The organism is Paenibacillus sp. FSL R10-2788 (genome assembly GCF_038003885.1).
GTDB lineage: Bacteria > Bacillota > Bacilli > Paenibacillales > Paenibacillaceae > Paenibacillus_AQ > Paenibacillus_AQ odorifer.
The window spans coordinates 3,113,693-3,171,363 of sequence record NZ_JBBOQA010000001.1 but is presented as its reverse complement, the minus strand read 5'-3'; the positions used below and the strand labels follow the sequence as shown (position 1 = coordinate 3,171,363).

The 57,671-nt window shown below is 40.8% G+C and carries 60 protein-coding genes (2 of these 60 running past the window's edge); 11 read left to right on the top strand and 49 right to left on the bottom strand.

The genetic code is table 11. The features are described 5' to 3' along the window. The 3 genes in view from NSQ50_RS14110 to NSQ50_RS14100 are tightly spaced (at most 30 nt apart) and all read right to left on the bottom strand, a layout consistent with a single transcriptional unit that may run on beyond the window. On the bottom strand, nt 1–227 hold the start of the coding sequence (locus NSQ50_RS14110; RefSeq protein WP_076222616.1) for a Gfo/Idh/MocA family protein. It extends 862 nt beyond the left edge of the window; only the first 227 of its 1,089 coding nucleotides appear in the window; its start codon is at nt 225–227; its stop codon lies beyond the left edge, outside the window. 30 nt (nt 228–257) lie between these two features. Continuing rightward, a complete protein-coding gene (locus NSQ50_RS14105; RefSeq protein ID WP_076222618.1) occupies nt 258–1,019 on the bottom strand; it encodes a sugar phosphate isomerase/epimerase family protein in 762 nt (253 codons plus the stop codon). Between the two features lie 25 nt (nt 1,020–1,044). Next, nucleotides 1,045–2,208 (bottom strand): Gfo/Idh/MocA family protein, encoded by a 1,164-nt coding sequence (locus NSQ50_RS14100; protein WP_076222621.1) that lies wholly within the window; start codon nt 2,206–2,208, stop codon nt 1,045–1,047. 154 nt (nt 2,209–2,362) lie between these two features. Between NSQ50_RS14100 and NSQ50_RS14095 the strand changes: the two genes are divergently transcribed. From NSQ50_RS14095 to NSQ50_RS14080, 4 genes are read left to right on the top strand one after another with little or no spacing between them, the layout of a single operon-like run. Then, nucleotides 2,363–3,199 (top strand): AraC family transcriptional regulator, encoded by an 837-nt coding sequence (locus NSQ50_RS14095; protein ID WP_305953517.1) that lies wholly within the window; start codon nt 2,363–2,365, stop codon nt 3,197–3,199. Then, nucleotides 3,174–3,509 (top strand): GNAT family N-acetyltransferase, encoded by a 336-nt coding sequence (locus NSQ50_RS14090; protein WP_080742489.1) that lies wholly within the window; start codon nt 3,174–3,176, stop codon nt 3,507–3,509. Before NSQ50_RS14095 ends, NSQ50_RS14090 begins: the two co-directional genes overlap by 26 nt. 15 nt (nt 3,510–3,524) lie before the next feature. Continuing rightward, entirely contained in the window at nt 3,525–4,379 is an 855-nt protein-coding gene (locus tag NSQ50_RS14085) for an SDR family oxidoreductase (RefSeq protein WP_036678188.1), read from the top strand. A 22-nt stretch (nt 4,380–4,401) separates the two neighbouring features. Further along, a complete protein-coding gene (locus NSQ50_RS14080) occupies nt 4,402–5,292 on the top strand; it encodes a LysR family transcriptional regulator (protein WP_076222623.1) in 891 nt (296 codons plus the stop codon). A gap of 24 nt (nt 5,293–5,316) precedes the next feature. Here NSQ50_RS14080 and NSQ50_RS14075 read toward each other — a convergent pair whose 3' ends face one another. From NSQ50_RS14075 to NSQ50_RS14035, 9 genes are all read right to left on the bottom strand, one after another. Further along, nucleotides 5,317–6,000 (bottom strand): ABC transporter ATP-binding protein, encoded by a 684-nt coding sequence (locus NSQ50_RS14075; protein ID WP_036678191.1) that lies wholly within the window; start codon nt 5,998–6,000, stop codon nt 5,317–5,319. Beyond that, on the bottom strand, nt 5,997–7,061 hold the full coding sequence (locus NSQ50_RS14070; RefSeq protein WP_249267730.1) for an ABC transporter permease: 1,065 nt from the start codon (nt 7,059–7,061) through the stop codon (nt 5,997–5,999). Before NSQ50_RS14070 ends, NSQ50_RS14075 begins: the two co-directional genes overlap by 4 nt. Nucleotides 7,062–7,184: 123 nt before the next feature. After that, the gene (locus NSQ50_RS14065) at nt 7,185–8,561 is read right to left on the bottom strand and encodes a sensor histidine kinase (RefSeq protein WP_076099326.1); all 1,377 of its coding nucleotides are present in this window, start codon (nt 8,559–8,561) and stop codon (nt 7,185–7,187) included. Beyond that, entirely contained in the window at nt 8,558–9,235 is a 678-nt protein-coding gene (locus NSQ50_RS14060; protein WP_076129334.1) for a response regulator transcription factor, read from the bottom strand. The genes NSQ50_RS14065 and NSQ50_RS14060 overlap by 4 nt, the downstream gene beginning before the upstream one ends. Nucleotides 9,236–9,306: 71 nt before the next feature. Further along, the gene (locus tag NSQ50_RS14055) at nt 9,307–10,113 is read right to left on the bottom strand and encodes an NmrA family NAD(P)-binding protein (RefSeq protein WP_076222626.1); all 807 of its coding nucleotides are present in this window, start codon (nt 10,111–10,113) and stop codon (nt 9,307–9,309) included. A gap of 17 nt (nt 10,114–10,130) precedes the next feature. Further along, complete coding sequence (locus NSQ50_RS14050; RefSeq protein ID WP_076129332.1) at nt 10,131–10,580, bottom strand: MarR family winged helix-turn-helix transcriptional regulator; 450 nt, start codon at nt 10,578–10,580, stop codon at nt 10,131–10,133. 139 nt (nt 10,581–10,719) lie between these two features. Beyond that, nucleotides 10,720–11,913 carry a metallophosphoesterase gene (locus NSQ50_RS14045; protein WP_076129331.1) on the bottom strand — a complete coding sequence of 398 codons (1,194 nt, stop codon included), beginning with the start codon at nt 11,911–11,913 and terminating at the stop codon, nt 10,720–10,722. Between the two features lie 152 nt (nt 11,914–12,065). Next, entirely contained in the window at nt 12,066–12,476 is a 411-nt protein-coding gene (locus NSQ50_RS14040; RefSeq protein ID WP_051491008.1) for a bacteriohemerythrin, read from the bottom strand. 135 nt (nt 12,477–12,611) lie between these two features. Beyond that, complete coding sequence (locus tag NSQ50_RS14035; protein ID WP_076129330.1) at nt 12,612–13,481, bottom strand: cation diffusion facilitator family transporter; 870 nt, start codon at nt 13,479–13,481, stop codon at nt 12,612–12,614. Nucleotides 13,482–13,703: 222 nt separating this feature from the next. Between NSQ50_RS14035 and NSQ50_RS14030 the strand changes: the two genes are divergently transcribed. Next, entirely contained in the window at nt 13,704–15,089 is a 1,386-nt protein-coding gene (locus NSQ50_RS14030; protein ID WP_280775679.1) for a PQQ-binding-like beta-propeller repeat protein, read from the top strand. A 37-nt stretch (nt 15,090–15,126) separates the two neighbouring features. On the opposite strand, the gene NSQ50_RS14025 is transcribed toward NSQ50_RS14030, so the two are convergent. Further along, entirely contained in the window at nt 15,127–15,630 is a 504-nt protein-coding gene (locus NSQ50_RS14025) for a ferritin (RefSeq protein WP_076129328.1), read from the bottom strand. 127 nt (nt 15,631–15,757) lie between these two features. On the opposite strand from NSQ50_RS14025, the gene nagZ reads away from it, so the two are divergent. Beyond that, nucleotides 15,758–17,056: a beta-N-acetylhexosaminidase gene (gene nagZ / locus NSQ50_RS14020; protein ID WP_076222632.1), complete on the top strand. Its 1,299-nt coding sequence runs from the start codon at nt 15,758–15,760 to the stop codon at nt 17,054–17,056. A 19-nt stretch (nt 17,057–17,075) separates the two neighbouring features. Here the strand turns inward: nagZ and NSQ50_RS14015 are convergent, their stop codons facing one another. From NSQ50_RS14015 to NSQ50_RS13960, 12 genes are all read right to left on the bottom strand, one after another. Next, nucleotides 17,076–18,164 (bottom strand): efflux RND transporter periplasmic adaptor subunit, encoded by a 1,089-nt coding sequence (locus tag NSQ50_RS14015; RefSeq protein ID WP_076129326.1) that lies wholly within the window; start codon nt 18,162–18,164, stop codon nt 17,076–17,078. A gap of 30 nt (nt 18,165–18,194) precedes the next feature. Next, nucleotides 18,195–19,574 (bottom strand): ABC transporter permease, encoded by a 1,380-nt coding sequence (locus NSQ50_RS14010; RefSeq protein ID WP_179087724.1) that lies wholly within the window; start codon nt 19,572–19,574, stop codon nt 18,195–18,197. Continuing rightward, on the bottom strand, nt 19,564–20,283 hold the full coding sequence (locus tag NSQ50_RS14005; RefSeq protein ID WP_076129325.1) for an ABC transporter ATP-binding protein: 720 nt from the start codon (nt 20,281–20,283) through the stop codon (nt 19,564–19,566). Before NSQ50_RS14005 ends, NSQ50_RS14010 begins: the two co-directional genes overlap by 11 nt. A 39-nt stretch (nt 20,284–20,322) precedes the next feature. Further along, complete coding sequence (locus NSQ50_RS14000; protein WP_081386836.1) at nt 20,323–22,920, bottom strand: hypothetical protein; 2,598 nt, start codon at nt 22,918–22,920, stop codon at nt 20,323–20,325. A gap of 132 nt (nt 22,921–23,052) precedes the next feature. Beyond that, nucleotides 23,053–24,381, bottom strand: a complete 1,329-nt coding sequence (locus NSQ50_RS13995; protein ID WP_076222635.1) for a hypothetical protein — start codon at nt 24,379–24,381, stop codon at nt 23,053–23,055. Continuing rightward, nucleotides 24,378–25,466: a DUF58 domain-containing protein gene (locus tag NSQ50_RS13990; RefSeq protein ID WP_076129323.1), complete on the bottom strand. Its 1,089-nt coding sequence runs from the start codon at nt 25,464–25,466 to the stop codon at nt 24,378–24,380. Before NSQ50_RS13990 ends, NSQ50_RS13995 begins: the two co-directional genes overlap by 4 nt. Nucleotides 25,467–25,469: 3 nt before the next feature. Further along, nucleotides 25,470–26,447, bottom strand: coding sequence for an AAA family ATPase (locus tag NSQ50_RS13985; protein ID WP_076217909.1), 978 nt, complete (start codon nt 26,445–26,447; stop codon nt 25,470–25,472). Nucleotides 26,448–26,578: 131 nt separating this feature from the next. Then, entirely contained in the window at nt 26,579–27,667 is a 1,089-nt protein-coding gene (locus tag NSQ50_RS13980) for a GerAB/ArcD/ProY family transporter (protein ID WP_076222637.1), read from the bottom strand. 21 nt (nt 27,668–27,688) lie between these two features. Next, the gene (locus NSQ50_RS13975; protein ID WP_036678233.1) at nt 27,689–28,840 is read right to left on the bottom strand and encodes a Ger(x)C family spore germination protein; all 1,152 of its coding nucleotides are present in this window, start codon (nt 28,838–28,840) and stop codon (nt 27,689–27,691) included. Beyond that, a complete protein-coding gene (locus tag NSQ50_RS13970; RefSeq protein ID WP_411830555.1) occupies nt 28,837–30,279 on the bottom strand; it encodes a spore germination protein in 1,443 nt (480 codons plus the stop codon). The genes NSQ50_RS13975 and NSQ50_RS13970 overlap by 4 nt, the downstream gene beginning before the upstream one ends. Nucleotides 30,280–30,421: 142 nt before the next feature. Next, entirely contained in the window at nt 30,422–31,687 is a 1,266-nt protein-coding gene (locus NSQ50_RS13965) for a right-handed parallel beta-helix repeat-containing protein (RefSeq protein ID WP_370510602.1), read from the bottom strand. Between the two features lie 873 nt (nt 31,688–32,560). Further along, nucleotides 32,561–33,421: a DUF421 domain-containing protein gene (locus tag NSQ50_RS13960; protein ID WP_036678238.1), complete on the bottom strand. Its 861-nt coding sequence runs from the start codon at nt 33,419–33,421 to the stop codon at nt 32,561–32,563. A 208-nt stretch (nt 33,422–33,629) separates the two neighbouring features. On the opposite strand from NSQ50_RS13960, the gene NSQ50_RS13955 reads away from it, so the two are divergent. Further along, nucleotides 33,630–33,836 carry a DUF1657 domain-containing protein gene (locus tag NSQ50_RS13955; RefSeq protein WP_036678243.1) on the top strand — a complete coding sequence of 69 codons (207 nt, stop codon included), beginning with the start codon at nt 33,630–33,632 and terminating at the stop codon, nt 33,834–33,836. A gap of 36 nt (nt 33,837–33,872) precedes the next feature. On the opposite strand, the gene NSQ50_RS13950 is transcribed toward NSQ50_RS13955, so the two are convergent. From NSQ50_RS13950 to NSQ50_RS13910, 9 genes are all read right to left on the bottom strand, one after another. Next, on the bottom strand, nt 33,873–35,666 hold the full coding sequence (locus NSQ50_RS13950; RefSeq protein ID WP_036678245.1) for a sensor histidine kinase: 1,794 nt from the start codon (nt 35,664–35,666) through the stop codon (nt 33,873–33,875). Nucleotides 35,667–35,682: 16 nt separating this feature from the next. Continuing rightward, nucleotides 35,683–37,263, bottom strand: coding sequence for a response regulator (locus tag NSQ50_RS13945; RefSeq protein WP_036678246.1), 1,581 nt, complete (start codon nt 37,261–37,263; stop codon nt 35,683–35,685). 172 nt (nt 37,264–37,435) lie between these two features. Further along, nucleotides 37,436–39,121, bottom strand: a complete 1,686-nt coding sequence (locus NSQ50_RS13940) for an extracellular solute-binding protein (RefSeq protein WP_170914248.1) — start codon at nt 39,119–39,121, stop codon at nt 37,436–37,438. A 72-nt stretch (nt 39,122–39,193) separates the two neighbouring features. Next, complete coding sequence (locus tag NSQ50_RS13935; RefSeq protein ID WP_036678249.1) at nt 39,194–40,090, bottom strand: carbohydrate ABC transporter permease; 897 nt, start codon at nt 40,088–40,090, stop codon at nt 39,194–39,196. Nucleotides 40,091–40,119: 29 nt separating this feature from the next. After that, nucleotides 40,120–41,088, bottom strand: a complete 969-nt coding sequence (locus NSQ50_RS13930) for an ABC transporter permease (protein ID WP_036678250.1) — start codon at nt 41,086–41,088, stop codon at nt 40,120–40,122. A gap of 244 nt (nt 41,089–41,332) precedes the next feature. Then, a complete protein-coding gene (locus NSQ50_RS13925; RefSeq protein WP_076222640.1) occupies nt 41,333–42,553 on the bottom strand; it encodes an FAD-dependent oxidoreductase in 1,221 nt (406 codons plus the stop codon). 84 nt (nt 42,554–42,637) lie between these two features. Then, entirely contained in the window at nt 42,638–43,198 is a 561-nt protein-coding gene (locus NSQ50_RS13920) for a YeeE/YedE thiosulfate transporter family protein (RefSeq protein ID WP_232061338.1), read from the bottom strand. 22 nt (nt 43,199–43,220) lie between these two features. Continuing rightward, a complete protein-coding gene (locus tag NSQ50_RS13915; protein WP_036678256.1) occupies nt 43,221–43,448 on the bottom strand; it encodes a sulfurtransferase TusA family protein in 228 nt (75 codons plus the stop codon). Between the two features lie 65 nt (nt 43,449–43,513). Next, nucleotides 43,514–44,203, bottom strand: a complete 690-nt coding sequence (locus tag NSQ50_RS13910) for a YeeE/YedE thiosulfate transporter family protein (protein WP_036678259.1) — start codon at nt 44,201–44,203, stop codon at nt 43,514–43,516. 173 nt (nt 44,204–44,376) lie between these two features. On the opposite strand from NSQ50_RS13910, the gene NSQ50_RS13905 reads away from it, so the two are divergent. Next, entirely contained in the window at nt 44,377–45,261 is an 885-nt protein-coding gene (locus NSQ50_RS13905) for a LysR family transcriptional regulator (protein ID WP_036678261.1), read from the top strand. A gap of 2 nt (nt 45,262–45,263) precedes the next feature. On the opposite strand, the gene NSQ50_RS13900 is transcribed toward NSQ50_RS13905, so the two are convergent. The 11 genes from NSQ50_RS13900 to NSQ50_RS13850 form a co-directional block, all read right to left on the bottom strand. Further along, complete coding sequence (locus NSQ50_RS13900; protein WP_036678264.1) at nt 45,264–45,479, bottom strand: sulfurtransferase TusA family protein; 216 nt, start codon at nt 45,477–45,479, stop codon at nt 45,264–45,266. Nucleotides 45,480–45,613: 134 nt separating this feature from the next. Next, on the bottom strand, nt 45,614–46,495 hold the full coding sequence (locus tag NSQ50_RS13895; protein WP_076222642.1) for a PhzF family phenazine biosynthesis isomerase: 882 nt from the start codon (nt 46,493–46,495) through the stop codon (nt 45,614–45,616). Nucleotides 46,496–46,589: 94 nt separating this feature from the next. Beyond that, on the bottom strand, nt 46,590–47,633 hold the full coding sequence (locus tag NSQ50_RS13890; RefSeq protein WP_036678270.1) for a serine hydrolase domain-containing protein: 1,044 nt from the start codon (nt 47,631–47,633) through the stop codon (nt 46,590–46,592). A 3-nt stretch (nt 47,634–47,636) separates the two neighbouring features. Beyond that, entirely contained in the window at nt 47,637–48,074 is a 438-nt protein-coding gene (locus NSQ50_RS13885; RefSeq protein ID WP_174890037.1) for a hypothetical protein, read from the bottom strand. Between the two features lie 9 nt (nt 48,075–48,083). Continuing rightward, nucleotides 48,084–48,800, bottom strand: a complete 717-nt coding sequence (locus tag NSQ50_RS13880) for a hypothetical protein (protein ID WP_036678273.1) — start codon at nt 48,798–48,800, stop codon at nt 48,084–48,086. Nucleotides 48,801–48,820: 20 nt separating this feature from the next. Continuing rightward, complete coding sequence (locus tag NSQ50_RS13875) at nt 48,821–49,324, bottom strand: GNAT family N-acetyltransferase (protein WP_036678275.1); 504 nt, start codon at nt 49,322–49,324, stop codon at nt 48,821–48,823. 10 nt (nt 49,325–49,334) lie between these two features. Then, on the bottom strand, nt 49,335–49,880 hold the full coding sequence (locus NSQ50_RS13870; protein WP_081386837.1) for a redoxin domain-containing protein: 546 nt from the start codon (nt 49,878–49,880) through the stop codon (nt 49,335–49,337). A 106-nt stretch (nt 49,881–49,986) separates the two neighbouring features. Beyond that, nucleotides 49,987–50,511, bottom strand: coding sequence for a ClbS/DfsB family four-helix bundle protein (locus tag NSQ50_RS13865; RefSeq protein ID WP_076222644.1), 525 nt, complete (start codon nt 50,509–50,511; stop codon nt 49,987–49,989). A gap of 30 nt (nt 50,512–50,541) precedes the next feature. Beyond that, entirely contained in the window at nt 50,542–51,048 is a 507-nt protein-coding gene (locus tag NSQ50_RS13860) for a DUF2569 domain-containing protein (protein WP_036678279.1), read from the bottom strand. Between the two features lie 31 nt (nt 51,049–51,079). Further along, nucleotides 51,080–51,652: a DJ-1/PfpI family protein gene (locus NSQ50_RS13855; RefSeq protein ID WP_036678282.1), complete on the bottom strand. Its 573-nt coding sequence runs from the start codon at nt 51,650–51,652 to the stop codon at nt 51,080–51,082. 17 nt (nt 51,653–51,669) lie between these two features. After that, entirely contained in the window at nt 51,670–52,536 is an 867-nt protein-coding gene (locus tag NSQ50_RS13850) for a S66 family peptidase (protein ID WP_036678419.1), read from the bottom strand. 170 nt (nt 52,537–52,706) lie between these two features. Here NSQ50_RS13850 and NSQ50_RS13845 point away from each other — a divergent pair, with 170 nt between their 5' ends. Continuing rightward, on the top strand, nt 52,707–53,201 hold the full coding sequence (locus tag NSQ50_RS13845; protein WP_036678285.1) for a hypothetical protein: 495 nt from the start codon (nt 52,707–52,709) through the stop codon (nt 53,199–53,201). A 62-nt stretch (nt 53,202–53,263) separates the two neighbouring features. Here NSQ50_RS13845 and NSQ50_RS13840 read toward each other — a convergent pair whose 3' ends face one another. Genes NSQ50_RS13840 through NSQ50_RS13830 form a run of 3 tightly spaced genes read right to left on the bottom strand, consistent with a single transcriptional unit; the run spans nt 53,264 to nt 55,716 of the window. Then, entirely contained in the window at nt 53,264–53,737 is a 474-nt protein-coding gene (locus NSQ50_RS13840) for a GNAT family N-acetyltransferase (protein ID WP_036678422.1), read from the bottom strand. Between the two features lie 41 nt (nt 53,738–53,778). Beyond that, on the bottom strand, nt 53,779–54,810 hold the full coding sequence (locus tag NSQ50_RS13835) for a Gfo/Idh/MocA family protein (RefSeq protein ID WP_076222647.1): 1,032 nt from the start codon (nt 54,808–54,810) through the stop codon (nt 53,779–53,781). An 18-nt stretch (nt 54,811–54,828) separates the two neighbouring features. Further along, the gene (locus NSQ50_RS13830) at nt 54,829–55,716 is read right to left on the bottom strand and encodes a sugar phosphate isomerase/epimerase family protein (RefSeq protein ID WP_076129303.1); all 888 of its coding nucleotides are present in this window, start codon (nt 55,714–55,716) and stop codon (nt 54,829–54,831) included. Between the two features lie 124 nt (nt 55,717–55,840). On the opposite strand from NSQ50_RS13830, the gene NSQ50_RS13825 reads away from it, so the two are divergent. Continuing rightward, the gene (locus NSQ50_RS13825) at nt 55,841–56,725 is read left to right on the top strand and encodes a helix-turn-helix domain-containing protein (RefSeq protein WP_076222649.1); all 885 of its coding nucleotides are present in this window, start codon (nt 55,841–55,843) and stop codon (nt 56,723–56,725) included. 28 nt (nt 56,726–56,753) lie between these two features. Continuing rightward, nucleotides 56,754–57,575 carry a DUF2785 domain-containing protein gene (locus NSQ50_RS13820; protein ID WP_076222652.1) on the top strand — a complete coding sequence of 274 codons (822 nt, stop codon included), beginning with the start codon at nt 56,754–56,756 and terminating at the stop codon, nt 57,573–57,575. An 88-nt stretch (nt 57,576–57,663) separates the two neighbouring features. On the opposite strand, the gene NSQ50_RS13815 is transcribed toward NSQ50_RS13820, so the two are convergent. Then, nucleotides 57,664–57,671, bottom strand: partial view of a hypothetical protein gene (locus NSQ50_RS13815; protein ID WP_076222654.1) — the final stretch only. It continues 787 nt past the right edge of the window; only the last 8 of its 795 coding nucleotides appear in the window; its start codon lies beyond the right edge, outside the window — the gene reads right to left on this strand; its stop codon occupies nt 57,664–57,666.

Here is a 57,671-nt window from a genome sequence, read left to right as displayed (position 1 = left end):
GATCCAGCAGCTTTGACACCGGGATATTTACTAATAAAATTTCTGACCTTTTCCTCATCCGGATCATATACCCATTTCAGCTCTGCCCCTGCTTCAACCAGTCCGTTACACATCCCGTAAATATGACCGTGATCTAGGGCAATAGCGGCAATGATGAATTCACCCGGCTTCACTACAGGTTTGGATTCATATGTTGGTGCATAGGTCATCCCATTTTTCCGATTCATAAAACCCCTCCTAATCAGTATTACTCCATTCTATAACGTATTAAGAAGATAACGCAGACTGATCTCCAAGCTTTCAAAAGGATCACGACGGCAAACATCCTGCTCCACTACGAACCAATCAACACCCGTTTCGCGACAAACATTGATAATTTCTTTATAGTTCATATTCCCTTCACCGATTTCAGCAAAGATCTGTTTTCTATTAACAATCGCCATATCTTTTAAATGCACTACCTGCATTCTGCCTGCAACTTTGCGTATCCATTCAGCCGGACTCCCTCCGCCTGCTTGAACCCAATATAAATCCAGCTCAAAACCAACGGCAGGATCAGACTCGGTGAGCAGAATTTCCATGCCAGTCATTCCATCAAAGCGTTCAAATTCAAAATCGTGATTATGATAAACAAATTGCAGATCATGTTGATCTTTTAAAGTAACTGCAATGTCCGACATCAGCTTTGCGAATTCACGGTAACCTTCTTGTCCCGTACGGAATATTTCCGGTAAACTTCCTAGTCCAATATTTTTGCAGTTCCACAGCTTATGTTCAGCGGCTAAAGCATCCAAATCGTTCGTTAGGCGATCCCATGACACATGGGTTGCACATATTGCCAGACCTGATTCATCCGCATACTCTTTTACGAGTTTCGGATCGATCGGCCCGATGGCTGAAATCTGAATAGCTTCATAACCCATAGCAGATACCTTTTGAAAAGTGGATCTTAAATCCTCCGCAGTTTTAGTAAAATCACGTAATGTGTACATTTGAGCAGCAATGGTTGAACGATTCATAGGATCTTTCCTCTCTGATTAGAATTTAATGAGTTCCCTTAACACCAAAGGTTTGGGCGACTGTGGTTTCTTTGTTGAAGTTAGAATTCTCTACCTTTTCCATGAGCTTCTCATAAAATAGATCTTCATCAATCGGTAACTCCACCCAATCGTCGGTCCAAGCCGATAAATACATTCCATTAGATAACGTTAGACCGTGAATACCTTCCTCACCCGGAGCTAACAATTTCTCATCGTGTAGAATGGCATTCGTAAAGTTCCGCAAAATTCCTTTATGCTGTTCACCGCCACCTTCTTCTACAGGAATCTCACATTTCCAACACTCTGGGCTGCCGAATCCTCCCGTAAACTCTGCATTGAATTGCGGCTCCGGCGTGCGTAGACGCCAAAAGGTTAGCTTCCCGTCTTCCACTACGATTTTTCCATGATCACCAGTAATTTCGAAACGGTTAGTTCCCGGTGCTTCACCTGTTGTGGTGATAAAAAGCCCTGTCGCACCATTTTCATATTCCACATAAGCGGTTACATCATCTTCAACCTCAATATTGCGGTATTTACCAAAATGACAAAACGCTCTGATCCGCTTAGGCATCATACCTGTCGTCCACTGCCATAAATCTAGTTGATGAGGATCTTGATTCAGCAGCACCCCACCACCTTCGCCTGCCCATGTAGCCCGCCAACCACCGGAATTATAGTAACTTTGTGATCTGTACCAGTTGGTGATGATCCAATTTGTGCGGCGGATTTCGCCTAGTTCACCAGACTTTATGAGATCCCTAAGCTTTTGATATAAAGGATTCGTCCGCTGGTTATACATGATTCCGAATTTGCGATCAGACTTTGCTGCAGCTTCGTTCATCTGCTTAACAGCTTTGGTATAGACCCCAGCCGGTTTCTCTACCAATACATGATAACCATATTGAAAAGCCTCGATAGCTAAAGTTGGATGATCATAATGTGGAGTACAGATTAATACTGCATCTATGAGATGAGACTCATATAACTCTTGGGGTGTTGCAAATTTCTGTACACTTTCCGGTAAATGCTCTTCTGCCCATTTCAAACGTTCTTCCCTTACATCACATACAGCTGCAAGCTCAGCATCTTTAATATGATTCAACAGACTTTGTGCATGTGCACTCCCCATATTCCCAATTCCAATAATGCCATACCGTACTTTATTCAATCAGATCACTTCCCTATTTGAGGTTATGTTATGAGAATATACTTAATTAATAGACATGAACATGATCGAAACTAAGCATTATTTGCATAATAATAAGATGATTTAGTTAAATAAATTCGTTATAATAAGGATAATCAAGTCATAGAGGAGCTAGATGATGAATAATCCAGGTAACCTTACCGGCAGATTCCTCCAGAATCTTACCGTAAAAGTGACCCATGCCCAACTTAGAAGCGGATATAGCGGGTGGAATCGTACGCTGGAAACCCCAACATTTAATCGGCTGTATTTTATTGACCGCGGTGAGGGAAAAGTTATCATTAACGGTGTTACTTATTATCCGAGAGCAGGTCAGCTAATGATCATGCCCGCAGGAAGCACTCAAACTACAGAAACGTCAATGAATGATCCCTATACACGCTATTTCTGCCATTTTGATGCTGATATTGGGGAGTGGCCCTTATTCCATTCGGCAAACAAACTGTTTATCTGTGATGCGCCCGACCCAGATTCCGTACGGGTTATTTTCACAGAAATGATCGAACAGTTTCAAAAAGATGATGTATTGTCCATTCTGCGTACTCAGGCGAACGTCCTCAATCTAATTGCTACTTGCCTTGAATCGAACGAGAATATCAAAACAGACTTTATGCAAGAATTTATACATACGGGGGATCAAGGAAAGCTCGCCTATGTTCTTCAATATATTGATGAGCGGCTGGATAAACCCATAGAAATAGAAGAGTTAGCAGAAATTGTCCACTTACATCCGAACTATTTCATCCCCTACTTCAAGAAATTTATAGGGGTTCCCCCCATGCATTATGTACAATTGAAAAGAATGGAGCATGCTAAAAGACAGCTTTCTTATAGCAATTTCAGCATTTCAGATATCGCGGAGCAAGTAAGTATGGAATTAGCCCATTTCTCTAAATATTTCAAAAAGACAATAGGAATCTCCCCTTCTGCCTATCGTAACAGCACTAAGTAAATTTATTAGGGAATGTCCGGATCTATGTGTTGGAACAATTAGGGAACGACTACAAGAAATCGGAACCCATAAAGATCATGCTGTATATGTAGCTGAATCAGATCACCGATTGGTAGGATGGATACATGCGACCGTTCGAATTTTGCTTGAGTCTCCTTCATTTGTTGAAATCGGAGGTCTTGTTGTTGATCAGACTTGCCGCGGAGAAGGAATTGGCAGACAGCTTGTAGAAACCTGTGAACGATGGGCAATCCAAACAGGGATTAGTTCGTACTTGATAAGGAACTTTAATCACACTCAGGACTTTTAGGGAGGCTCAATGGTTATGCTAGAATTAACTTTGCATCCAACATTAGAAGGAAAAATCGCTGTGATTACCGGAGGAGCCGGTGTATTATGCCGGGTTATGGCGCTAGAGTTAGGTCGACAAGGAGCTAAAGTCGCGATTCTAAATCGTACCGCAGCTAAGGGAGATTTGGTTGCCGCTGAAATTACTGCCGCAGGCGGTCAAGCAATTTCACTCTCCTGTGATGTTACAGATCAACAGAGTGTTATGAAAGCCGCAGAAGCTGTTAAGAATCACTGGGGTCCTTGCGATCTATTAATTAACGGTGCTGGCGGAAATGATTCCTCAGCAAATACGACCCAAGAGATTTTCAAAAATGATGACCTGGAGAACCCGGACATATTCACTTTTTTTGACCTTAGTGTAGATGGATTTCGCAACGTGATGGACCTTAATCTGATTGGAACATTGATCCCAACCCAAGTTTTTGCCAAGCAGATGCTCGGCAGAACGGGCACATCTATAATTAATATTTCATCCATGAGCGCACCTTCTCCAATGACCAAAGTACCTGCCTACAGCGCTGCCAAAGCAGGAATTAATAATCTCACCCAGTGGCTCTCCGTTCATTTCGCTGAGTCTGGTATACGTGTGAATGCCATTGCCCCTGGCTTTTTCCTTACTAAACAAAATGAGAAGCTGTTGGTTCGTGAAGATGGCGAGCTTACAGACCGTTCCCAAAAAATCATCTCTCATACTCCAATGCGCCGCTTTGGACAGCCGGAGGATCTGCTTGGCACACTACTCTGGTTAGCAGATGAAGCAATGTCCAGCTTTGTGACCGGAGTTACCGTCCCCGTTGACGGTGGATTCTTGGCTTATTCGGGAGTATAGACTAATCTAATGAGGGATTAAAATGATTGTAGATCCATTACGCGTATTCGTTACTGTAGCTGAACTGAGTCATTTTTCCAAAGCAGGAGAAGCGCTGAATTTATCTCAACCCGGTGTCAGTCTGCATATCCGGAATCTTGAGAATGAGCTCGGTGCTAAACTCCTGCATCGTTCTTCTAAACAGGTTAGATTAACAGAAGCCGGTAGTATTCTTTATAAACACGCCAAACAAATATTGGCTCATTTCGATGAAGCAAGTCAGGAAATCCATATGCTTCAGGACGAAGTCACTGGGAGTATACATATCGGCGCTAGTTTTACTATTGGTGAATATATTTTGCCGGCAAGACTTGCTGATTTTGCCAATCGATATCCGCAGGTCAAGCTGCAAGTGACGATAGGCAATACTGAGGAGATTATTGGAGGCGTTAAATCCAACGAACTGGACATAGGGTTTATTGAAGGCGAGGTCCATGAGAATGATCTCAACGTCACTCCTTATATGAAAGACGAGATGATTATGGTCGCCCCTGCTACCCACCCTCTGTCAAAAGCGATTTCTGTGGAGCAGAGCATGTTGCAGGATCAGGTTTGGGTGCTTCGCGAGCATGGCTCGGGCACACGAGCTTTCAGCGATCATTTCCTACAGGAGGAAGATATTTCTGTTAAAAGATCCTATGTCTTCAACAGCTCTCAAGGTGTTAAAGAAGCTGTGGCCTCCGGTCTCGGAATCGCCATGCTCTCCAGATGGATTGTACGGAAGGAACTGGAAAGTGGTGAGATCAAGGAGCTGCCAATCAGGCAACATCATCTGGAAAGGCAATTCTCGATCATCCGACATCAAGAATGTTCTTCTTCCTTAGCTACCGATGTCTTTATAAAAAAGCTACTTGTCTTTAGAAAAGACAAATAGCTTTTTTTCTTCCACACTATGAAATTATACTTGATGTTCAACCAAATGCCCGTCTTCCAGATGCAGAACGCGGTCACACCATTCGAGCATCCGTTCATCATGAGTGACCATTACCGCTGCTTTCCCCTCACTCTTCACCTCATCAGCGATCATGCGTACAACTTCTCTTCCGCGTTTGAAGTCCAGACTGGCTGTCGGCTCATCTGCAAAGAGAATCGCTGGTTTATTCATCCATGCTCTAGCGATAGCTACACGCTGCTTCTCCCCACCGGATAGCTGCTCCGGATAGTGATTACGCCGTTTCCAGATATCCAATCGTTTCATCAAATCGGCAGCCCGTTCCTTCGCTTCCTTAGCACTCATTTTCCCCTGCTTAGCTACAAAAAGGAGTTGCTCCTCTACCTTCAAATAAGGCAATAGTTGAGCGCTTTGGAACATAAAGCCTATCTTCTCTAAACGGAGCTCTGTCAGCTCACTTTTACTTTTATCTGTAAGTGATTCTCCATCTATAAAAATCTCACCGCTAGTAGGTGTTAGAAGCGCACCAGCCGCTGAAAGGAATGTACTTTTCCCTGTTCCCGAAGGTCCAAGGACAGCAACGAATTCCCCTTCATTAACGATCAGATTCAAATTGTTCAGCACAGACACCGTTGTGTCGCCATCACCGTAGTTTTTGGTTACTTGCTTCATAATTAGTTTTGCACTCATGCTCCAGCCCTCCCAATAGCTTCTAATGCATCTACTTTTGCCACTTTAGCGACAGAAATTAGTGATCCTAAAAGAGACATCCCAACGAATAAACAGCTGGTTAAAAGAATGGTGGAAGGCTCCAGTTGGAATGGCATCGAATCTGGCAGGACCTTATTCATCCCAAAGGTAAGCAGTAAGCTAATGCAAAGACTTGATATAGCTAAAATCATGACCTGCCCTACCACGCTCCAAGCCAAGTAAGACATTTTAGTACCCATCGCCTTCAGAATACCAAACTGACTTGTTTTCTGAATCGTAATGACATAGAAGAATACCGCCAGAACAAACGCTGCGATCACAAACAGGAAAACAATCATCATTAGCAGTGAACCCTGCTCTGCCGAGTAGCCCGGAATATTGGATATAGCTACTTTTTGCGTAATGACCTCTACATCTTTTACATTCGTTGAAATCTTATCTACTTGATCAGCATTCGCATTCAGGGCAATCACATTAAACGGTACCGACGAAGAGGTTTCTTCTCCTTGGTTAACCCCCTGCTTCATAGCTTGCCAATCCTGATTGTTGATATAAACTACTGGGGTATGGCTGTATGAGCTATCCTCAACAAAACCTGCAACAGTAAATTCCATCCCGGTTGCCTGATCACGAATAATACTGCCAAGTTTGATTCCTGACTGTTCGAGGTCACGATCAACAAGGACTTTACCGTTTGTCTCATTAGTAATCTTGTCACCTTCAGCTACTTTAGGGGCTAATAACCCATTCATATCTACTGCAAAAAAAGTAATATCTGCTTTAACGTCTGCATCATTAGCAGTGACAGTGCTCATCTGCATTGCAAGTGAAGACGCATTATTGTCTCCAACTACTGAACGTACATTCTGGAGCTCCGTATCTGTTAACTGAGAACGTCTAAAGGTCTGATCCGCATCACCTTGTACTACAAAATAATTCGCCGGCATGTTCTCTACTGCAGAGATATTTGCATACGCTAATCCTCTGGCTAGTCCCGTGACGAAAAGTACAAGAAAGGAAACCAATAACATGATAACCATAATTAATAGGTATCTGGCTTTAGAATGTCGCATTTCCCTTAAGGCTAAAAACATATTACCACTCCTTCTAATCTGTATAGTCACAGTTTAGAAGATGAAAATGAACGGAGTATGAATAATGAATTACAAAAGCGGAAGTGTAACTGTAAAGGTAGTCCCTTCACCCAAAGTACTGGTTACTTCAATGGTTCCGTTATGCGCTTCTACGATTTTTTGAGAAATCGCAAGTCCAAGTCCGCTGCTATGTGTTTCATGCGTTCGTGCTCGATCTACTTTATAGAAACGATCAAAGATTAACGGTAACTCCTCGGCTGAAATGCCTTCACCAGTATCCGACACAGAAACAATACAGTTCTGTTCCACTAGCTTCGCGGAAATCATAATGGAACCTTCAGCAGGTGTGTATTTTATGGCGTTGGAGAGCAGGTTCATCCATACCTGGAACAATAGATTTGAATCACCTAGAACGCTGATGTCAGCAAGATTCAAACGCACGGCCAGTTGTTTCTCCGTTAATCTCCATTCCATGATTTGTACGACCTGTCTTAGTTGTGCACGCAAGTCTGTCGACTTTTTCTGTATGGAATTAGGATCATAATCAAGTGAAGACAAGGTAAGCAGCTGTTTGCTAAGCAATGAAAGACGATGGCTTTCTTGGTCAATAATATTGAGATACTGTAACCGTTCATCCTCAGGTAAGGTAGAATCTTTTAAAGCTTGGGCAAATCCCTGAATAGATGTTAATGGCGACTCAATTTCATGCGATACATTAGCGACAAATTCCTGACGTGCCCGATTTGTTCGTTCCAGCTCCCGGCTCATAATCATAAAATGGGAAGCTAGCTGACCAATCTCATCACGCCGCCACGTATTCAATTTGATATCGTATCTGCCTTTTGAGATCCGTTTAGTGGCCGTCGTCAAACGTGTAATAGGTCTGACCACATGCAGTACGCTAATCATTACAAATCCTAAGCTAAACAACACGGTGAACCCAATGATCACAGCAAAAAAAACGCGCAGCTCCCCGAACTGTACTTCAGCATCCGGCCGCATAAACAAAGCATACGTCTCATTGTTTACTTTTACAGGAACACCAATTGAATTGCGCAGTTGATTATCAAAAAAGCCGGTAATAAATGCACTGTCCGGAAACTCAGCAACCCCATGATAAATTTGCCCATTCAGAACCTTTTGTAGTTGCTGCTCATCCAAATCTTCTTTTCTAAAGGGCTTACCGTAGAATCTTGATTCCCCTTCAGCATCTGTTAAATAGATTTTATAACCCAGCTTGGCTATACTCCGCAGATAATCCTCCATCGTCTCCGGATGTGATTCTGCGAATTGTTGAACTTCTATTGCCATTCCGGTAAGTTTGGCATCGTTCTGAGATTTAATCTGGGCTTGATAATAAATATTAGACACCAAAAATCCAAGAAGGCTACTCACCACAATTACTGAACAGAAGACAATACACATCCGGACATACAAGGATCTCATACGTTAACCATCTCCAATTTATAGCCAATGCCTCGAACGGTTCGGATCACAAAATCTTCCTGATAATCTACGAAGCGCTGACGCAATCGTTTGATATGTACATCGACTGTTCGCTCATCCCCTTCATAATCCATGCCCCATACCAGTTCAATTAACTCACTACGTGTATATAACCTGCCTGGATATTGTGCCAATTGAGCCAGAAGCTCAAACTCTTTTACCGGTAGCAGCAGAACCTCATCACCATCGGTTATTTCATAATTTTTGCGGTCAATAACTAGAGAATTTAATCGAATCCGATCATCTGAAGCAATGGAATAGCGGCGAAATAACGCTTTGATCCGAAATAGCAACTCTTCAGGCTCAAAAGGTTTCGTTAGATAATCATCCGTCCCCCGCAAATAACCTTGCTCTTTATCACTCAGCTGCTGACGTGCTGTCAATAAAATGATCGGAATATCATACGTTTCTCTAATATGCTGACATAGCTCTAACCCATCTACATGTGGCATCATTACATCTACGACCGCTAAATCCGCAATACTGTCCTGCAATTTATGTATCGCATCTCGGCCATCACTGGCCTCCATCACCTGATATCCTTCCCTTGTTAGTACATGTTTTAATAATGTTCGAATATTCACATCGTCATCTGCTACTAAAATCTTCTTCATCATTTACACTCCCTGAATAATGGATGAACTCATAGTAACAACTTTATAACGATAGAACAACTAAAGTCAGATCAAACAAAAGGCTTAATACTCTCTCTAAGTGTGGTAACCGGCCGCTCCATCAGTCTCTCCAGATCTTTTGATGTAGAAGCAGTATCTATCTTCGCTAGAAACGAATAAATCCAATGCTGAATACTTGAATCCTGGCGAAACGTAATTTTTTTCCCTGATAACTCTGATAATACATCAACTAATTTGTTGAAGTCCCAAACGTTTGGTGCAGCTAGTTCGTAGACTTGTTTCATATGTCCATTCGTTGTAAGAACCTTTGCCGTAGCTAAAGCGAGGTCCTCACGAGTGACTGAATTAAACTGCCAGTTCCCTGGATAAGTGGGTAGCTCACCGCTTTCCATCGCTTCCTTCAACCCAAGCACACCCACAAAATCTATATACAAAGCGTTACGTAGAAACGTATAATCTATCCCTGATTCAAGAATCATCTGCTCAGTTAGTAAATGAACATGATAAGAAGGAATCGGACCTTTGGGTGGAAAGGCAAATCCAGTATAAAGCAGATGCTTCACATTGGCCTTTTTTGCTGCATGAATGACCTGAGCATGCTGATGTAATCTGATCTTATCATCGGTATGAGAGCTGGAGATTAAAAGTAACGTTGTGACCCCAGTAAAAGCTTCAATCAGCGTATCTAACTGGTCATAATCGCCAAAACGGACTTCGAACCCTTTTTCTAAATAATTAACAGCTTTCTCTGGCTGACGAACACAAGCAATAACTTGACTAGCCGGAACGTACTTCTCAAGCTTCTCCATAATTAAGCTGCCTAATTGACCTGTGGCTCCTGTAACCATAATCGACATACATAACACCCTTTCTGTTATTCGAATGTACTCAGTTTTTGTAATAAAAAGATAAGTTGATGAAGCTCCTGATCATTCAGATTCTTCATTCTCTCTGCGACAGCCTGACGATTCTCTGGAAGATGCTCCAGAAGTAATTGCTGGCCTTCAGTCGTAATCGAAATGACGCTTTTTCTGCCATCCTTGGTATCATTCGAACGGGTTATTAATCCATCTCGCTCCAATGGTGTTAACAGCATGCTTATATTAGCTTTGGTAACTCCAATAATGTGAGCCAATGTAGAAGGCAGAATCGCACCTCCCTGTTTAGAGATCTCCACCAAGATACGAATTCTTGCTCCGTTCAATCCTTTCGACTGCCAATATTTCTCAGAAACAGAAACTAAATTTGCAGTAGCTTCAACTAATGTAAAAAATGCTTTGGTATGCAATGGCTGATTCAGCACAAACTGTTGTAAATGATCCATTTTCTATAATTCAGCTCCAATATAGTTAAGTCCTTAACTAATTTTAAACATACTACACTCCCCATGAGTTGTCAAAAAAAGAAGCTGCCTCACCTAGCAGATAAATCTGCTGATGAAACAGCCTCTAAATAAACTCACTTTAGATTAACACCGTTTTTGTGGAAACAGGCTCTTCACTGTATTTTTTAGAACCCTCCAGCATAACCTCCAGCTTAATGATCTCCGACCGGCTTGCTAAACGAATTGGGGGGCCCCATGTTCCATAACCTGACGACACGACTACATGCAAATTGTCCTTACGAAGATATCCCCAGTCCAGCTCGAACAAACGTTTAGTGATCCAGTGATTAGGAGCAATCTGTCCTCGGTGTGTATGACCCGAGAGTAGAACGTCTACCCCAGCTTGAGCGGCTACGTCGAAGCCTGTAGGCTGATGATCCATCATAATCACAGGACGTGTAAGATCAAGTCCTTCGAGCAAGGTGCTTACACTTTGTCTGCCACCAGCTTCCATCGTCTCGGCTGTCTTGTCTTTTCGGCCTACAATATACGTTCCTGCGACTTCTTCAACCTCATCTTGCAGGACCTTGATCCCAATACTACTCATCAAATCGGTATATTCCTTAATTGATCCACCATAATATTCGTGATTGCCCAGTACTGCGTAGACACCATAACGAGCTTTTAACTGTTTAATCTGTTCACTCATACTATTGCGGATAAAAGGTTCAATGCTGTCATCCAAGACATCTCCAGCCAGCAAAATCACATCGGGTTGCATCGCGTTCATTTGTGCCACCATTTTTTTGAGATGACGATTGCCCACGATATTCCCTAAGTGCAGGTCTGAAGCAACCGCGATCGTTAATGGCGTGCTGGTGCCAATAGATTTATCAATAGGTATGGAATGTGTGCGGATCACGGTACTCCAGGCGTTGATTGAACCCCAGACCAGAAAGACTGCCAGTAATATCAGAATTGTCCCGCCCGCTTCTGCAATGTAATAGGTACGATTGATTCCTGACCATCCCAGTATCACATATAATAGGTCTGCCAAAGGTAACATAATGATTGCAAATTCCATACACGCTAAATAATACGATCCAATCACTTTAAAGAATCTGGCGATCGGTTTAACCGATTTTGGCCATGGGATCATTCCAATGACATACGCAAAAGCGATCAGCATAAATAATGTCCAGAATACTGCTGACGAAACACCTGAAAACCATTCATGAATAAGTAACCAGCCGTGATAGCCAATGTAGAAATTAACAAGACCCAGAATGAGCAGCATAGCAAATCCTGAAGCTAACATTCGTAATGTTTTCATCGTTTCTCTCCCCTTTACCTAACTACTTCTCTACTTCTTATCTCAAATCATAACACAAACCGTTAACCCAGTATAAACTGCAATGCGGTGTTCGGAAAACATCGGAACTAAAAAAAGAAAATGCCCATCGGCATCTTCTTTGGAGGTTTATCTTATATCGCTTTATCACGTGTGGCCATACATTGACCAATCAGCTTATCGCATTTATTGATGTGATTTATCAGCCAGTCTGTTAACGTTCGATTAAGCTTGATGGTTGAGAGTACGGATACTCCCTTTGTTTTGACCGTTTCTTCCAATTCGAGAACTGCCTTCACGAAATCAGCATGCGTCTGACGATGTTCAGCTAGTTCAGGGAAGTTGATCTCCTCCATCAGCTGCTCTTCATTACTGAAATGTTCAATCGTGTATTCTTTTAAGAATTTCAGTGTTTCCTCAATCTTTTCTTTCCCTTGCTGATTACTGCATGCTTCAAAGAATTCGTTCAATTTCGCTAACAACTGTCTGTGCTGGCAGTCAATTTTTTCTACACCGATATCATATGAATCTTTCCAAGCGATCATGAAATCACCATTCCGTTTCTTGAAAATTACATTTCAATTTTATTTTCCACCTTTCTCCACAAAAGAACTATTAACAACATCACAGGTGCTTATATTCAACCATTAGCTGTACATATGGCACCTACTGATAAATCTCTACTTCATCACGGGTTCGATATGTACAAGTACATTGGAAACTTGGTGCCGGTCTTTTAACTGTTCTTCAATTTCTTCCGTAATATCATGACTCTGCACTACACTTAGTTGAGAATCCACTAGCACAGTTGTGTCTACTAATACGTTATTCCCATGGATACGGGCTTTGATATCTTTTATGGATTGTACACCATCAATTTCTGCCACAGTTTCTTTCATATGTTCAAGCTCTTCCGCATCAAATCCGTCCGTCAGATCATGCGTAGCTTTGCTAAAGATATCCCATGCCGTCTTACAGATGATTAGTCCGACAATGATGGCTGTAAGCGGGTCAAGCCAAGGAACGCCCAAGGAGGAAGCCACAATTCCGATAAAAGCGCCCACGCTAACTATAGCATCTGATCGATTATCCAGTGCTACTGCCCGCATTGCGTTACTGTTAATGGCACGGGCCAGCCTAATATTATACATATAGACAGCCATCATAACTACAGCACAGCCCACTGCCGTCCACGCCGCTATGAGATCAGGACTTTCCAGTGCTGGTTGAATAAATTTGTTCACAGCTTGGTACAAAACTTGAAGCCCTACCGCAATCATAATGAATGAAGCAATTAATGAAGCCACGGTCTCCGCTCTAAAATGCCCGTAGCTGTGGTTCGAATCCGGCGGTCTTCTGGAAATCTTCAGGCCAATTAGTACCGCGATAGAAGCAATAATATCTGTACTGTTATTCAATCCATCTGCAAGCAACGCTTGAGATCCTGAGACCGTACCTATGAACAGCTTGATAGCTGATAAAAAGATATAAGCAACGATGCTTAGCCAAGCTCCTTTTTCGCCTTGTTTAATGTCGTTATAAGTTTCCAAAAAAAGAACCCCCAAAGAATAGTATTGTTCTATACTACACTTTGAGAATCGGGTGGGTCTAGAGAAACAGTGTTGCTACGGGGCGCAATAGTTCCCTCTGTCAAATAGAGTTGCAAGGTCGTAACTGTTTTGCAGGACGCAACATAGTTTGCCCCCGTTCAACTTTGCTTCCATTCTTCTGGAATAGTAACTTTTTGCTATTTTTATTGTCTAATTATAGTAATGACTAATTCAAAGGAGCGTGGAGTGATGATTCAGTCTTTGCCGAAGAAAATTGTTACATGTTTAGCTATAGGGAGTATTTTAATTCCAATAACAAACAGTGGATCAATGTCAGTCATTTCTGCAGAAAAAGCAATTGTAAGCCTAAGTAACACTTATTACAGTGAAGTCACAGCCCCGATCCTAAAACCTGTTTGGTCAGCACAACTCGCCATTTTAAAAAAAGACAGAATCACCGGACAGGACATTACAGCACTCGCGGAAAACGGAAAGATCTTTGCGTTGCAGCGCAATGAAAAATTAACCGCAATGAATGCGGCAACAGGCAAAAAAATATGGGAGTTCGGAAGTGGATTAGCGCCGCTATTCACGTACAGCAATGGATTTATCTACGGTCTGACCCAAAGCGGCTCCCTATATGCCGTTAATGAGGCAGGTAAAAAAGCATGGTCGGCTTCCATAACACTCCCCAAAGCTACAAATATACAGCGTTTAGGATCTACTATTTATGTTACTCAAGAGGAACAATTAGCAGCAGTTGACGCCGTAACCGGAAAGATCAAATGGAAGGCTGTAGAGAAAAGCAATAACTTTACAGGCTTATCAGAGGTCATGGAATCAGATGGGGTCGTTATTCGCAGCTATCTGTCTCAAGGGGCCTTAACAACTGCTGGACTCGCCGCTTATGACAGTCTGACAGGAAAAAAACTATGGGACCAGACCCGGCAGTGGATGCCGTTAGCAGTGAAGGATGGGCTCCTCTACTCTATCACGAATACATTTATGATGGATGATGACCCGGTAAATCGAAAAGTCAAAGTATCCGTGTTCAACATAAAGACAGGTGAATTAAAAGGAGAACGTTTATATAAATGGACAGATACCGAGAATAAAGATGGTGTGTACAGTTATAATGGGATGAATGGAAACGCGTTTTTGGATGGAAAGGACTTTTACATCTTTCAGGGCAGTAAGTTTGTGAAATATGATTTCTGGAATTATTCTGCAGAGGGTAAACCGGTGCAAACCTGGGCCTCGATGGTTAAAGAAAAAGACTCTCCATTGAACCAAGTTTATCAACAAAGAATGTTATTTCAAAATCAAGATAAAGGTACTTTATCCGCACTTAAGCTAGGAACCGGCCAGCTTGTCGACCTCAATATTGGAGAGAATCCAGTGGTACAGACGGATCTGTTCGGAAACGTGGTTTATAGTGGACAATCTGATGGCCTATTTCACGCTTATGACATGTTAACTCTAAAGCCTATTTTCACTGTGAACACAGGCTCTCGTAACTTTGCCCCTTCCCTTAAAACTGGAGGGATGCTGATGATTCGGACGGATAATAAGCTGCTCGCGATTAAACTTCCTACCTCTATAAAATAAAAAAGCCTGATTTCTCAGGCTTTTGGGCTTCAATAACTTATTCAGCCGGAGCTGTAAAAGTACGTGCAGCAAACTCGGCATCCAGCATGTAGAAGGCGTTGCTATCTTTTTCAATTCGTTTCAGTTTACTGATGATGTTGCTAAAGAGTGCTTCTTCTTCTACTTGCTCGTCTATAAACCATTTCAAGAAATAAATCGTCGCATGTTCACGCTCATCCAGAGCAAGGTCAGCCAAATGATAGAACCGTTTAGTGTTCTGCTGTTCATGCGCGAAGGCATGTTCAAAAGCATCTAACATCGAGTTATATTCGTTCTTCGGCTCTGGCAGTGCTTCTAGCGTAGCACGGTTATCCCGGTCGTTAAGGAATTTATAAATCTTCATGGCATGGAACCGTTCTTCTTCGGCTTGAATTAGAAAAAAGTTTGCAAATCCATCCAGACTTTCGCCGGAACAATAAGCAGCCATCGCTAGATAAACATGAGCGGAATAAAACTCGAAATTCATCTGTTCATTAAGTGCTTGTACTAATCCATCTTTCATTGGACCGTCACCTCATTATTCAAATTTAATATGTAAATATTTAAGTTTATCTTATCACCGTGCTTCTAAGTCAGCAAGGATTCCTCTCCCAATATCTAATTTAGCTAACGAAAGGACGACTATTCAGATGATTAGATTCACCCGTCACAGCCTAAAGCCTAAGACTTCCGGTACACTCTTCATTATTGCAGCTATGGTGTCACTGTTCCTCATTGCTGGCTGTTCTAATAGCAGCAGTAATTCACAGTCCGAAGCTACCGATTCACCGACCTCCCAATCCACACCTGCACCAACCACCAGCTTGGCTCCCACCCCCTCAGCAGTCAGCGATCCAATTGCTCTTCAGGTTGCTGAGATGACTTTGGAAGAAAAAATCGGACAAATGCTCCTAGTTGGAATTGATGGAACTGTCCTTGATGAGCAAGCTAAAAAGATGATTACCGAAGACAAAATAGGTGGAATCATCCTCTATAAGGACAATATTAAAAGCCTGAAAGGGATGATCAGTCTTATCAATTCTATGAAAAAGAGTAACACTGGCAACCCTGCCCCACTATTCATGAGTGTTGATCAGGAGGGTGGAAAAGTCAGCAGGATGCCTAAAGAATATGCTACATTCCCTTCTAACGGAACAGTGGGTGCAAGTAATGACGCTGCTGCTGCCGAGAAAATGGGAAAGCTGCTCGCAAGAGAAGTACGTTCAGCCGGATTTAATATGAACTTTGCTCCCGTTCTCGATATCAATAGCAATCCAGACAATCCAGTCATCGGAGACCGGTCGTTCGGCAATGCTGCTGACCAAGTCATTCAACTAGGGATTGCCGAAATGAAGGGAATTGAGAGCGAAGGCGTCGTTCCTGTTGTCAAGCATTTCCCAGGACACGGAGATACTTCTGTCGACTCCCATCTGGATCTGCCGATTGTGAACAAAACAGCCGGTCAGCTAGCTGACTTAGAATGGCTCCCCTTCCAAGCAGCTATTAAAGAGGGGACGGACGCCGTAATGGTCGCTCATATTTTGTTTCCAAAATTAGATCCAGACAAACCCGCATCCTTATCGCGTACCATTATTGGTGAACAGCTTCGAGATGAAATGGGCTACCAAGGAATCGTAATTACAGACGATCTAACCATGGGAGCCATTATGAAGAACTACGATCTGACTACAGCAGCAGTAGATACTGTGAATGCAGGTAGTGATATTCTCCTTGTCGCTCACGGCTATGATAATGAAAAACGGGTCATGGACTCCCTCTTGCAAAACGTAAAAAACGGTAAGATTCAAGAAACACGGATTGATGAAAGCGTCTATCGGATCTTAGCCTTAAAAGCCAAATATAACCTTTCCGATGAGCAAATTCCGGTTCCTGATCTTACCGATCTTAATAAAGAGATTAACGTTTGGCGTCAAACGATTGAGAAGTAAATCTAAGCGTTAGTCATTGTTACTGAAGAACAACAACATCTCCAACCTTCAACCCAGAGAGAACCTCTGTTTTGTCCGTAGTTTCCAGACCCACTTCGATGTCTTTTCGTTCATATTGCCCGTCCCCTTTATCCAGCATAACGTAGGAGAGGTCTCCTTCATGCATTACAGCTATGCTGGATACAACGGTGGCATTTTCTTTGCGAACTGTTTCAATTTCTCCGTTTAAGCTTAAGCCACCGATCAAATGCTCGTCAGGCTGCAGCGTGATAACCACTTCGAATTGAGGAACCGAACTGGCAGTAGCATTCTGACCTGAAGCTGTCTTTGCAAATTTCGCTACCTTCGTAACTTCTCCAGATAACTTCAAATCTTTTATAGCTGTCATTTTTACGTCGACCTTCATGCCTGTCTTTATACGGAAGACGTCTTGTTCACCTACAAGAGCAATGAATTCTAGCTTGTTCATATCTACTATTTTTCCGATATATTGATTATCTGTCACTGTTTGCGGAATTTCGCTTGCACTGTCAAATAAGAAAATGCCGGTTGCCGGAGCATAATAAAGTGCTGTTTTGAGTTTGGCTTTTTTCTCTGTTAATTCGCGTGCTTGTATTTCGGCATTGACCTGATTAAGCTCGTCCCCTAGCCGTGTTGCTTCTTGGGCTGTGAGTGCTTTAATGCGTTCTGCTTCAGTCGCACCAAGGGCTGCATTCTCCTCGTCTTGCTGGCTCACAAATGCATTCAGCTCTGCTTCCAGCTTTGCTTTACGGATGGTCGCCTCTTGTGTAGCAATCTCATTCTTCAAGGCTTCCTGATCGAGAGTAAACAGTAAATCACCTTTTTTGACCTGTCCACCGTTCTCAACCTTCCACTTTGTCACCTTTGAAGCATATGGAGCATAAACAAGCGTTTCTTTCTCATAATTAGAATTACCTTTAACTTGTATGGAATTGGTAATGGTCTCCTGTGTGACCTCAAAAGTTATGGCTTGTGGGGGTTCAACAGGCTCTAACTGCGCTTCAGGCTTATACATCTTACTATATAGAAAATAACCTGCTGCAATTATAATCAGTACCAATACAATCCACTTGATTCTCCTCTTCATCACTTTGGCTTCCTTTCAACTTAAAAATAGCTAATCCCGTTTAATCGCCGTGAGTGCATTCGTTCTGGATGCACTGATCGCCGGATAAATACCCGATAATACCCCTGTCATTACCGCAAATGCGATCCCTACCGGAAGAGTCATCAGAGGAATATAAATCACCAAAGGCTCGCCTCCACCCATTCCTGAAGAGTTACCGATGAGCTTATTAATTCCTAATACAATCAAGTATGAAAAGGCTATGCCGAGCAATCCGCCCAACATCCCGAGCAATGCCGCTTCTGTAATGAACATATTGCGGATCTGACCCATATTGGCACCTAACACTTTCATAATACCGATCTGCCGTCGTCGTTGATGAGTGGACATAGTCATCGCAACGATAATGGAGATCGAAGCAATAATCAGAATAAACACACCTATACCGAGAGCTGCTTTCTTGACCATGCTGAAGGTATCAGCGAGTGCCTCTTTTTGATACAAATTCGTGCTTGTTGTTAAGGTGAGTTTCTGAATAAGCTTCTCTAGTTCCACGATATTCTCAGTGCTGTCTACCTTTACAATCGCTGAGTTATAGACACCCTTTTGCCCAGCGGTTCCACTCGATAGCTTCATTTGTTCTACAAGCCGCTCGCCAGTCTCTAGTGACACATAGATCTTCTTGTCGTACATAGCCATATTCTCGTTCGTTCCACTCGGGTTGTCGAGGATTCCCACCACTTGAATCGGTGAGCTAACTAACATCCCTCCGGTTTGAGAGGCGGGATCAAAAGACTGTAATTGAACCTGCTGCTTGTACATATCTGTTGGAAGCATGCTTAAGCTGTTGTACTGTTCCATCAACTTATTGTTATATGGATCTGTACTCAGTTGTTCAAAAAGACGCTGCCGAGTTTCGTTATCAATCAGTCCAACGGTTGCACCATAGTTCAGTACAGCCATTCCTACCAAATCAGAAGCTCCGCCTTGTTTGAATTTCTTATCATATTTCGTTAACAAGCGTAGGTCCGTTCCAATAAGCTGTACATCTGTTATTTTATTATCGATAGTCAACATCTGTATGTACCCTAGCTCTTGAAAGGGAGCTGCTGCAGTTACATGCCGCAAGCCTTTAATAATCTCCAGCTTTTGCGCCGTCAGCCTGCCGGGATCAAGCTTTTCATTGGCCGCAGACGATCCGCTGCCTCCTCCTTGGGAGGGTATTCCTCCGTTGGGAGAGACCGTAATTTCATCCATTTTGAAATTGCGGTTGATTTCCCGCTCCGTGTAGCTCTGTGCGGAGTCTCCTATACTTAATGCAACTATGATTGCAGCACATCCAATGGATATGCCAGCCATACAAAGACCTGTGACAACTTTCCGCCGTTTGACCTGTTCCCAAGCCAAGCGGGAAATATCACTAATCCTCAATGAGTATACCCCCTTCGAGTTCAGTATTCGAAGAAGTTTGGTTTTCAGTAATCATATATCCGTCCCGAAGCGTGAATATCCGCTGCATTTGCTCCGCGACTTTTAGCTCGTGAGTTACAACTATGAAGGTGGTCTTCATCTTCTTGTTCAGGTTAAGCAGGATATTGATAATTTCTTCTTCTGTCTTCGAATCTAGGTTTCCGGTTGGTTCATCTGCAAAGATAACAGATGGTTCCGTAATCAAGGAGCGTGCAATACTAACACGCTGCTGCTGTCCGCCAGACAGCTGGGAAGGGAACAAGTCGGCTTTATCAGGAATGCCGACTCCTTCCAACAATTCTAAAGCTTTTTGTTTACGTATAGAGGGTGCAACGGATTGAAAAACCAGCGGCAGCTCTACATTTTCACGGACTGTCATGCTAGTAATCAGCTCATAAGCTTGAAAGATAAACCCGATATTTTTTCTGCGAAATTCCGATAGCTTATTCTCACTCATCTTCACGATATCTTGATCGGCAATATAAATATGGCCTTCCGTAGGTTTCATTAGTCCTGCCATCAGATTGAGCATCGTTGACTTACCGGAACCCGAGCTCCCCAGCAGTGCTACCATCTCCCCCTCTTTCACAGAAAAGTCAATTTGATGAAGCACTGCTGTAGTTTCATTACCGTTTTTATAAGAATGCGTTACATTTTCCACTCGCAACATTGGAGCTGCTCCTCTTCGTACAATAATAGATATGAAATGCTATTTCTCAGTTACAACTGCTCTATCAATCTTGATGTTATAAGCTTGACTAGCCAGCTCGATCCGTTCGCCTTGGAATTCATCGTACAGCGTGATCCGGTAGGTTCCTCCTGACAAATTCTTATACATATTATTGCTAAAGCTTGCTGTATACGAGTTGTTGGTCCCTTCAAGAATATCGGTGCCAATGTTCAAGCTTCGTTCCTGAGATAGACCATATGGATCCGTCATTTTGAGGACCAGCTTATGCGTGAAGGTTCCCATATCATAGCTGCTGTCACGAAGAAGATTGTAATTCATAACTATATTTATAGAGTCACTGCCTTGTAGTGAGCGCCCTTCCGAACTTAGAACGGACATGGTATACGGATAAATGGCCACCTTCGTCAAGTTCTTCTCAGGTGGTGTAGTGACCGGATTTAATGACAGTGAAGCCATATTAATAAATCCAGTGGATTCCTGACCGGGTTCCGTCAGTTTATTCCCAGTAATCCCTGGCCCAAGGAACAGACTTACATCAGAAGCATTAACAGCCTTGGGAACCTTCGCCCAGAAGGTGATTAATTGCTTACCGCCTGGAGTAGCAGACGTATCCGGCTGATTGGCTGTAGCTTCGAATAGCTGACCATCTCCCGTTTTGTAATAAGCTTGGAGGCGAGCCATTTTGCTTTGTCTTTTCTCTTCACTGCTCAGAAGCAGCTCTGTGTATACGAGATTGGAGTTAAGTCCTTCATAAATAATGGTTTTGTTCTCTTGCACTTTTGCGTTCTTGCCTTTACCAGAGATAACATAACTTCCTCCAGTTTCAATAGAAGCTACAGCGTTCATCATGCTGTTCGTAGTAACTGACAGGAACGAGCTTTTCTCTTCTTTTACCATAGAATAAAGATTTAATTTTAATTTATCGAACTCTTGTGTATAAGGAATTTTGGCAAACACATAGATTTCAGCGTTTTTACCGGGCCCAATCGTTGAAGTTTCCTTATCCATAAACAATTCCGTTGAAGATGACATGTCCTCATTGTCTACCTGAACAGCTCCCTTTAATTCCGGCAGAGACAAGGCAACCGATTGGGTATTCGTAATATTTAATCTGGCAACAACGATATCATCGTCTTTCCATGGAAAACGCTGCAAGGAAACTAAACTATAAGTAAACGTCCCATATTCATTTGTTGCTCTATATTCCATACCTTTCTGTATCTCAGGACGCAAGGTATAGGAGATCGTAAAGTAAGCAACCGGAACCGTTAGTTTAGCTGTGTTACTCGTAGCGACATTGGTTCCACCAGTGCTTCCAGTTGCTGCACCTTCTCCAGTAGTTCCCGTTTCACTATTATCTGGAGCAGAAACAGCCTCAATCATCTGCAATTGCAGTGAATTCTGTTCTACCTCAAGGGGTACCTGTGCGGTAAGCGGGATGATTTTTTCCTCCAGCGGTTTTATGGTTAATCCGCTCAAGCCCTTAGAATTGATCGGAAAGGTTGTCCCCGTTGAGGATTTGACAGCAAGCTCATAAGAAGGTAACGTAACGGCTGTCTTTCCTGTATTCTTCACTCGCAGCTGAAAAGTCCAGAATCCCTTATTGTTCTCTGCGTATACGGTTGCGTTATTTAATTGGGTTTCAACCGTATTGTTATTGATGGTAATTTTCTTGATTACACCTTTGCCAACTACCAGATTTGGTGTAGTAGCCGCAGGCAGCTTGTACGAGGATTTGGCAATCTCCAGCTTCAGCGCCTCATCCTTTTGGGTGAATTGCAGTTTCATATTCTCCGTCTTCATATACGAAGGAATTTCTGTAAGATAATAAATGGTTTTTTTCTCTTGGGGCTGAATTTTATAACTAAGCTGAGAACGGTCAAGGGCTAATTCATACGAGCTTCCCCCTGCCGAGACCAAATATGCTGCGTAACCAGGATCACTTAATACTTTGCTGCCTTTATTGGTCAAGCTTATGCCCACCTTGGCATAAACCTTTCCGCTGTATTTGTAGAGCTCCAAGGATTCACTTTTAGCAATAACCGGAATGTCATTCATTGTAGTGCTTACATTTTTTCCGTTTACAGCGGTTGGCGAATAGTTGGCGGGTATATTAAAAGTTCCTACTTGCTTGAGATACCCCTTGGTTTTGGAATCCCAAACGTACATTGGAATCTTGATACCTTTTAACGAATTTACCTGGCCGACATTAACATAATATGTAACGCGCAAGCTTTCGTTAGAACCCACTTTTTTCTTAGTAGCGTCCGCACTTAGTGGATTCCCTGGAATAACAGAGCCGCCAGAGGTCATAACTCTCGAAAAATAATACAGTAGGCTAGCACTTTTGCTGCTTCCATTCGAATAGTTAATTGTATAAGTTAAAATATTGCCTCCAGGCTGTGACCAAATATTCACATCTTCCAGTGTAGCTTTGATATTAGCTCCTAAAGAAACGGAACCCAGATTACTAGGAGCTGTTACAGTTGCAGCAGCTACCGCCGATTTTGGCTGAACAGAACTAACTGCAGCAGCCGAAGCGGTATGCCCTGTCAACTGGCTTATGACAAAGGTGCTTAAGAGTAAAACAACATATGTACTGCTATGCTTTCTCATTGACTTCCCTCCACGAGTATTTTACTAGAATTATTATAGTGGTTAGCACAGATCCAATTGTATCCATGTTGTAACTCTTACAGGTCTTTTGTAACCTATTTGTTCCAATTTGCATATATTCTGAAAATGATTCTATAATTTCAGTTGATTTTTCAAAGCTGCAATATCAGAAGCAGCAGGCTCGTCTTCTCCGTATCTAACTTTTTCATATATTTCAATCAATTGATCTGCTGCTAAAGAATCATCATCACCCTTACGTTTATGCTTGCTACGATCTCCCCATAGCAAAACATCCCTTTTTGTTTCCTGCGGCGTAAGATAACTTTTCATTTCATAACCGTTATCGCGCTTTATATTAAGCCACCGCCGATAAAGCCAACGGACACGTTCCTGCTCGCCATTCATCTGATCCCAGCGATCCTTACGATGTTTTGAAGGAAGACGAGAGCTCCAGAAATTTTTTAACCCTCGAACGGTTTGTTCCCAAGTAAAGACGCTTTTCTCCTCGTCAAGATATGCTGTATTATTCTTAGGGGTATGTTCCCTACGTAACATCGATAACAATGCATCTATGACTTTCCGCCACTTTTCTCCAGCATTTCTGTACAACCAGCGAAGTGCATAATAGGCTACAAATCCCAATAATACCGCCGCCAAAATATAAAACCCGTATTCTAGTATAATAGCTAGCCAGCCACGCTTTTGCTCGCCAACTGGTGGTAACATCGGAGTTGCTGGCGGCAATTCTGCTGGCGGAGGCTCTGGTTCTTTTGTGCCAGAAAATAACTGATTAATAAAATTGAAAAATGAGCGTAAGAGTCTCCATACCAATGATCCTATAGCTTTACCGACACCTGCCGCTAGTACAGCTGCAATAACTCCAATTACAATGACATATATACGATTATTCCGTTGTATCCCTTTGGGCAGCGTTTCATTCTCTTCAGTAAGTGCGCTGTATCGTATATAGCTGCTATTAGAAATAAGTAAAGTCAGTATTAAATACAGACTGCCACACCAGGTCAATAACGGCACACTTAGCTCCAATTCAGGAACTCTATGAAACGCTATAGTTGCCACAAAATAGATTATTATACCTATCCAAAACATTCTGAATCTATTATTTCTAGAGTCTACCGTCATCCCTAAGAATGTACATATAATTCCAGCCACACCTAAGGGAAGGCTTTCGATGGATAAACTCCCTGAAGCCACACCTAATAATGCCCCGAGGATTAAGGCGGCAAGTAATTGCTTCCATCTTACATTGCAAAAATTGCGCAAAAGAATGCCTGCTAAAGCTAGTATAGGCAGCGCAATCAACCATATTTGTTCATCTTGTTGGGGCAACAAATAAATCTGAAATAGAACCCAAACCGGTAGAAATAGCAACAATTCAATAATAGACCACAACCAGAGTTTCACTGTTTCCCTTACATAGCCAGACAACGTAAGCTTCATGCGCTCTCTCTCCCTTGTTCCGGAATATCCAGCCATTCCACACCATTGCCTTGCTGCATTAGGAGATCCGTCGCCTTTTGCAATTCTGCTCCCCTATGGCAGCTTATGATTAGAAAGTCTGTGTCACTAATTCCACTCTCAACCTGCAATTCCAATAGTCGACTCATAGGAAGTGTTCTATCCAGCTTCAGCCTTGCCAGGAGCTCTAACATATCTTCGAGCTGAGCCATCGGCTCTGCTTCAATTGGATCTCTTTCGCCAGCATCGTCCAATCTGCCATTACAGATTAATCCGGTCTCAATTCCATGCTGCATTGCGTATTCAGCTATAGTCGCTGCATATCTTATTCCTTGCTCGATTCGTTCCACATCAGTCACCGTTCTCCACATGGAATCACTGTCCTCTATATTCAGACAGATGACGAGCCGGGAATCAGCCGTGTAATCTTTTTTATGAACCTGCATAACACCAGTACGTGCTGTAGCCTTCCAGTTTACCAATCCCATAGAATCTCCTGAGCTATATTCACGAATGCCAGCAGTCAGAAAAGGGTCTTCAACGATCCATCTTTTCACAGGAAGCTCACCCAGCCAGCTATGAATGGGCAATGGAAGCTCGTCTAGATTCAGCAGAACGGGATAGATCAACAACTCTAACTCGAGTGGATATGTTTTGTTTTTTCGAGTCAAACCAAATGGATCTCCCGTTGTCATAGTCACGGATTCTAAACGATATAAACCACGACGCTCACATGTCACTTGATGCCGTCTTTTAATATGACGATAAGATTTTAAATAGAATAAACTAATATGATTCTGAGAGATTTCTCCTGTACTAATCCCAAGATTATCCTGACTTCCAAATTCCAGACCTCTCGCAATACTAGACTCCAATCGGAGCCACGGCAAAGGAAGAAGCTTCGCATTAATGATCTCCTCGATCATCTCAATACGTTCTCCTTCATAAGCAGTCTTACTTGAAAAATAACGAGAATAACTAAGCGCTTTCAGACCATTCCGTTTATAAATGTCAGCAAGAAGTAACACCAACGCCACTGTAATGAAAATGAACCAAGGCAAAGCCATAGGTCATTCCACCTTTCCGCCTCTTAAGGACGTCACGGGTTCAGCAGGCACCTCAACTTCACGAAGCACTTGCAATACAATATCCGCGGCTTGTCCCTCTCTTGAGCCTAATCCCCGATGAAGCAGCAGACGATGTGCAAGCACGGAAACAGCCACGGCTTTGATATCATCCGGTGTTACATAGGATCTGCCTTGAATAAGTGCATATCCCTGAGCTGATCTAAGCAACGCGCCACTGGCACGTGGACTCGCACCCAGTTTTACTGCCGTAGATTTGCGTGTAGCTTCCGTTATCCGTACGATATAACCTAATAAATCATCACTGATACTTACCGATGCGGCTAAACGCTGTGCGGCTTGAATATCTTGTGCCGTTGCTACAGGAAAAGACTCTTCGAGCGGATTATTCTCACGAAAACGCTGCAAAATATGTATCCCTTCATCAAAGGTAGGATAACCCGTAGTAATCCGCATCAAAAATCGATCTAATTGAGCCTCAGGCAGTGGGAAGGTCCCTTGGTTGTCTATCGGATTCTGAGTAGCAATGACAAGAAACGGTGCTTCTAATCCGTGCGTTACCCCATCGATAGTAATTTGCCGTTCCTCCATACACTCCAGTAGGCTGGATTGGGTTCTAGGTGTTGCACGATTAATTTCGTCAGCCAGCAGTATATTAGCAAATACCGGACCTGGTCTGAACTGAAACTCTCCCGTCTTCTGATTGTAATAGTTGATCCCGCTTAAATCGGAAGGCAATAAATCCGGCGTAAATTGTATGCGCTTAAATGAACAATCCAATGATTTGGCAAGAACCTTTGCCAGCAAGGTTTTACCCGTACCAGGTACATCTTCCAGCAAGACATGTCCATTCGCAAGTAATGCGGTCAGCAGCAGGTCTACTCCCTCCTCTTTTCCTACAATGACTTTGGCAAGATTGGCCCTAATAGATTTGATAAGTTCAGTTACTTCTTGAAGATTCATGTGAATACACCATCCAATCTGAGGATAATTATGTAATAAGTGCTTTAATCATAACAGAAAGCGTACCCGATTTATAATTCACAAAAAAAGCACTGTCCATAATTAGACAGCACCCGTCTTCCATTCGATTTTCATTTCGCAGTCTTATGCCGATATCGAAAAAAGGCTACAATCCCATAATAGATGGGTATGCTTTCAACGATTAGCCAAATGATCACAATGGCAAAGCTTTTGTAGTGTTCGTAATATCTGCCGACGTCGCGTGAATATAAGTATGCTATTGTCACTGAAGCCAGTGTTAAAAGGGGAACGTAAAATTTTTTACTATTAGTATTAAACAAACTTGCTACACATTTTGAAGCTACATAGATAAGGAAAGCGCTGTGAATAAACATCGAAGACGACCATATTCCAATCAAAAGCGGGTCAGTATTACCTAATAAATTATCTTCTTTTGAACTACGCACCATCTCAAGAAAAGGATATTGGAGTTGCTGGCCTAAATGTGGACCAAAACTCATCATTGTCAATAACCATCCTATTAAGACCGTAATTGAAACATAGAACTGCGCAAATACTAATCTTTTCATCATTTTCGCTTCAATTTTTAAATCAGGTGCAATGAACAAAAGCACAATCCATTCTCCAAACCATGACATGACCACAATAGAATCTTTCAGGGCGATTCCAGGATCATGATAATGAAAGAAAGCAGGTACCATATTAAAGTCCGCGTTCGAAAGGAACAAATTAAATAAAATGATCGTGGTTATTAGAAAAATAATAAATAATCCGTCGGCCATATATGTAATCGTTACAAAACCTAGACTTGCTGTGTACATAATCACCAAACCAATTACAAGCTGAATAAACAGCGGCGGAGTTCCTCTTAAATAATTTGAACCAAAGAATAGTACAAAGTTCTCTATATCGTAAGAAACATAATAAACACACCAGCATAGTAGGACCAGTAGCATAAATTTATGTGGCCATTTGCCAATGATCTCTTTTCCAAAGTGAACCCAAGCTTGATTAGGTCGCAGCTTACCAACATAGATTGTAAACCATAATAAAATCAAGCCTAATAAAGAGCCAACTATTAATGCAATCCAGCCTTGATAGGAGGAACTAGCAATAATAGTTGGAATCAAAAAAATGGTGGTTTGTGAGCTGAAAAAAATAGTGATAAACCGGAACAGCTGCCACTTTGTTGTACGCATAACTTTTCATTCCTCAGTTCTTTATTTTGCTGTTCCAAAATCTACAATGCGAAAGTCCGTTGCCACCTTAATATCTGCCTCGTGAGTGTAGTAATTATCCCAACGTTCTCTTACTTCCTTCCAAAGTTTCGGATCATTCCATTCCAGTAACATGCCGAGTTGTAGAACATCCGCACCTGCTTCTTGGGATAAACGTATAGCTTCGGTCAGATTAGCAGTAATTTTATCGCTTAGTTTCTCTGTAATGATATTACTGATCTCTTCTAGATTTCTTTTCTTAGGGTCCCTTAAATAAATCACACTAGCTTTTCCTTTTAATTTCACTGTGAACACTGGGCCTTTATCCGTTAGTTTTACTTTCTTTGAAGCTTTGGTGCTAACAAATACAACACTTGCCGCACTTTCTCCTCCATCCCAGGTAACAGAATAAACCGACAGCTTAAGCTTGCCTGCGGCCCATGCCAATGCCCTACCTTCTTTAAGCTTTAGTATTCCCTTCATTTTCTCATTCTGAAACAACATGGCCCCTTGAATGCCTGCCCAATATTGTGGTTTACCTTCTTTTGTAGTTTCCTCTTTTTTACCAAATGAAAGATTATTTATAGCAAACCCAACTCCAGATGCCTCGGCGAACAAGCAGTCCTTGATTGTAGTTGAAAACATATATTTTTCTGTTCCAAAGCTCATTAGTACATCAGAAGGCAATTGTTCGTAGATAGGTGTTAATGTATTCATCTCTTTGGCACTGCCGGGACTCGCCATGACATAGGTTCCAAGGGGAAGGGCTGGCTCTCGTCTAATCCATAACAGAAGTTCACCGATTCCTTGTTCTGCATAAGCTTTCCCTAAGACGATTATTTTTAATTGGGAAAGACTAAGCTGACGTGTTAGGTCTTTTTGGACTAGTAACATGGCATCTGCTATCGTATCTGCGGTCTTGGAAACTGTAGAATAACTATTTCCATCGCCGCCACCACTAGCGGGTTGGCTTGATGAGTTAAGACGATTGGGCAAAGGAGAGTTAATCGTAATTTCAACGGTGCCTGCTTCTTTGCCTACATCTATAAACAAGCCGTATACAAAGGTTAATTCGTCCAGTTCCACCTTGGACGACCAGCAGCCTGTTACATTTAGGAGTAGAAGTATAACAACTCCAATTTTTAGAGTTCTCATTTTTGTTTCTGTCTCCTTAGATTCCTGTTGCTATAAATATTGCTTCGTTTCTTCATATAGTTAGAGGGAAAACGAGATAATGTGTCCTTCCAGTCTTGTAACACCAAAGGAGCAACGGGTTGTAAATACGGTGAACCTAACGGCCTAAGATTAGCCAGATGCCCGTAAATCAAAAAGGCTGTAATATATACCCCGAGTAATCCCATCGTCCCCCCCATAATCAATAAAGGGAAACGAAGTAAACGAAAAGTCAAACCCAGCTCATAATGGGGAATGATGTAGGTGGCAATTCCGGTAATAGAAACAACAATGACCATTGGAGCAGATACAATTCCTGCTTGTACCGCAGCTTGACCGATGACTATACCCCCAATAATAGAAACGGTCTGGCCCACAGGCTTTGGTATTCGGGTTCCAGCTTCTCTAAGGGCCTCGAAGGTAAGCTCCATGATTAAAGCCTCAGTCAAGGCTGAGAAAGGAATATTCTCTCTGGCAGATGCTATTGTAATTAACAGGTTTGAGGGAATGATCTGAGGATGAAAGGTTGTAATCGCAACATAAAGCGATGGAAGAATCATGGATATGATGGAGAACACAAATCGAACGATTCGAATCCAGCTTGCTGCATAGAAGCTTTGATAATAATCCTCAGAGGATTGTAGCATTGTAAAAAAAGATGTAGGTGCAATCATTGCAGTGGGTGTGCCATCCTGTAATATTCCAATCCGCCCTTCCATTAAAGAAGCTGCCACCGAGTCGGGGCGTTCTGTATATTGAAATACCGGAAATGGTGTCAAGTTCCCCTTCCGCAATTGTTCCGATATATAACTAATGCCCAATATTCCGTCAATTTCTATTTCATTTATTTGCTTTTCAATTTCAGCAAGAACTTCTTTTTTATAAAGACCTTCAATGTATACAACATACACATCGGTTTTTGTATATTTACCAATCGTATAATGAATAGTCTTTAGATCCGGATGTTTAATTTTGTGTCGGAGCAGGGACAGATTCGTTTCAATATCTTCAATAAATGCCTCTTGAGGTCCAATCACCACAAGTTCATTTTGTGATTCCGTGACCGATCTTTTCTGATATTGCGTGATCTCAAAATAATAAACATAAGGAAGCTCTTCAAAACAAAGCACTACTTTTCCAGCGACGATCAGATCTACAGCCTTGTTTAAGTCAAACTCCTTAAGATACGGGATTGGAAAAACAGCTCCTCGATCCAGTCGTTCTAAAAAATCAGACCATTTGTGCTCTGAATTTGCTTCATTTCTTAGCGGCAATGCAATATCCTTATGAAGACTCAGGGAATTCACAATGAATGGGATATAGATCAAGTGGCAGGAATGCCCGTGAAGGCGAATGGATTGAAAAACTGCATCACTAGATCCCTCTAGTTGTTCTTTAATTGTTTCAATAATTCCAGACATCTGCGGCATACCTCCAAGATTGTGACTTGTTAATCTGGCTTAGTTTGCCAATGAAATGGAAGGTTTATTCTTATATCAGAGCAAAAAGGCATGAGTCCGGTATAGTACCGAACTCATGCCCATCAAACCCCTAGATTTCAAATCAAGGAAATGTAGCACCAATATTAGTTCCGCTAGGTGTTCCAGATCCGATTAGGTCGCTACCCCCAGTTAATTTGAGGAAACTGCCCAGACTAAAAGATCCATCAGCATTTCGCACCACTGAAGGCGTAAGACTTACAAAATCAGCGGCACTGGCTACCAAACCCTTGGCATTGGTACTTGCATTACTCTTCCACCACACATTAGTACTTAGAATATCGGTGCCACTTGTTTTATCGCTCGATCCTCCTGCAAAAGACAAGTTGTTCGTAAATTGGTGAGTACCGGTATCAAAAGCAAAGTTACTCTGTCCGTTACTCCAAGAAGTATTATTTGTTAACTGGATGGAACCTGGATTACTGTTGTAAGTGAATCCGTGTTTTTTATTTTGAAATGCGATGCTATTCAGTACAATGTGGTTTACTGCAATCTTTTCACCACCTAGTTTGAATCCATTCCCATCGCTGTTTGCCGTTGAATTTCCATCTGAGGTCTGTCCGTTCTTATAGGAGATACTATTCTTGATCGTCACCACTCCGATGGGGCCTGTTTCTGATTTACTGTAAAGATCCCAGCCGTCATCTGTATTCCATGCAGCTATACATTTATCAAATACGTTACCAGGACCTATAGTCAGCTTAGCAGCAAAACCATCAGCGTCTTCTCCATTATCTGGATCATAATTATCATGAGAGTATACTCCAATGATTTGATTATAGCTCGGCCATTGACTCATGCTGGTCAGAGATGAAGCATAACGGCTGATTTGCAGTCCCGAATCCCGATTATGATGGGTTTCAACATTCTCAATAATGTTATAGTTCCCGCCAATAAAGAGCCCATTGTCTCCTGAGCCTCTTATCTCTAATCCTTTTACCTTCCAGTAGTTTCCGTATATCTGCAAACCACGTTGAGCTGGGTCAAATGGCTGGGCGTAAAAATCCAGTATAGGCTTCTCAGTCCCATATGCAGCGATGTTCTTTCGTAAGTTAGAGCTTCCGCTATTATCTTGTCCAACAATTATTGTTGAAGAATACGTGTAAACCCCTCCACGCATATAGATGGTTTCCCCGGGGGCTACCTTCGTAATCGCTGAGGCCAGTGTGGTTGGACTACCAATTGTTCCTGCGTTGCTGTCCAGACCATTAGGGGCTACATAAATCGAGCCTGCAATTGGTGTTGCAGTTGGAGTGGCGGTTGGAGCTACTGTCGCAGTGGGGGTTGCGCTTGCTGTTGGAGTAGCCGTAGGAGCTACCGTTGGTGCAATTGTTGGTGCTACGGTAGGCGTAGATGTCGGAGTGCCCGTTGTGATATCGGAGACATTGATATTGTCGAACTTCGCTGCTGTCTTATAAGCTACAAGTCCAATACCTCCTGCCGTCAAATTGTTATCGTGTGCATTTAACTGCAAAACATCATTTACATACATTTTAAGCGAATCTCCACTAAGCTCCAGCCTAACTGTATAGGCAGTTCCAGTGGTTATAGGAAAATCAGTTTTACTAGCCAGTGTTGAACTTGAACCATTCACCTTTTTTCGTATTTCAAGCGTCCCACCATTACTGTTAGACAGAGATGCAGCATAATAGTTATTTCCGTCAACATAGCGCCCGCACACATAAGTTCGATTAGTTCCATTGAAATTATCAATCTTCACATCGGCTTGAACACTGTAATCTGTCCACGTGTTGCTACCGGAGAACGAACGTCCTTCGTTTTGACTGGATTGATAATACATATGATTGCCACTCTCTTCAACTACAGACCAAGTTCCTGTTGTACTCGTCCAATTGTCGGCATTTCCATTCTCAAAATCATTGCTAAAAATATTTGCTGCCTGTGCGGTAGGGTTACTCCATACCAAATTACCTAGAACCAGCGAAGTTGTAAGCGTAACCATAATTCCGAATGAAAATTTTCCTTTTAGTTTCACGTGAACATCTTCCTCCTTGTTTTTGTGATTTAAATAAAAAGCGAGGACATTCCTCCAATCCTGTGTCATCTATAACTCCAGCCTAATCTCAACTATAATTAATATTTTGAAGTTGTACAGCTACTTTGTGCCCATATTATTACATTTATTTAAATTAATATAAAAAAAACACCCTCGATCTCACTCGAGAGTGCCTTATCTATACCCTTAGTTTTGAATTAACGGTTTCAAAACCTTCAGTGAAGCTTGCAATTGCTCCGAACATTGTTCATACATTTTTTTAGCTTTTTCGTTATCTGTTGATAAACTGAACATCTCTAAATCAGCTTCACACTTTTTCAGCAAAGCATATAATTGTGGCTTATCCTGCGGCTGTGGGACTTTAAAGTTATCGGCATACAAATCGACTGTCAGCTCACCATAAGAATCTACTTGTCCAAGAAACACATTTTCAACAGTCAGACCCATTTTTTCAAGGGCACCATCAAGCCAGCTTCGCGTTAGATTTAGAGTATCTAATGGTTTGTCGAGCACTTTACCATCCATAATGACAACTTGTGACTCTTTCTCTGGAGCAACCTTTATACCCAATTGCTTAGGGGTTAGCGGCTGATTTTCACTCTTAAGTAAAACATTTATGGCTCCATCAGATTCCATAATCGCAAATTCCACTTCCGATATATTGAAAACGTCTTTTTTGCGTAACTCCTCCAGCAGTTCATCTGTGGTTAAACGTTCTTTTTTCATGTGATCTTCGAGAATTTTCCCGTCCTTAATTAGTACGGTAGACTTGAAATCAATAAAGTCTCTTGCTTTTTTACTCTTCATCTGAAGGTATTCGATCCCTAAAGAACAAGCTACCCATACAATCAGTGCAATGAGCCCTAAATGCCATAACTTATCCGTATCCAAAGAAATGTAAGCGGCTAAGCTGCCGACGGTTATCCCCGTAATATACTCGAAGAACGAGAGCTGCGATACTTGTCTCTTTCCCAGTAATTTTGTTAAAAAGAAAAGTACAACCACAGCAAAGAGCGTTCGAACTATAACCTCCAACCACTCCGGCATTACAAATACCCTCCTTTTTGAATCAAAGCTTGTTTACTAACACTCATTATTTGTCAACAAAGCCGCATTCACTCCGGAATTTCACTACTTATTTATGGAAAATCCTCTATTACTACAAACATGAATTTTTTTCCTGCATAACGATAGATGCATTTGAGGACAATAGCAATCGTCATGCTAATAATCCAACACAGAGGAGAGAAACTCAATGACAGTAGCCTCACAAGTAAAAACATGTTTATCTTCTTTAAAAGGTGCTCAAGCCAGTCTTGAACAATTTGCACTAGAAACACAAAACGAGAGTGCAAAAACCTTGTTCACAAACGCAGCTGAGCAAACACAACAAATCGTAACTCAAGTAGAGAACCGGGTAACCGAATTAGAGTCCGAAGAGCCTCAATATAAAGGGTTCTAATTAAAGCTAAAGGGGTCTTGGCTAGAAAAACTAGCTTTAAGACCCCTTTTCATCATGTACAATATTCGAACGAATGCCACGCTTGCCCTTATTAGCCGGAATAAGTATCTGAACAGAAGTGCCAATTCCGACACGACTAAAAATGGTTACGCCATACTCAGATCCATATTGCAGTTTAATCCGCTGATCCACATTACGGACCCCATAACCTGTATTCGTATGGCCCTTTGGATCAAAAATTTGATCAATACGTTCCTGTCTCATGCCGATTCCATCATCAATGATGCGGAACAGAATATCATTGCCCTCTTTACGCCCAACAATGCGTAAATGAATGTGGTCACCACACCAGGCGTGCTTCAGCACGTTCTCGATAAATGGTTGTAGAATCAGTTTTATGGTCTCATAAGGCCAGATTTCTGTATCAAAATCAAACATAACTTCCAGACGATCACCGTATTTAATTTTCTGAATTTCTAAATAAGCGTTTGCTTGTTCAATTTCAGTGGGGACCGGAATCATGGTACGTCCTTCATTAAGCGTCAGGCGATAAAACTTCGCTAATTCCAGCACCATCTGCTGCAGCTTTTCATTTTGACCAAACTTGGCTAATTGAATAATAGATGACAACGTATTATATAGGAAATGAGGATTGATTTGTGATTGTAGAATTTCAAGCTCTGCTTCCTTCTTCTGGAGCTGCGTCAAATATACTTCTTTAATCAACATATCGATATTCTCGCCCATATCATTTAACGCGGTTGCAATCTGAGAGAATTCATCCTTGCCTCGATAGGAAATACGCTTGTGAAGATCACCTTCCCGATAGGCATTCAGCACGTACACGAACTTATTAATCCGAATTGAAAAATATCGGGATATAAATATGCCGACAAAACTAAAAACAACACAACAGATGAGACACATTAAAATAATAAACAGTCGTACCTTCACTGCATCCTGTTCAAGTATCGTAATTGGAACTAGCGCGTTTAATTGCCAAGCTTGGTTAGAAACCGTAACTGTTTCACTAATCGTCAGGTAATCCTTATTAAGTTCGGCTTCATTGGTATAGTGCTCTGGTAGTTCTCCCGATTGGTACATCGTTCTTCCGAACTCGTTTTTTAAAATTAGAATACTTCCTTTTCCTATCTTCGTATAATTCACACTATTAAACAGATCTGGAATGCCTACATTAATCCGCAAGAAGCCAATCTCCTTAGGCACGAGAGGGTCGTATGTATCTATTAATCTACGGAGCAACGAGATCCGATTATTTTCTACATCGCGCTCGATCTGCCACCATTTCATAGTCTCCGCGTATTTCTCGGTTGGAAAATCATAATACCAGGATTTCCCTTCAATCCGTTTCATATGGTAAAGATGATAGAAGCTACTATTATCCAGATAGCCCTCAAGTGAATTCGAATAGATCTCAGGAATGGATTCATTCTTTAAAAATAGCGACATCCCAATCCTCATACCCGTTGATTGAATAGCTACGTCCAGCTTTGGAAGTACCTTCATAGACATCCTATCATAATTTTCCCAGCCTTCTTCATAACTTCGCAAATTCCGATAGAAATCATAATCACTATATAATTGCGTTGATATCCGAATAACTTCCCCCATTTTATAATCAATATTATCGCGAATCTGCAACAACGTACCTTTAATATTCGAGCTTGTATGCTCGCGTAATGAATCATTGTACATAGAGTGAGAGACAAAACCGATCACGGATACAGGGATAATAATGAAAAAAATATAGGTCAGCATTAATTTATACCCTATCGGCACATACTTATGTTTTCTTCTTGGTTGTTTCATGCAACATCATCCCCCATCACTTCTCCCGCTTACGATACTCCATAGGTGTCATACCATAGGCTTCTTTGAACTGTCTGCTGAAGTAAGGAAGATAACGGTAACCTACCTGGCTCGCGATTTCATAGATTTTACACTTCGGATCTTTCAAAAGCTTGCCTGCTTGTTCCATTCGCAGCTGAATGAGTACTTCGCTGAACGTTTTCCCAGTTTCCTCTTTAAATAGATATCCCAAATAGTTGGGTGAGAAAGAGAACTGCTGTGCAATATCCTTTAACGTAAAATTCTCGCTCATCTTATCCTTCATCATTTGCATAATTTCTCTAATCAGTTTATTGTTCACTGACTCTGTTTTGCTTCGTAGGTACTCGGATATTTCAAACGTTTTGAGTACAAGCCAAGAGCGTATATCACTGATCGTATCGAATTGAAGCAAAATATCTAAACTATGTAACTCCATACCTAAGATTTCAAATAAATCCTCGCTAACCTCCTTCAACTGCTGATCCAGCTTCCATATAATATACATGGCTAGATTATGAATCGTAAATTTAGATCTTAGACTACTCACGGATCTGAACAGCTTATCGATCTCATCATAAATAAGGACTAACTCATATTCTTTCATCGCTTTAAAAAGCGTATCCATACGGGTATCCAACGTACGGGCATCAATCATTCCAGGTTCGCTGCTAACCGTTTCATACATAATAAGTTTGCCTTTGCCAAGAAACATCTTTCCGTCAACGGCTTCCATAGCTTGCCGATAGGAGGTGTGGACCTGTTCCATAGCAAATGTAGGCTTCCCTACACCTACGGTCATAGTGACAGGAAATTTTGTACGAATCGAGTCATAAATTTCTTCAATAAACCTCTCCATCTCCTGTTCGTTAATCAACAACGCGATTCGATAAGACGATACCTTATAGCAATGAGGCATCCCGTGCTTCTGAGCAATTGTATTCACTTCATATAGAAAGTCCTTGGACATTAGATGTTTAGTTAGATTATCTTGTTCTTGAAACCAGTTGAAATAGTCCAGCTCCAAGACCGCCACACGTATAGGCCATTCCAGCTTATCCAGACCGTAAGATTTCATAAGCTTCAACATTCCAGCTTGAGTATCCCCCTCCCATTCCCCTTCAAACAAGCGGATCAACAAATCATTTTTGGCCATAGGAATCATATGCTGATAAGCTTCTTCAACGTCACGCCGTTTACTTTCATCATCTAAATCCTGCTTAACTTTCTGAAGTGCAGCAATAAGTTCCTTGTCATCCATTGGTTTAAGGACATAGCTATACGCTTTTAGCGAAAGCGCCTGTTTCACATAACTGAAATCCTGGTAACCGCTTACAAAAATCACACGTATATCGTTTTTTTTCTCTATGGCAATCCGAGCCAGCTCTAGACCCGACATATTCGGCATATTCACATCACTAACAATAATATCAATAACATGCTGTTCTAAAATATCGCATGCGGTAAACGCGTTATTCGCTGCCTCCACGACCTGCATCCCCAGTTCATTCCAAGGAATGAATTGTCTCATGCCTTCAAGATCAAGCATCTCATCGTCTACTAATAATACGTTGTACATCAACACAATCCTCCTTTGAAATGTTTTTAAACCAACCTGCTGAATTCTACTAACCAATCTTTTTCAGTATACCATTCATTCTCTTACCTAACAGCTTATAAAGCAATGAGCACTAGAAATGGGACGTAAAAACGAAGGCTCGCTAAATAGCAAACCTTCGTATTACAAATTATTATTTACCTAAAGCTTTCTTATTTTCTGTCCATACTTTTGTTACATAATCGAGGAATTTCTCATAGCCAACCTTGATAGAATCTTCATGTGCTTTATCAAGAATTGCTAATGCTTCTGCATCAGTCTTCGCATACATAGATTTTGCTCTTGCTGTTAACCAGATATCTCTGACACTTTGTCTAATAATACCTTCTTCACTGTCTGGAGCCGGATCCCAATTCAGGAACTCCGTAAAGTCACCTTGTGAAGCCCAAGTAACTTCCATCTGCCAACGGTTACTAAAGTCAATCTTGTCAGCTGGAAGGGTTTGCAACATCATTTTCTTTGTATTATCCAAGAAAACTGTATTACCTACCCATACCAAGTCACCGGCTTTTCCGCTAATTTCGGACAGAGCTTCTGGCTCATTCAGATACTTATCTTTATTAAATTTAGGAGTAAGTCCATCTGCTTCAAATCCATCCCAATAACCATCTGGTCCTGGAGGACCCCAGTTAAGAACCATAGAACCTTCTGGTCCTGTCATCCAGTCAAGCATAGCGAATACAGCCTCTGGATTTTTAGCGTTTTTAGTGATTGTAGCAACGTTCCAACCTAACTGATTGTACGTTCCTGGAGTAATCTTACTTTGATCCAAACCAGCTTTGTAAATCGGTTTAATAAACATATAACCAGCTTCTGGATCCGTCTTCTTCATCTCTTCATCAGCAGTGGCGAGCAATTTCATTGGATCAAAAGTCGCAATAACAGCAAACTTGCCATTCATCGCTTTCTCTCTAATTTGATCTTCTGTTTGTGTATTCGCATCCTGCGTCATTAGCTTCTCACGCATTAATTTAGCAGCAAATACAACAGACTCACGGAATCCTTCATCCTTGTATATCGAACCCATTTTGTCGCCATCAGGTACGGCGTATATTCTAGTATACGACAGATTATTCTCTTTAAAAGAGGAAAATAACTGGTCAATTCCGTTACCATCTCTCGCTAAGCCTGTCTCGAACGGAATAACGTCAGGGAACTTCGCCTTAACAGCATTTAAATATGCATACAAATCATCTGTCGTTTCTAGCTTAGGAGAACCAAGCTCTTTGTAAATCTTCTTATTAATAGCATAACCGGCATTTCCGTTTGGTTGAGTTGTATAATAATTCGGCAGCTGATAAATCTTCCCATCAGGGGAACGAAGTAATTCCAAATGTCCAGATGTTAGGTATTTCTTAAAGTTTGGATATTTATCAATATATTCATCTAAAGGAACTAGCATATCCGCTTGGCGAAGACGTTCTACGTCAGCACCTTTCTCGGTCCACACAATATCCGGCAGCTCGTTACCAACGATCATCGTTTGTAGCTTTTGAGCGTTATTACCACCAGAGCTAATTCCTGTGACATTAATCTTCAGATTATCTAAAATCCATTTAGAAGCAGCATCTTTGCCCCATTTCGGCATTTGATACCAGCCGTAATTTCCGTAGAATGAGACTTCAAGCGGTTCTTTCCCTAATTCATACAAATCAGCCGCGGGAGCTTCAGTTGCTGTGTTGACCGCTGTTCCTCCTTCTTTCTCTGGTTCAGCAGTTGCCGCTGGAGCGCTTGAATTGTTGCCACTACAACCCGCCACCAAAGTCGTTAATAGCAAGGTAGACATCATACCGAGAAGCATCTTTCTCTTAGTCTTCAATGTATTTTCCCCTTTCAATTTGTAATCTATGTTCAAAGCAATACGCTCTAAACCCAATCTCATTCTATCATCCTACTCTTTTAATGATCCGACCAAGACCCCTTTAACGAAGAATCTTTGTAGGAATGGATACACACATACAATCGGAATGGTTGCAACCATGATCGTAGCCATCGTTAATGACTTCGAGGTTATTTTCTTAGCCGAGTTAATATGAGCAATGGAGCTTGCATCTACATTAGACAGCTGTTCTGAAGCAATATTAGAGAACAGTATCTGTCTTAAGATGGTCTGAATCGGCATTAACTCCTCTTTCGTAATGTAAATACTCGCTACGAACCACTCATTCCAGTGATTTACTGCTGTGAACAAAGATAATGTTGCTATAACTGGCCCCGACAAAGGAAGTACAATGCGGACAAAAGTCCCCCAATACCCGCAACCGTCAATCTTTGCTGACTCCTCTAAACCTTGTGGAAGACCTTGAAAGAAGGTCCGGAATATGATCATATTCCATACGCTGACCAGTGCAGGAATAATAAACACCCAAAATGAGTTGAAGAGACCTAAACTTCTGATAAGCATGTATGACGGAATGAGTCCCCCACCGAAATACATAGTAATGATACACATAATCATGTAGTATTTGCGACCCATCAGTTCACGCTTCGACATTCCATAAGCGAATATCGAAGTGGCCAGTATCGCTGTTACTGTACCGATTACCGTCCGCAATGTAGCAATGACGAATCCACCCATTAGACGGGAATCTTCAAAAACGATCTTATAATTCTCAAGCGTGAACTCACGGACCCAGAAAGTAACTCCGCCTTTCGAAGTATCCATCCCCTCATTAAAGGAAATAACAAGTGAATTCCAAAATGGATAAAAAGCGGAAAATGCCAGTAAAGTCAAGAATACATATATGAATCCTATAAATATTCGATCTCCTATATTAATACGTTTCATAGTTTGGTCCCCCTATATTGAGTAATTCATTACCACAAGCTGTTCCCTGCTCTTCTGGCAATGAAGTTGGCAAAGGTAAGTAATGTCACGCTGATCACGGCCTTGAACAATCCGATAGCAGTCGCATAGGAGTACCTGAAATTGTCTATACCGACACGTACAACATATACATCAACTGAATCTGACACTTCTCGTAGTGCTGGATTAGAAGCTAGGATCAAAATATCTTCGAATCCTGCATTCACCAGATTACCGATTGCCAAAATCATAAAGATGATTACAACTGGCATAATTGAAGGCAACGTAATCAAATATATCTGTTTAAACCGACTTGCACCATCCATCGAAGCCGCTTCATATAAATGCGGGTCAATACCAGCAATGGCAGCTAAATAGACGATTGAAGCAAATCCAATTTCTTTCCATACATTGGTTGTAACTAAAATGCCCCAGAAATATTCTGTCATGGAAAGGAAGTTGATCGGTTCATCAATAAATTTCAATTTCTCAAGCAGCATATTTATACTGCCGTTATCTACAGATAACATCGAGGTAACCATTGAGCCGATAACTACCCAAGATAAGAAGTGAGGCAAATATGTAACGGTCTGAATAACCCGTTTAAAGAACATCTTACGAACTTCGTTCAGCATTAACGCCAAAATAATCGGTGCAGGAAATCCAAAACAAAATTTCAGTAAGCTGATGATGATTGTATTTTTCATAACCACTTCAAATTCAGGTGCATTAAAAAAGTAAATAAAGTGCTTAAAACCAACCCAGTCACTGCTAATAAAACTATTCCCTAACTTGTAATCCTGGAATGCAATTAGAATCCCGTACATGGGGATATAGGCAAAAATAAAAACTAGAACAAGTGCTGGTAATACCATAAGCTGTAGATCTATTTGCTTAAAAAAGCGTCTGATCCCGCTAGTTCGTTGCTTGTTGAGATTCGGTCCTGATCTCTTGTCTGGTGCGACGCTTGCGTTCGCCATAGGTGAATCCTCCTTGTGATGATTTTGAAGATATGTACAGATAATTGATGTCCTTTCTCCCTCCGCTATAGTTGCAACATTTATAAAATAATCATAAGGTTTAAGCGCTTTCAAAAATATATGACAAAACAACTATTATTGATACTTTGACACTCTCTTGCATTAGCTCGTCTCATATTCCTTAAGCTTGAATAAAAAAAGACACATACAGAGATAACATCTGCATGTGTCTTTGACTTTCTCCTTAATTAGCAAGAGTACTCAGTATTTCTTCATTTATCTTTTCAGTAATTACTTTTTGGACCTTCCCATTATCCAGATAAACAATAGAAGGAACTGAATCTATTCCTAGCTTGGCGGCAAGTCCGGGTGACTTATATACATCTACCTTTGTGACCCTGACATCCGAATGGGATTGCTCAAATCCTTCAATTAGAGGCAATAACTCCCGACAGGAAGGATCTGTGGCATTCCATAAATAAACAACGGATGATTTACCTTGATTTAGAATTTGATGCTCATAAACCTCACATTCAGATATATACTTCTCTGCACCGTACCCTGCAATGGCACCATCGCCAACAGCAGTAGCAACTTGTTTAAGAAACTTATCGCACACATCTCCCGCTGCAAAAACACCAGGGATATTCGTTTCCAATTTCTCATTAATAAGTACATAACCATTTCGATTCAAATCTACTACACCTGATAAGATTTCTGTGTTCGGGGTGTATCCAATAAATAAGAAACATGAATCGACCTTTACGTTTTGCAGTTCATTAGATTTTAAATTTTTCAGGACGACGGAATTCAAACGTTCCTCACCTTCGAAAGAACTTACCACCGTATTCCACATGAATTCCATTTTAGGGTTTTCTAGTGCCTGCGTTTTGGCAATTTCATTACAATCCATTTTCCCATGATCATGCATGACAGATACGATCACTTTATCAGCAAACTTAGTCAGAAACATCCCTTCCTCAATAGCTGCATCACCACTGCCAACGACCATAACTGTCTTCCCCGTATTTGCCGCAGCGTCACAGGTTGCACAGAAGGAAATCCCTTTATCATATAAGAACATATCTTCATTAGCTGCACCTGTAATTCTTGGTTTTCCTCCACTGGCTATGATAATGACTTTACACTCATATCGAACCCGAAAGGTCTCCACTACTTTAATGTCCTCTGCTACCGAGACAGATTTGACATCTGTCATTTTGAAATCAACACCAAATTTTTTGGCTTGTTTATGAAATAATCCCATAAGATCTGTTCCGGTCGTTCCTTCAGGAAAACCAGGATAATTTTCTATTTCATTAGTATAAGTCGCAAGACCGCCTACCAACGATTTTTCCAAGAGGAGTGTCTTCAATTTTGCTCGTCCACAATAGATCCCTGCTGTTAATCCAGCAGCCCCGCCACCGATAATGACGACATCATACTGTTCTGTCTTCTTTTCCATTTCAATTGTCCCTCCTGTGTAGATTTTGATTTCAATAAAATAGGCTGACTCTCGTCAGCACTATAAGCTCAGCCTATTTCACTTTTACATAAAGAATTTGGCTAATAATTTACTGCCTATAAATGCACCAACCAGCAGGAACAATCCAAAAATCCAGCCTGAAAGCGATAAAGAAGCTATAGCCGTAAATAATGCACCTATATTACATCCATTAGCCAGTCTAGCTCCGTACCCCATGAGCAACCCACCAAGTACAGCTGCCACTACCTGCTTTTTGGACTTAATTTTCTTAAGCTTGAACTCGGAAGCAAACAATGTCGCTGCTAATGCACCTAAGATAATCCCTACATTTCGAATGGACCCACCATCATTTAAAAATCCGGAAGATAATGTTTTTTGAGCTTTCTCCGTACTAAAGTAAGCCCAGTTATCTACATTTCCTCCTACCAGTCGATACGCCCAAGCTCCCCAGTCCGCGAAGGCGCTGGTTACTCCCCATCCTTTTGAGAAAACAGCCAGATGTGCTGTAGCGAACACAGCCAGAAGTACAGCTCCAGTTACATAAGTAAACGGTTCTTTGAGCAATTGCTTGTAAAAGCGGTTAGACGATATCTTCAACCAGAATTCGTTCACCGTTTCATTCACCGTCCTTTCCTACTCAGCGATCCTATTTTACCTTCTCAATAACAACTTCCCACTCGCCATCATCGACCTCTTCGATTTCCACATTATGTCCCTGTTTTCTCGCCCATTCTGGTACGTTTTTCATTGCGCAACTATGATCAATAGCAACAACTAAAACGTCTCCAACATTTAGTTCAGTCATCTTCTTTTCTGTTCTCATTAACGGTACCGGACAAGCTTCTCCCATGCAATCAAGTGTAAATTCAGCCATCTTAAAAACCACCTTTATATTTTTTTGAAATACCAATAGTGAAAATATTCACGTAATAACTTATACTAATCTGCGCTTCCCATCTTTTTCTCTTGCCATTTAACTGCAGCGATGTACAACAGAAGAATGATCAGGAACTGAACAACTAGTGCTCCAAGCCAACCAAAGACGTCTGGTAAAAATACTGTTGGTGCATCCTTTATAACGTTAGCTCTCCACCAACCCATATCATGTGATCCCCAAAGTGAACCAATGATAAAAAATACAAGCGACAGCATCTGCATTGTGAACCCTTCACCTACACGCATCAATGTACCCGAAGCGCAACCACCTGCAATAACCATGCCAATTCCAAATAATACAGCGCCAATTATCAAAGCAAAACTGATTTGACCCACATTGTCCATCCCAGGAATCGGTTTACCTTCCAGGAACGCTGGATACTTAATGGCTGTAAATCCGATCGTAGCGAGAGAAAATGCTATCAGTACAGCTCTTGTTACCGATGTGCTGCCTGTAATACATGGATCTCTAAGTGATGCAGTAAAGCAGAATCGTGATCTTTGCAAAATAACGCCAAACGAAATACCGAAAAGCAGGTAGACAACCATTTTATCGTGGGAATGGTCTAGGAAAAAACCAAACCCAATAATGAGAACTGTAACCAGCAACGCGATGGGCAACTGACTCTTTTTAGGTTTTCTAGGAGCTCTGGTTCGGGTTGATTTCGTTTCGGGACTTACGGTTTGCCCCATATTCTAACACCTCCATCGTTTTATGTAATTGACTATGTGAAAATAGTAACATACTTATTCGAGCTGTGGTTATCTGCTTTCTTTATGCTGTATAAGTGTTACTAATGGCACAGATGGAGCGTAATCAAGTATGCTATAGTGTGCACTAACAGCGGGCAACAGGAGGAATAAGTATGAATATGGAAACGCTTAAATTATTTTTAGATATTGCTTCGTTAAAAAGTATATCTAAAGCCGCTCAGAAATCTCATATCACCCAATCCGCACTTAGTCAGCAGTTGAAATCCTGGGAGAATACCCTGGGTTCTGAGCTTTTTGTGAGAAGTAATAAAGGGGCCAGCCTTACAGAAGCAGGGATTATAGCGGAGAAGTATGCGGAGCAAATCTGTAAATTATATGATGATATGGTCACAGAAATCAATCATTTACAGCCAACACAACATGAGCTGTCTATTTATGCGATTCCAGAAGTCTGTAATTATGCCCTGCCCTGTACCTTATATGAGGTAAAAAAACATTTTCCCAATTGCCATATCACTCTAAACGAAGGGGCATCGTCACTAGTAGAGGAACGTTTACTTCTTGAAGAGGGTGATGTTGGCTTTATTTCCGGGCCTTCCCCGAAATCTGAATTATGCTCCAATATGGTGTTTTCTGATCAAGTTATGTTAGTGGCAAGCAGTACGACTGTATGTCCTGATAAAATCACACTGAATGAGCTCCCTAAATATCCTTTAATCTGGTCCTCACAGCTTCATTGTGTGCAAAGGGCTTTGAACAACATATCTGCAGGGGAGCTTAAATTAAATATACTGTTTAATCTGGACTCCATTGAGGCGGTAAAGCTTGCTGCCATTAGAGGACATGGTGTCGCCTTTCTCCCTTATATGTCCATAAAAAAAGAGTTGTATAGTAAACAACTCAAGATCATTCATATTGATCAGTTCCAGGTAAATAACGATGTCTACATGGTAAAAAAACACAATCAGCGTTGTGACAATGATACGAAACAATTAATTCGTTATATAGAAAAGACATTGATTGATACATTATGTTGAACTTATAGCTCAATCGTAATCTCCCATACCCCATTAATGACTTCTTGAATGGAACATTTTAGATTTGAACCACGACAGTAATCCGTGATAGAAACTTTCGCGCAGCTATGATCAGTAACCAGCATCACTTTTTCGCCATTTTGAATGGCTTTTTGATGTTTTTTTAACATCATTACTGGTACTGGGCAGATTTCTCCCAGACAATCAATTTCAATCATGAGGTTACCTCCATTCCATAGATCATTAAAGTTCTAATAATGACCCAGCATTATTTTCTTCACAAAAGGAGTTGATGTAACTCTTCTAACTGGGTATCACTAAGACTCCGTACACTCCAAGTGAGTATATTTTATCATTTCCCTAAATCTACCTCCCCCACAAACACCGCAGTTCCATCCATTCTATCAGAATCTAGTCGGTACACTTCTACATTTACTTTCCCATCACTACTGATTTCTTGTCCTTGTTCTACATCAAATTGGATTGAGTCCATGTGCGGATTAATATATTTTAAATAATAAGCCCCCATAACTCCCGATGCTGTACCTGTTACTGGATCTTCAACGGTTCCCGAAAAAGGCGATGAGAAATGTCTGGCGTGCATTAAAGCGTGCGGATCAAGCGTGTGGAGTGAAAATGGGTGTATCGATGCTCTTGGAAGCTGCGTTAAAATCTCCGGAAACAACTCGTTTATCGGTTTCATTTTATTAAAGCTATCTATACTCTTAATTGGAACTAATAGAGTCCATGCGCCAGTACAGCCATAAACAATCGGCATATCCTCATCAAATTCGTCAACTGTTAAGCCTAAAGCATGGGCAAGCTTAGCTCTATCACCGTCAAATTCAATAAACTCGGGATGATCTTGCTTCATTTTTATTAGTAAGTGATTATTGTTGTCCATACTGAATTGAATGGGGAGCACACCCACGTTTGTTTCGATCTTTACCGAGCTTGCCTCTCCAAGGATACCCTTTGTTTTTAAAGCAAATAAAGAAGCCATAGTTGCATGCCCACAAAGATTGATCTCATGGCCTGGCGTAAAATACTTAAACCTTAAATCAGCTACATCCGATGAGACTACAAAAACTGTTTCATTAAAACCGACCTTATGAGCTATCGATTGCATGTCACTTTCGCTCAAATGAGCCGCATCTAATACTACACCAGCTGGATTTCCTTTGTTCGGATAAGGAGAAAACGCATCATAATGAAGCACTTTGATGTTGTTCACTGGTACGTCTCCTTTATTAAAGATTTATGAAGGTTGGATGACTGAGTATAATAATTCAGCAGTGAATATCCTAACTCTTGGCGTTCACTATTTTTTATTTCATCATCATAGCAAGTTTCATTGATAGCCTAATGGGGAGTGCAGGATTACCCATCTGGTTTAGATCCCCCACAATGAATAAATTTTTAATAGGATAAAAAAAGGCAAACGAACCTGTTGAACCGGAGTGCCCTAGTAACTCACCTTTCCCCATGTAAAGCGTGGACAAGCCATCCAAAGGAATTCTCATATAGCCGCTGCTATAGTAAATAGGTCCCATCGATAATTGAAGTTTATTAGAAGCCGATAGCATCTTAAACAACTCATTTTTAAATAGCATCCCACCAAAGAAAGCTTTGATAAATATCATTAATTCACGAGCTGTGGTGATACATCCTCCACTCGCACGACAACTCCTAATAAATTTGGAACGGTTAATTGATTTATTTTGATAAAAGATATTCGGTACAAAATCGTTGTCACCTTCAGGGAGATATGTACTTACGAGTGACAGGGGATCAAATATGAACCGCTTATAGACTTCTGCTAATGTTGACTGCTCTACCTTCTCAATGATTTCACCTAGTAAATCAAAATTTATATCCGCATAATATGCTTTTCGTTTGGTACGAGGCATAAAATGAGGCTTCAATTTTTTAATTAATGCAATCTGTTCCTCGAAGGTAATATAATAATCCTCCTTAATCGCACGACGCTTGTCATTCTCTTTTCCTTCTTCAAATACATCTGGCAAGCCACTAACCTGAAACAATAAATCGGATATTGTCAGGTCAAACGAATAATCATTACCACCAAAGACATGAAGACCACTTAACACAGCGTTATCAAAATACTGTGTAACCTTGTCATCCAACGACAGTTTACCTCGCTCTTGTAGGGCCAAAATACAGGTGGTGGTAAACAGCTTGGTGATGCTGGCCATTAGCAAAGGTGAGTCTATATTCTTCTCCCCATATCCAATATTATAGGAGTAGTCGCCATCTGTATTCTCAATGTATAGGACGCCTTCGTGAATGTGACGTGAGCTTATCGTTTTTTTGAAGGCTTGTTCTATCTTTTGTGATGTATTAGTTGTCATAGATCATCCTTTCCTCCGCTTTATTATCCAAATTATTATTAATAAGACGATAATCGATGTCCCCAATAAGAAATACATCCAAATCGTTTTTTTAACCAATTCATCATTGGGATAATGGCCTTTGTTATAAGCTTTTACAAAGATACCCTCTTGGGTCTTAATAGCAATGAAATCTTTTGGATCGGTATTGATAATCGAATAGTAAGGCGTACCTTTAGGATAAATATTCGAGAAATTCCCCCTGTACGTTCCTTCCTCATCGGAATATTTAGTTACATGCCCTATCTTCTTATTGATTTCTTCCGAGGGGATGAGTTCATCGTCTGATATTTCGTAGATGTCACCTGAATAAACAACAAACGAACCGGCCCAATCCGCGGAGACTGCATGTAATGGTGATAAAGCAATTATGGCTAGAATTACAATAATGAATTTCTTCATCTCAACCTCCTAGCTTTGGGATTCGATTGATTTATAGATTGTTTTGAACTCTTTTCCATTATTTAATCCATCAATAAGCTCTACTAAACCTGACTTTCCAACGATTCCAAACCATCTATTAATTTCTGAATGGGCGATCTCATAATTTTCTTTTACATGTGAGGGTTCATAAAAGACATCTCTACTACTTAGCTCATTTATCTTGTCAAAACTTATAAACTTATCGCTGTTATATCTATAGTCAACTAAGGTAGCCAAACCTTCATCAAACCACACCGGAACCTCATCCTTATTCTTCAACCTCTTTCTTAACTCACTATGCATCAATTCATGGGCGATTACATCCGCGTTAAATCCGTCTGGACCAATAACAATGTAATTTCCCCAATAAGTATAATAAGTCTGGCCCGTTCGATTCTTCTGAGCATACTTCTCAAGAGCGTGTGGAGATTGAACAAAAAGAAGGGTTGGATTGTCTTGTAAATCTTCGAAGAACCCAGAAACTCTCTCCCTCGATTGTTCGAAATCGTTCAAAAGTATCGTTGTTGTGACCTCTGAAATATCTGGTTCTACATAAATATGCTCACCTTGCTTCTCCATACTAGAAAAGTCTACCATCATTGCATTAACAGGTTGAGGATTTATCATATAGACTACAATCAGCATCAGAAGTAAAAATGAAAGAAATGCGGAGATGATTATGAGTTTCTTTCTTCTTTTGATCATAGGGATTAACTCCTTACGGTTTAGATACAAAGAGATTTCCGATAAATATATTTATGATCCTCATCCATATCCGATGATTTCATATATCCCACACTGCGCCAAAACCTTTCATTTGCATCATTAGTCGGGGTTAACTCGATATACTTTGCACCGTCTGCATAAACATGTTTTTCGACCATTGAATAGGTAAATTCACCATACCCTAAATTCCGATACATAGGTTCAATATAATACTCCATTAAAAAACACTTTCCACCCTCATTAAAATAAGTAACATACATTAAAAATCCAAGCATAGTACCGTCCTTATGTATAAGAAACAAATTTAAAGGATTTATTTCTCTTGTTCTTAGCTCTTCAATGATCTCTCTATACTCGTCTGAATAAAAGTAACCCAGGTCAAAATCATCGCCCATAGATACATGGAGAGATAATTCATTTATGTAACTATTAAAGAGTCCCCAAAATATATCCACATCCGATTGATTTTTTGCTACAAAAATCTCTAAATGAGTCGTATTCATTTCAACCTCCTTAATCATAGTTTTTAATGAAAATCTTAAACGAGCTCTCAATTGCGTCAAAATCAGTCGAGCCAATAATTTGATCCATAACCTTGCCATCAGAGTTTATAAAAAACAACGCAGGAAAAGCTTGTTCACCAAATTGTTTATGGAGATCACCTGTTTCATCTAGGAGAACGGGATACTTAATGTTGTAATTCGCCACGTATTGTTCTACATCAGAAAGATCATCTTGATAAAGCAAATTGATTCCGTATATGTTCACTCTATTTTTATATTTCTCATACAATGAGACAATCTTAGGAGCATCGTCATTACAATATGGACACCATGAGGTGAAAAATACGAATACAGTGGGTTTCTTCGAGAAGTCCACTTGTATTTTGTTTCCATTCGCCAACTCTTTTAGTTCAATGTTCTCAGGACTTTTAATGGGTTTTGCAGAGTTGTTTACCACGACAAATATAATCGAGCTTAATGCAATCAAAAATATAAATGTACTTACAATAATAGATATTTTCTTCAAAAATAATCCGTCCTTTACTAATCTATTCACCTACCGCTATACATTCTCTTCCACTAATCTTATATCCTTCATACTGATCATTGAACAGCCTAAAACAGCCCCTGCTTCAGAGATTTCTCTTAGGCGGGGGCTTGATTTATAATACCTTAGTTACATTAAGCTTTTTCCATTTGCGAATCTTAGAACGAAAAGTCTTAAACGGTGCTACTGAATTAATATGAATCCATTTGACCATAGGCCATCTTGGATTGTTTCCTGTCCATTTCCGCACGCCTTGCGTAAAAAGTTCTTCATCACTTAAAGAATCAATCCAGTTCTGCCACTGATGTTCTGTCTCTTGAAATAAAGATCTTAACTCGTCTAATGAGTAGGCAGCATATGTATGATAAAACGATTGATATAATCCGCCAAGTTGATTCCATTTATAATCCGGTGAAGGTGTAATAACGGTTAACCCTGCTTTTTCATCCTTATCCCATTTCATAACAAGATTCAACCAGCCCAATTGATAAGCAATGATTTCTGCTGGGGTTCGATCAACCCCTTCCATACGATTGTCTCTTTGGGAGTTCTCAATGCCATCAAATTCTTGATAAAGAGACTGATAGGCAATATGAATCGCATCTTTCAATTCTTCTTTTGATAGATAATCGGTTGACATCGTACCCCTCCTTTAAATCACTTTATTAAATTACTTTACAAATGTATTATGTACTCGCTCTGATTTCAATAAATATGCAGTCCAAATTGCACAAGTAAACGCTGACCTAATGATCCTTTTGAGTGAATCTCCATTTCCAAGTTCTCTGGCAAGAGGAATTTGATAAAGAAGTACAACATCAATGATTCCTACTACAGGGATTGCAATATAGAAAATAATCAATAACCGTGGTAAAAATGCTTTTTTTCTGTAGAAATTAATTAGAATATATACACTAAACGCTAATATAGCTATATTGAAAGTGGTTTCAAAAACAATTATAAATCCCCACAAGGGATGATAGAAATCCGAACCTTTAGAAGTAAAAGCAGTCCAGATATCGGCATCAAATGCTGTAAAAGAATCCTGAAAAAGCTGCATCAACTGAATGATAATCGTCCCATAAAGACCGATTTGTACAAGAATCAACCATCCCCCAAGTCCTGATATCCCTAATGGTTTATAATCATTTTTCTTTTCGTTTAAATTAGTTTCCACGTCAACTCTCCCTGTTTATCATCTATCACTGCTATTTATCCATAATATCCCTAAACAATTGTTCTTTTTCTTCATCTAGATCCTGATAAATCCCTAAATAATCAAAGATTTCAAATGAAAAATCAACAAAAGCACGGCCTTTAGCAGTAATGATATGTTCATCTCTAACTACTCTCTTATCAACATAATTGTCTCTTGGAAATGGATCCTCTACATTAAGTTTACTGATTCTTTCTACTGAACACGAAGTAGTGAATTTACAATGATCTAAAATGCCCGCTCGTCCTAAATACTGTGGTCCATGACATATGGCTGCCAGCATCTTCTCTTCTCGATCAAGATGGTTTATCAGATCAGTTAAATCCTGTTTTTGATTTACAATCGGACCTCCGGGAATAATTAGCCCTTCAATATCATTAAGCTTAACTGCTTCTTTGAGGACCAAATCAGGTTGATAAGTCAGACCAGATTCGCTAACTACAGATTCATAACTGTATCCTACGGATAACACTTCTTTTTTTCCAACATTTCTAATCTTATGTAGTGCCAAGGTAATCTCAAAATCCGCAAAATCATCAGATATGAAGCAAAGAATTTTGCCCATCGCACACTCCACCTTTTTTACAAAGTGATTTTATCACCCACAACAATACACTTACTGTTACTGCCATGCCCAATCTCAGCTGTCTTTATGATAGGAATGGAGGTGGAATGGCTAATTTCCTTCACATACTCTTCTACTATCGGAAATTCATTAAAGTTCTCTAGTTCTGAAAATGACCCTAGAATCAATCCAGCACAAGCATCAAAATATTTCAATTGCTGGAGCTGAGCAAAAAAGGAGACTATTTTGTTAGCTCTGCCACTTAAACTCTCCAACAATAATATTTTGTCCGAAGGATCCGGAAAATAGCTTGTCCCTGCCAGCTTCAAAAAGCAGCGAATATTCCCTCCGATTACTATCCCGCTCATCTGGTTACCACGGACCCAATGATACCGGAAATCGTAAAGATCGTTTTGACCCTCGAAGAATGTTCGATAAAAAGCCCTCTGCTGCTCTGCCCCATCAGAAGACACTAAATTGATCAACTGATAATGATAGGATTTCGAATTATTTTGCGTAAATAAAGCGTTCAAAATAACTGACAAATCACTCATTCCAAAAAAGGGTTTGGGGTTCATACGGATACTTTCGTAGTCTATGTACTCTAAGATTTGGTTGGCAGAATCCCCACCTGAAATATCGAATATCGCGCTAATTTCAGTATTTTTAAATAGTTGATTCAGCTCCGCTGCCCTTTCCTTTGGATTTCCACTGAAATAACCATCTTTTCTAAACAAAGTATTAGCCACCACTACATGGAGTCCAAATGAATGCAAAACTTTTTTTAATTCCTCTACTTTAGGTAGGTTCTCTACTCTCACACCATCTGAACAAGCAATCAGTCCGACTTTATTCCCGTGTGTGAATTTTAAGGATGTGTTCATTTTAATAATCCTTTCGATGCTACTTTTTAGTTTAATCACCGCAAATTTACGATCATATTTACACCATACCATATTTAGGGAGTTGAATCATTTTCTTCTTGAAATTATGAAACCACAACATGGTAATATAAGTATAATAATGCAAGATCAAATACATTGGGGGTGTACTAATGCGTAAATCACCGTTGATATTGAGTATGATATTATTATCCCTGGCGTTAATTATGGGATGTAGTTCAGAAGTAGATGATGCTACTAAAGCCGCAGAGAAATATAAAAATGTAGAATATACCGTCAAGGCTTCTGAGGATTTAATGTCTGATGAATCCATTCTTGCGCGAAATGAAGAGATGAAACCGTATTTTACAGAATACTTTTCCGAAAAGGCTATAGCGAACCGAATTACAACTATCCCATTTAAAATCGCTGATACACAAAAGCTTTCTTTAAAACCGGAAAACCTAAAATTCAACCTTTCCGAACAAAAAAAGGATATTGTCGAGTTAAAATATACGGTGGATCTTGTTTTATTGGATAAGGATGACAAAGAAAGTAAACGTGTGCCTTTGGAAGGTATATTGACTCTCTTTGATGTGGACGGTAAATGGTTAGTGCAAGGGGATCGATTTGATACTGTAGCATTAATGAACTGGATTGATGGGTGAATTTGAATATCCTTCTTATCACAAAAAGCAGACTGCTCTAATGAGCAACCTGCTTTTTTGAATTACATTATTTTTTTACTCATCCTATAATTGACCAACAGAACACCTTTTCGTTCTACACTTTGTTTCGCAATAAGCTGGTATCCCCGTCGTTCAAAAAAAGGTTTAGCAGTGATGCTTGCTTCGGCATCCATTTCATAAAGACCCAGTTCTTTCGCTTTCAATTCAAGCTTACTCACCAATGCAGAGGCTATACCTAGTCCTTGGTAATCTTTGTGAACATATAATCGATCCAAATGTCCCTCTGCTGTCATATCAGAAAAGCCCACAATAATATTATCAATTTCGGCTACATAAGTGATATTTTGACGCAAAGAAGCTCTCCAAGTATTATGCTTAAGTACCTCTTCCTCTTTAGGTGCCCAAGCATCTAGCTGTTCCTGTGAATAGTCTTGTTTGTTTACGGAATGAACTGTTTCGTAGAACAATGAGACAATTTGACTAATATCCGATTCTCGGTAAGCTCTAATATCCATTTTGATCTCCTTGCTGGCGATTGTAGTAACAGAAGTCAATCTCAGAACTCCACTAGATCGATTTTCCGGCCAGATTCAGCACTTTCCAGCGCTCCGAACACCATTGCCATACTATACCGATTATCTCTACAATTCGTCTCTGCAGGACGTTGCTCTGCCAATGACAAGAACATCTCATCCAAACACCCGTGATGGAATGTTTTATTCATCTCAACATTATCTCCATTTATACGCTTTACGTCACGAATGAACTTATCGCTCTGATCTCCTGCAGTAACTACCTCAGCATATGGCAGCTCATGACCATCCCAGATTGCTGTTCCTTTCTCCCCGTTAACCCGCCAAGAAGCTTCCCATGACGTGGATGCACCTTCTGCACACCAAGATCCCTGATAGGTAAATATTGAACCGTCGGACATCTCGAAAATGCACACTGCCGACGCATTCCCCTCATACCATGAACCGGGAGGATTAAACTCCTGACAGTATACGGACACAGGATTCGCGCCACTAATAAACCGGGCCTGGTCGAAGGTATGAATTGCCATATCCAACAGCAGCGGACTTTTCATAACATCACGGAATCCCCCGAAATGAGCCCCAAGGAAAAAGCTTGCACCGATAAATCCTGTTCTTCCGATGGTTCCTGATTCTATGATTTTTCTTAAAGAACGAATACGAGGATCATAACGGCGGTTCTGCATCACAGCATGAGCGTTTCCAGTCCGTTCCGAGATCTCAACAATCTTATTACATTCCTCCATAGTCTCAGCTAAAGGTTTCTCACTAAACACATTACATCCAAGTTCCAATGCAGTGCTAGAAATATTGAAATGACTTCCTGGAACAGTAACGTCAAAGATGAGATTTGCTGCGGTCTCCTGTATCGCCTGCTTAATATCCGTAAACGTCAGACATGAAATCCCATGCTTCACGGCCATCGCCTCAGCTGACTCCAACCTTATATCTACTAGAGCAACGATCTTAGTATCTGGACGCAATAAAGCGTATTCAATCCATGCATTAGCCATTCCTCCGCAACCTGCAACTACTACCCGATACTGTGCTGTCATATTTCTCCCCCTGACTTATTAAAGCGGATTAGGCACAAAGCTGCCTCCGCGGCATTGTTTTAAATGATTCAAGGCATGTACTTGACCCATCATTTCCAGTTCATCCCGATAGACAGGATCATGCCAACCTTCAATATCAATGGTGCCTTTATAACCAGCCTGACGCAAAATGGAGATCACATCCGTCCAGTTCGTATCACCAAAACCCGGAGTACGGTGCCATACATAAGGTTTCGGGCCGTGGATTCCATATTCTTTTACAATATCCCAAGCGATGGTGGCATCCTTACCGTGTACATGGAAAATCTTATCTGTCCATTTGCGCAGCTGTGGGATCGGGTCAATCAACTGCACCATCTGATGGCAAGGCTCCCATTCGAGTCCCATATTGTCAGCAGGGACAGCGTTAAACATCTTTTCCCAGGCTATTGGATGATGAGCGATATTCCAGTCCCCAGAAGTCCAATTGCCATCCATGGAACAATTCTCAAAAGCAATTCTTACTCCGCGATCTGCTGCTCTTTTTGTCAGCTCACCAAATACCTCGGCAAACTTCGGAATCGATTCATCAATGGACACTCCTGGTAGTCGTCCCGTGAATCCTGATACCATATCAGTACCAAATACATGAGCATGATCAATAAGCCGTTCCCAGCTCGCTAATGCATCGGAATTGTCACCCGTATTCGTCAAAGGATTGCCAAAGATGCCAACCGATGAAATCACAAAATCATGTTTTGCCGCAAGTTCTTGCACACGCTTACCAGTTTCCACAAGATCTGTTTCACCTGTAGTCTGCCAGAAGGTTAAGCTAAAAGATTCGAAGCCATGACCTACGATTTGCGGAATCACTCTAACAGCATCTCCGCCTCCAACTAATGTGCCTATACGCATTGTATCCTTCATCTTGTGTACCACTCCAATATTGGTTTATAGTAAGTTCTATAACCCGAGTATATACTGCATTTGAGCTTAAAACTCTTATTATATTGTGTTTATATAGTCGTATATTGTGGGAGTTGAATAAATATTGAGCTATCCTAATGATCTTAAAGAATACCCTCAATTAGAAGGAAACACCTATCCGTTTCGATTGTTTTTTAATGAATGCAGACATGCGAAAATCGGCCAGAACATCCTTTTTCTACACTGGCATGAGCATTTCGAAATCATTATCATGCAAGCAGGCAGCGCCATTTTCCACATCGACAGCAAGCCCTACGAACTGCATCCCGGAGAGGTTTTGTTTGTTCCTTCTGGAGGTTTGCATGTTGGATATAGTCTGCGGGATGATCATGTCCGATTTATATCCGTCGTATTTCATAGTTCTTTATTTAAAGATTGGAAGCAAGATCCTCAACATGAACAATTCGTAGCTCCCTATTTGGAGAATCGATATCAGCTACCAGTTAAACCAGCAGCACTAGTTCCAACCTGTTCTACTTATTACTCTCTTCTGAACTCTATCGTGGATGAAGTGCATCAGAAAGGTCCTGCATTTCAGCTGATCATCAAAAATCAACTCCATCTGCTTTTTGTATTGCTCTCCCGTACCTTTTTGCCTGAACAGGTTTCTGGCAGAACAAATGAACGTCAATCCTTCAATCGTGAGCGTTTTAAGCCACTGCTGGAGTACATGGAGAACCATTTTGATGAGAAAATGACCATTGAAAGCGCCGCGAGATCCGTTAATCTAAATCCATACCATTTCTGCAAAACCTTTAAGAAGCTCACCGGCCGAACCTTCATCGATTATGTTAATCTTTGCCGCGTAAATGAAGCAGAACGACTGTTGCTGGAGACAGATTTTACTGTAACGGAGATTGCTGGACGAGTGGGCTGCGACAATCCTAATTATTTTACCAAGCTGTTTAAGCAATATAAAGGAACTACACCATCCGGTATTAGAAAATAATTCACACTGGAAAATAGGAGATTATAAAATGAATTTAAAAGAAACGTTGATATGCATAAAAGAAAATGATTACCAAGCACCTCCCGATACCTTCCAGTTGGTACAAGAAATGATAAATAACATTGGTTCTTTAGATGCCCAACTACGGGATGAGCTAATTTATACAACCTTATCACATTGGATCCCAGGTAATTCTCTAACTACAAATGAACTGGAACAACTTATACCCGTTATCTTGGATAAAAACCATTTGCATTTTAAGCTTGGCGAAACCAATACAGACTCTGTCTTCACTAGATCTTTCTCTATGCTAGTCATCCCACTCCTCTTCATGAGGCATAAAGAATCACCATTTCTCTCAAGAGAGCAAATTCATCAGATAAAGGAGAAGGTATTTTGCAGTGTGCAAAATGAGCGCGATTACCGGGGGTATGACGAAGAAAAAGGCTGGGCTCATGCCCTAGCCCATGCAGCAGATACTTTAGATGAATTGACTCAATGTTCCGAACTGGATAAAAATGACCTTATAACTATCCTCGATTTGGTTTACGAAAAGATGACCATAACAGATCGAATATACTCCGATGGGGAAGATGAGCGAATGGTAAGATCCTTAATGAGTGTTTTAGATAGAAAAATGCTTAGTCAGACTTATGTAGAGCAATGGATTCGAAGTTTTGGTGATGTGGAGAAAACTCCAGAATTTCTTCCTGCCTTTAAACAAAAAAATAATATAAAGAATTTTTTGAAAAGTTTATATTTTCGAGTTAAGTATTACAAAGTAGATGCCAATCTCTGTCCAACAATCGAGCATACATTATACAAAGTAGAAAAAGTATACTATTCCTAATTAAGAAAAAGTGAGGGTTAGAGCACCCTCACTTTCCATCTACTGCAAATGCGTGGAGAACTTGCTACCTGTTGACGGGTCTATTAGATTATTCAG

Coding starts and splice junctions, on each gene's coding strand:
- NSQ50_RS13945 (WP_036678246.1), bottom strand. CDS start 37,263: ATGTACAACGTATTATTAGTAGACGATGAGATGCTTGATCTTGAAGGC.
- NSQ50_RS14030 (WP_280775679.1), top strand. CDS start 13,704: ATGACTAATTCAAAGGAGCGTGGAGTGATGATTCAGTCTTTGCCGAAG.
- NSQ50_RS14075 (WP_036678191.1), bottom strand. CDS start 6,000: ATGAGTGCAAAACTAATTATGAAGCAAGTAACCAAAAACTACGGTGAT.
- NSQ50_RS13910 (WP_036678259.1), bottom strand. CDS start 44,203: ATGGGGCAAACCGTAAGTCCCGAAACGAAATCAACCCGAACCAGAGCT.
- NSQ50_RS13915 (WP_036678256.1), bottom strand. CDS start 43,448: ATGGCTGAATTTACACTTGATTGCATGGGAGAAGCTTGTCCGGTACCG.
- NSQ50_RS13885 (WP_174890037.1), bottom strand. CDS start 48,074: ATGAAGAAATTCATTATTGTAATTCTAGCCATAATTGCTTTATCACCA.
- NSQ50_RS13925 (WP_076222640.1), bottom strand. CDS start 42,553: ATGGAAAAGAAGACAGAACAGTATGATGTCGTCATTATCGGTGGCGGG.
- NSQ50_RS13835 (WP_076222647.1), bottom strand. CDS start 54,810: ATGACAGCACAGTATCGGGTAGTAGTTGCAGGTTGCGGAGGAATGGCT.
- NSQ50_RS13955 (WP_036678243.1), top strand. CDS start 33,630: ATGACAGTAGCCTCACAAGTAAAAACATGTTTATCTTCTTTAAAAGGT.
- NSQ50_RS14085 (WP_036678188.1), top strand. CDS start 3,525: ATGCTAGAATTAACTTTGCATCCAACATTAGAAGGAAAAATCGCTGTG.
- NSQ50_RS14065 (WP_076099326.1), bottom strand. CDS start 8,561: ATGAGATCCTTGTATGTCCGGATGTGTATTGTCTTCTGTTCAGTAATT.
- NSQ50_RS14060 (WP_076129334.1), bottom strand. CDS start 9,235: ATGAAGAAGATTTTAGTAGCAGATGACGATGTGAATATTCGAACATTA.
- NSQ50_RS13930 (WP_036678250.1), bottom strand. CDS start 41,088: ATGGCGAACGCAAGCGTCGCACCAGACAAGAGATCAGGACCGAATCTC.
- NSQ50_RS13950 (WP_036678245.1), bottom strand. CDS start 35,666: ATGAAACAACCAAGAAGAAAACATAAGTATGTGCCGATAGGGTATAAA.
- NSQ50_RS14050 (WP_076129332.1), bottom strand. CDS start 10,580: ATGGATCATTTACAACAGTTTGTGCTGAATCAGCCATTGCATACCAAA.
- NSQ50_RS13880 (WP_036678273.1), bottom strand. CDS start 48,800: ATGATCAAAAGAAGAAAGAAACTCATAATCATCTCCGCATTTCTTTCA.
- NSQ50_RS13900 (WP_036678264.1), bottom strand. CDS start 45,479: ATGATTGAAATTGATTGTCTGGGAGAAATCTGCCCAGTACCAGTAATG.
- nagZ (WP_076222632.1), top strand. CDS start 15,758: ATGATTAGATTCACCCGTCACAGCCTAAAGCCTAAGACTTCCGGTACA.
- NSQ50_RS14040 (WP_051491008.1), bottom strand. CDS start 12,476: ATGATCGCTTGGAAAGATTCATATGATATCGGTGTAGAAAAAATTGAC.
- NSQ50_RS13935 (WP_036678249.1), bottom strand. CDS start 40,090: ATGAAACGTATTAATATAGGAGATCGAATATTTATAGGATTCATATAT.
- NSQ50_RS14005 (WP_076129325.1), bottom strand. CDS start 20,283: ATGTTGCGAGTGGAAAATGTAACGCATTCTTATAAAAACGGTAATGAA.
- NSQ50_RS13830 (WP_076129303.1), bottom strand. CDS start 55,716: ATGAAGGATACAATGCGTATAGGCACATTAGTTGGAGGCGGAGATGCT.
- NSQ50_RS13975 (WP_036678233.1), bottom strand. CDS start 28,840: ATGAGAACTCTAAAAATTGGAGTTGTTATACTTCTACTCCTAAATGTA.
- NSQ50_RS13865 (WP_076222644.1), bottom strand. CDS start 50,511: ATGTCAACCGATTATCTATCAAAAGAAGAATTGAAAGATGCGATTCAT.
- NSQ50_RS14080 (WP_076222623.1), top strand. CDS start 4,402: ATGATTGTAGATCCATTACGCGTATTCGTTACTGTAGCTGAACTGAGT.
- NSQ50_RS13995 (WP_076222635.1), bottom strand. CDS start 24,381: ATGAAGCTTACGTTGTCTGGCTATGTAAGGGAAACAGTGAAACTCTGG.
- NSQ50_RS13840 (WP_036678422.1), bottom strand. CDS start 53,737: ATGGATATTAGAGCTTACCGAGAATCGGATATTAGTCAAATTGTCTCA.
- NSQ50_RS13850 (WP_036678419.1), bottom strand. CDS start 52,536: ATGAACACATCCTTAAAATTCACACACGGGAATAAAGTCGGACTGATT.
- NSQ50_RS13890 (WP_036678270.1), bottom strand. CDS start 47,633: ATGACAACTAATACATCACAAAAGATAGAACAAGCCTTCAAAAAAACG.
- NSQ50_RS14055 (WP_076222626.1), bottom strand. CDS start 10,113: ATGTCGATTATGGTTACAGGAGCCACAGGTCAATTAGGCAGCTTAATT.
- NSQ50_RS13970 (WP_411830555.1), bottom strand. CDS start 30,279: ATGTCTGGAATTATTGAAACAATTAAAGAACAACTAGAGGGATCTAGT.
- NSQ50_RS13855 (WP_036678282.1), bottom strand. CDS start 51,652: ATGGGCAAAATTCTTTGCTTCATATCTGATGATTTTGCGGATTTTGAG.
- NSQ50_RS14105 (WP_076222618.1), bottom strand. CDS start 1,019: ATGAATCGTTCAACCATTGCTGCTCAAATGTACACATTACGTGATTTT.
- NSQ50_RS14000 (WP_081386836.1), bottom strand. CDS start 22,920: ATGAGAAAGCATAGCAGTACATATGTTGTTTTACTCTTAAGCACCTTT.
- NSQ50_RS13875 (WP_036678275.1), bottom strand. CDS start 49,324: ATGAATACGACTCATTTAGAGATTTTTGTAGCAAAAAATCAATCGGAT.
- NSQ50_RS13845 (WP_036678285.1), top strand. CDS start 52,707: ATGCGTAAATCACCGTTGATATTGAGTATGATATTATTATCCCTGGCG.
- NSQ50_RS14070 (WP_249267730.1), bottom strand. CDS start 7,061: ATGGTTATCATGTTATTGGTTTCCTTTCTTGTACTTTTCGTCACGGGA.
- NSQ50_RS14015 (WP_076129326.1), bottom strand. CDS start 18,164: ATGAAGAGGAGAATCAAGTGGATTGTATTGGTACTGATTATAATTGCA.
- NSQ50_RS13990 (WP_076129323.1), bottom strand. CDS start 25,466: ATGGCTTTGCCTTGGTTCATTTTCATTACAGTGGCGTTGGTGTTACTT.
- NSQ50_RS13820 (WP_076222652.1), top strand. CDS start 56,754: ATGAATTTAAAAGAAACGTTGATATGCATAAAAGAAAATGATTACCAA.
- NSQ50_RS13905 (WP_036678261.1), top strand. CDS start 44,377: ATGAATATGGAAACGCTTAAATTATTTTTAGATATTGCTTCGTTAAAA.
- NSQ50_RS14025 (WP_076129328.1), bottom strand. CDS start 15,630: ATGAAAGATGGATTAGTACAAGCACTTAATGAACAGATGAATTTCGAG.
- NSQ50_RS14045 (WP_076129331.1), bottom strand. CDS start 11,913: ATGAAAACATTACGAATGTTAGCTTCAGGATTTGCTATGCTGCTCATT.
- NSQ50_RS14095 (WP_305953517.1), top strand. CDS start 2,363: ATGATGAATAATCCAGGTAACCTTACCGGCAGATTCCTCCAGAATCTT.
- NSQ50_RS13985 (WP_076217909.1), bottom strand. CDS start 26,447: ATGAATCTTCAAGAAGTAACTGAACTTATCAAATCTATTAGGGCCAAT.
- NSQ50_RS13960 (WP_036678238.1), bottom strand. CDS start 33,421: ATGCCGGAGTGGTTGGAGGTTATAGTTCGAACGCTCTTTGCTGTGGTT.
- NSQ50_RS13980 (WP_076222637.1), bottom strand. CDS start 27,667: ATGCGTACAACAAAGTGGCAGCTGTTCCGGTTTATCACTATTTTTTTC.